The sequence below is a fragment of the Streptomyces sp. MAI_2237 genome (assembly GCF_054189285.1).
This window is the reverse complement of record NZ_JAJPGQ010000003.1, coordinates 1885985-1943655: the sequence shown is the minus strand read 5'-3', so window position 1 is coordinate 1943655 and position 57671 is coordinate 1885985. Positions and strand designations below refer to the sequence as shown.

General features: G+C 71.3%; 51 protein-coding genes (2 of these 51 running past the window's edge). 18 read left to right on the top strand and 33 right to left on the bottom strand.

Annotated features, from left to right (window positions below; genetic code table 11):
- Positions 1-352 carry the 3' portion of an ATP-binding protein gene (locus LN251_RS19440; protein WP_458245524.1) on the top strand. The gene continues 101 nt to the left of window position 1, outside the view, so the window shows 352 of its 453 coding nt (coding positions 102-453); its start codon lies off the left edge, out of view; the stop codon is at positions 350-352.
- A 121-nt stretch (positions 353-473) separates the two neighbouring features.
- Here LN251_RS19440 and LN251_RS19435 read toward each other — a convergent pair whose 3' ends face one another.
- Together LN251_RS19435 and fdxA are read right to left on the bottom strand one after the other, a co-directional pair.
- A complete protein-coding gene (locus tag LN251_RS19435) occupies positions 474-1568 on the bottom strand; it encodes a bifunctional succinyldiaminopimelate transaminase/glutamate-prephenate aminotransferase (protein ID WP_458245523.1) in 1095 nt (364 codons plus the stop codon).
- Between the two features lie 116 nt (positions 1569-1684).
- Positions 1685-2002 carry a ferredoxin gene (fdxA, locus tag LN251_RS19430; protein WP_004926152.1) on the bottom strand — a complete coding sequence of 106 codons (318 nt, stop codon included), beginning with the start codon at positions 2000-2002 and terminating at the stop codon, positions 1685-1687.
- A gap of 140 nt (positions 2003-2142) precedes the next feature.
- On the opposite strand from fdxA, the gene LN251_RS19425 reads away from it, so the two are divergent.
- Together LN251_RS19425 and LN251_RS19420 are read left to right on the top strand one after the other, a co-directional pair.
- Positions 2143-3150 carry a GNAT family N-acetyltransferase gene (locus LN251_RS19425; protein WP_458245522.1) on the top strand — a complete coding sequence of 336 codons (1008 nt, stop codon included), beginning with the start codon at positions 2143-2145 and terminating at the stop codon, positions 3148-3150.
- 30 nt (positions 3151-3180) lie between these two features.
- Positions 3181-4032: a transglutaminase family protein gene (locus LN251_RS19420; protein ID WP_458245521.1), complete on the top strand. Its 852-nt coding sequence runs from the start codon at positions 3181-3183 to the stop codon at positions 4030-4032.
- Positions 4033-4261: 229 nt separating this feature from the next.
- Here LN251_RS19420 and LN251_RS19415 read toward each other — a convergent pair whose 3' ends face one another.
- The 8 genes from LN251_RS19415 to LN251_RS19380 form a co-directional block, all read right to left on the bottom strand.
- Complete coding sequence (locus LN251_RS19415) at positions 4262-4876, bottom strand: response regulator transcription factor (protein WP_362991685.1); 615 nt, start codon at positions 4874-4876, stop codon at positions 4262-4264.
- Positions 4873-6063: a sensor histidine kinase gene (locus LN251_RS19410; protein WP_458246754.1), complete on the bottom strand. Its 1191-nt coding sequence runs from the start codon at positions 6061-6063 to the stop codon at positions 4873-4875. Before LN251_RS19410 ends, LN251_RS19415 begins: the two co-directional genes overlap by 4 nt.
- Positions 6064-6068: 5 nt before the next feature.
- Positions 6069-6800, bottom strand: coding sequence for an ABC transporter permease (locus LN251_RS19405; RefSeq protein ID WP_458245520.1), 732 nt, complete (start codon positions 6798-6800; stop codon positions 6069-6071).
- Positions 6797-7750 (bottom strand): ABC transporter ATP-binding protein, encoded by a 954-nt coding sequence (locus LN251_RS19400; RefSeq protein ID WP_458245519.1) that lies wholly within the window; start codon positions 7748-7750, stop codon positions 6797-6799. Before LN251_RS19400 ends, LN251_RS19405 begins: the two co-directional genes overlap by 4 nt.
- Positions 7751-7878: 128 nt before the next feature.
- Entirely contained in the window at positions 7879-10161 is a 2283-nt protein-coding gene (locus tag LN251_RS19395) for a hypothetical protein (RefSeq protein WP_458245518.1), read from the bottom strand.
- A 154-nt stretch (positions 10162-10315) separates the two neighbouring features.
- Complete coding sequence (locus LN251_RS19390; protein ID WP_458245517.1) at positions 10316-10726, bottom strand: DUF6113 family protein; 411 nt, start codon at positions 10724-10726, stop codon at positions 10316-10318.
- Positions 10723-11589, bottom strand: coding sequence for an N-acetyl-1-D-myo-inositol-2-amino-2-deoxy-alpha-D-glucopyranoside deacetylase (gene mshB, locus LN251_RS19385; RefSeq protein ID WP_458245516.1), 867 nt, complete (start codon positions 11587-11589; stop codon positions 10723-10725). Before mshB ends, LN251_RS19390 begins: the two co-directional genes overlap by 4 nt.
- A gap of 19 nt (positions 11590-11608) precedes the next feature.
- Positions 11609-11803 (bottom strand): hypothetical protein, encoded by a 195-nt coding sequence (locus LN251_RS19380; protein WP_058923418.1) that lies wholly within the window; start codon positions 11801-11803, stop codon positions 11609-11611.
- A gap of 190 nt (positions 11804-11993) precedes the next feature.
- On the opposite strand from LN251_RS19380, the gene LN251_RS19375 reads away from it, so the two are divergent.
- The gene (locus LN251_RS19375) at positions 11994-14135 is read left to right on the top strand and encodes a prolyl oligopeptidase family serine peptidase (protein ID WP_458245515.1); all 2142 of its coding nucleotides are present in this window, start codon (positions 11994-11996) and stop codon (positions 14133-14135) included.
- A 110-nt stretch (positions 14136-14245) separates the two neighbouring features.
- On the opposite strand, the gene LN251_RS19370 is transcribed toward LN251_RS19375, so the two are convergent.
- The 5 genes from LN251_RS19370 to LN251_RS19350 are packed head-to-tail and all read right to left on the bottom strand — an operon-like array spanning position 14246 to position 19824.
- Entirely contained in the window at positions 14246-15307 is a 1062-nt protein-coding gene (locus LN251_RS19370) for an ABC transporter ATP-binding protein (RefSeq protein ID WP_458245514.1), read from the bottom strand.
- Entirely contained in the window at positions 15300-16274 is a 975-nt protein-coding gene (locus LN251_RS19365; RefSeq protein WP_458245513.1) for an ABC transporter ATP-binding protein, read from the bottom strand. The genes LN251_RS19370 and LN251_RS19365 overlap by 8 nt, the downstream gene beginning before the upstream one ends.
- A 9-nt stretch (positions 16275-16283) precedes the next feature.
- Positions 16284-17264: an ABC transporter permease gene (locus LN251_RS19360; protein WP_458245512.1), complete on the bottom strand. Its 981-nt coding sequence runs from the start codon at positions 17262-17264 to the stop codon at positions 16284-16286.
- A complete protein-coding gene (locus LN251_RS19355) occupies positions 17257-18180 on the bottom strand; it encodes an ABC transporter permease (RefSeq protein ID WP_458245511.1) in 924 nt (307 codons plus the stop codon). Before LN251_RS19355 ends, LN251_RS19360 begins: the two co-directional genes overlap by 8 nt.
- Positions 18181-18186: 6 nt before the next feature.
- Positions 18187-19824 carry a peptide ABC transporter substrate-binding protein gene (locus LN251_RS19350; protein ID WP_458245510.1) on the bottom strand — a complete coding sequence of 546 codons (1638 nt, stop codon included), beginning with the start codon at positions 19822-19824 and terminating at the stop codon, positions 18187-18189.
- Between the two features lie 113 nt (positions 19825-19937).
- Here LN251_RS19350 and LN251_RS19345 point away from each other — a divergent pair, with 113 nt between their 5' ends.
- From LN251_RS19345 to LN251_RS19315, 7 genes are all read left to right on the top strand, one after another.
- Entirely contained in the window at positions 19938-20981 is a 1044-nt protein-coding gene (locus LN251_RS19345; protein ID WP_458245509.1) for an amidohydrolase family protein, read from the top strand.
- A 107-nt stretch (positions 20982-21088) separates the two neighbouring features.
- A complete protein-coding gene (locus LN251_RS19340; RefSeq protein ID WP_458245508.1) occupies positions 21089-21829 on the top strand; it encodes a class I SAM-dependent DNA methyltransferase in 741 nt (246 codons plus the stop codon).
- A 228-nt stretch (positions 21830-22057) separates the two neighbouring features.
- Positions 22058-23929, top strand: coding sequence for an ABC transporter substrate-binding protein (locus tag LN251_RS19335; RefSeq protein ID WP_458245507.1), 1872 nt, complete (start codon positions 22058-22060; stop codon positions 23927-23929).
- A gap of 7 nt (positions 23930-23936) precedes the next feature.
- On the top strand, positions 23937-24968 hold the full coding sequence (locus LN251_RS19330) for an ABC transporter permease (RefSeq protein ID WP_458245506.1): 1032 nt from the start codon (positions 23937-23939) through the stop codon (positions 24966-24968).
- Complete coding sequence (locus LN251_RS19325) at positions 24965-25876, top strand: ABC transporter permease (RefSeq protein WP_458245505.1); 912 nt, start codon at positions 24965-24967, stop codon at positions 25874-25876. Before LN251_RS19330 ends, LN251_RS19325 begins: the two co-directional genes overlap by 4 nt.
- Positions 25873-26871 carry an ABC transporter ATP-binding protein gene (locus LN251_RS19320; protein WP_458245504.1) on the top strand — a complete coding sequence of 333 codons (999 nt, stop codon included), beginning with the start codon at positions 25873-25875 and terminating at the stop codon, positions 26869-26871. The genes LN251_RS19325 and LN251_RS19320 overlap by 4 nt, the downstream gene beginning before the upstream one ends.
- Positions 26868-27857 carry an ABC transporter ATP-binding protein gene (locus tag LN251_RS19315; RefSeq protein WP_458245503.1) on the top strand — a complete coding sequence of 330 codons (990 nt, stop codon included), beginning with the start codon at positions 26868-26870 and terminating at the stop codon, positions 27855-27857. The genes LN251_RS19320 and LN251_RS19315 overlap by 4 nt, the downstream gene beginning before the upstream one ends.
- Before the next feature lie 305 nt (positions 27858-28162).
- Here LN251_RS19315 and LN251_RS19310 read toward each other — a convergent pair whose 3' ends face one another.
- The 8 genes from LN251_RS19310 to LN251_RS19275 form a co-directional block, all read right to left on the bottom strand.
- Complete coding sequence (locus tag LN251_RS19310) at positions 28163-29308, bottom strand: ABC transporter ATP-binding protein (protein ID WP_458245502.1); 1146 nt, start codon at positions 29306-29308, stop codon at positions 28163-28165.
- Entirely contained in the window at positions 29301-30350 is a 1050-nt protein-coding gene (locus LN251_RS19305; protein WP_458245501.1) for an ABC transporter ATP-binding protein, read from the bottom strand. The genes LN251_RS19310 and LN251_RS19305 overlap by 8 nt, the downstream gene beginning before the upstream one ends.
- Before the next feature lie 11 nt (positions 30351-30361).
- On the bottom strand, positions 30362-31312 hold the full coding sequence (locus LN251_RS19300) for an ABC transporter permease (protein ID WP_458245500.1): 951 nt from the start codon (positions 31310-31312) through the stop codon (positions 30362-30364).
- Positions 31305-32237: an ABC transporter permease gene (locus LN251_RS19295; RefSeq protein WP_458245499.1), complete on the bottom strand. Its 933-nt coding sequence runs from the start codon at positions 32235-32237 to the stop codon at positions 31305-31307. The genes LN251_RS19300 and LN251_RS19295 overlap by 8 nt, the downstream gene beginning before the upstream one ends.
- Positions 32238-32375: 138 nt before the next feature.
- The gene (locus LN251_RS19290; RefSeq protein WP_458245498.1) at positions 32376-34001 is read right to left on the bottom strand and encodes a peptide ABC transporter substrate-binding protein; all 1626 of its coding nucleotides are present in this window, start codon (positions 33999-34001) and stop codon (positions 32376-32378) included.
- 643 nt (positions 34002-34644) lie between these two features.
- Positions 34645-36552: a translational GTPase TypA gene (typA, locus tag LN251_RS19285; RefSeq protein ID WP_458245497.1), complete on the bottom strand. Its 1908-nt coding sequence runs from the start codon at positions 36550-36552 to the stop codon at positions 34645-34647.
- Between the two features lie 141 nt (positions 36553-36693).
- Positions 36694-37317, bottom strand: a complete 624-nt coding sequence (locus LN251_RS19280; RefSeq protein ID WP_458245496.1) for a hypothetical protein — start codon at positions 37315-37317, stop codon at positions 36694-36696.
- A 125-nt stretch (positions 37318-37442) separates the two neighbouring features.
- Positions 37443-39632: an ABC transporter family substrate-binding protein gene (locus tag LN251_RS19275; protein WP_458245495.1), complete on the bottom strand. Its 2190-nt coding sequence runs from the start codon at positions 39630-39632 to the stop codon at positions 37443-37445.
- Between the two features lie 336 nt (positions 39633-39968).
- On the opposite strand from LN251_RS19275, the gene LN251_RS19270 reads away from it, so the two are divergent.
- The 4 genes from LN251_RS19270 to LN251_RS19255 are packed head-to-tail and all read left to right on the top strand — an operon-like array spanning position 39969 to position 43859.
- Positions 39969-40265 (top strand): hypothetical protein, encoded by a 297-nt coding sequence (locus LN251_RS19270; RefSeq protein WP_058923438.1) that lies wholly within the window; start codon positions 39969-39971, stop codon positions 40263-40265.
- Between the two features lie 32 nt (positions 40266-40297).
- Positions 40298-41119 (top strand): hypothetical protein, encoded by an 822-nt coding sequence (locus LN251_RS19265; protein WP_383677088.1) that lies wholly within the window; start codon positions 40298-40300, stop codon positions 41117-41119.
- Positions 41120-41142: 23 nt separating this feature from the next.
- Positions 41143-43086 carry a fumarate reductase/succinate dehydrogenase flavoprotein subunit gene (locus LN251_RS19260; RefSeq protein WP_458245494.1) on the top strand — a complete coding sequence of 648 codons (1944 nt, stop codon included), beginning with the start codon at positions 41143-41145 and terminating at the stop codon, positions 43084-43086.
- Positions 43083-43859, top strand: a complete 777-nt coding sequence (locus LN251_RS19255) for a succinate dehydrogenase/fumarate reductase iron-sulfur subunit (RefSeq protein WP_458245493.1) — start codon at positions 43083-43085, stop codon at positions 43857-43859. The genes LN251_RS19260 and LN251_RS19255 overlap by 4 nt, the downstream gene beginning before the upstream one ends.
- Here the strand turns inward: LN251_RS19255 and LN251_RS19250 are convergent.
- The gene (locus LN251_RS19250) at positions 43834-44829 is read right to left on the bottom strand and encodes a phosphotransferase family protein (protein ID WP_458245492.1); all 996 of its coding nucleotides are present in this window, start codon (positions 44827-44829) and stop codon (positions 43834-43836) included. The two genes, LN251_RS19255 and LN251_RS19250, sit on opposite strands and share 26 nt — an antisense overlap.
- Positions 44826-45920, bottom strand: a complete 1095-nt coding sequence (locus LN251_RS19245; protein WP_458245491.1) for a hypothetical protein — start codon at positions 45918-45920, stop codon at positions 44826-44828. Before LN251_RS19245 ends, LN251_RS19250 begins: the two co-directional genes overlap by 4 nt.
- A 93-nt stretch (positions 45921-46013) precedes the next feature.
- Between LN251_RS19245 and LN251_RS19240 the strand changes: the two genes are divergently transcribed.
- Positions 46014-47399, top strand: coding sequence for a hypothetical protein (locus LN251_RS19240; protein WP_458245490.1), 1386 nt, complete (start codon positions 46014-46016; stop codon positions 47397-47399).
- Between the two features lie 65 nt (positions 47400-47464).
- Here LN251_RS19240 and LN251_RS19235 read toward each other — a convergent pair whose 3' ends face one another.
- From LN251_RS19235 to LN251_RS19210, 6 genes are all read right to left on the bottom strand, one after another.
- Positions 47465-50158: a SpoIIE family protein phosphatase gene (locus LN251_RS19235; RefSeq protein WP_458245489.1), complete on the bottom strand. Its 2694-nt coding sequence runs from the start codon at positions 50156-50158 to the stop codon at positions 47465-47467.
- 258 nt (positions 50159-50416) lie between these two features.
- Complete coding sequence (locus LN251_RS19230; RefSeq protein WP_458245488.1) at positions 50417-50824, bottom strand: ATP-binding protein; 408 nt, start codon at positions 50822-50824, stop codon at positions 50417-50419.
- A 128-nt stretch (positions 50825-50952) separates the two neighbouring features.
- Complete coding sequence (locus LN251_RS19225; protein WP_458245487.1) at positions 50953-51345, bottom strand: (deoxy)nucleoside triphosphate pyrophosphohydrolase; 393 nt, start codon at positions 51343-51345, stop codon at positions 50953-50955.
- A gap of 25 nt (positions 51346-51370) precedes the next feature.
- Complete coding sequence (locus tag LN251_RS19220; RefSeq protein WP_458245486.1) at positions 51371-51562, bottom strand: SPOR domain-containing protein; 192 nt, start codon at positions 51560-51562, stop codon at positions 51371-51373.
- A 304-nt stretch (positions 51563-51866) separates the two neighbouring features.
- Positions 51867-52619, bottom strand: a complete 753-nt coding sequence (locus LN251_RS19215; RefSeq protein WP_458245485.1) for a GntR family transcriptional regulator — start codon at positions 52617-52619, stop codon at positions 51867-51869.
- Between the two features lie 147 nt (positions 52620-52766).
- Positions 52767-53927: a DUF4190 domain-containing protein gene (locus LN251_RS19210; RefSeq protein ID WP_458245484.1), complete on the bottom strand. Its 1161-nt coding sequence runs from the start codon at positions 53925-53927 to the stop codon at positions 52767-52769.
- 144 nt (positions 53928-54071) lie between these two features.
- Here LN251_RS19210 and LN251_RS19205 point away from each other — a divergent pair, with 144 nt between their 5' ends.
- Positions 54072-55286 (top strand): serpin family protein, encoded by a 1215-nt coding sequence (locus LN251_RS19205; RefSeq protein ID WP_458245483.1) that lies wholly within the window; start codon positions 54072-54074, stop codon positions 55284-55286.
- A 3-nt stretch (positions 55287-55289) separates the two neighbouring features.
- Here LN251_RS19205 and LN251_RS19200 read toward each other — a convergent pair whose 3' ends face one another.
- Positions 55290-55730, bottom strand: coding sequence for a MarR family winged helix-turn-helix transcriptional regulator (locus LN251_RS19200; protein WP_458245482.1), 441 nt, complete (start codon positions 55728-55730; stop codon positions 55290-55292).
- A gap of 128 nt (positions 55731-55858) precedes the next feature.
- Between LN251_RS19200 and LN251_RS19195 the strand changes: the two genes are divergently transcribed.
- Entirely contained in the window at positions 55859-56836 is a 978-nt protein-coding gene (locus tag LN251_RS19195; RefSeq protein WP_458245481.1) for an SMP-30/gluconolactonase/LRE family protein, read from the top strand.
- Positions 56837-56839: 3 nt separating this feature from the next.
- On the opposite strand, the gene LN251_RS19190 is transcribed toward LN251_RS19195, so the two are convergent.
- Positions 56840-57671, bottom strand: partial view of a DEAD/DEAH box helicase gene (locus LN251_RS19190; protein ID WP_458245480.1) — the final stretch only. It continues 1340 nt past the right edge of the window; only the last 832 of its 2172 coding nucleotides appear in the window; the start codon falls outside the window, past its right edge — the gene reads right to left on this strand; its stop codon occupies positions 56840-56842.

The following is a 57671-nucleotide window of genomic DNA, read 5'->3' as shown; positions in this document are numbered from 1 at the left end:
CGAACTGCCCGCCACCCCCGGCCTCGGCGGGCTGACCGCCCTGGACGGCGCGAACGTCGGCAGCACCACCGACGGGGCGACCCAGCACGTCACCGGGCTCGCGGGCGACGCGGGCGGCAAGGCGGTCAAGCAGGCGGTGCCCGCTGCCGGCAAGACCGGCGGAGAGGCCGTGAAGAAGGCGACGCCCACCGCGCAGAAGACCGCGCGCCAGGCCGCGGGGGCGGCCGGGGGCCTGCTCGGCGACACGGCCAAGACGGCGACCAAGGGCGGGCTGCCGACCGACTCGGTGGCCAAGGGCGGCGGCCTGCCGTCGGCCCACACGCTGCCGCTGAAGGGACTGCCGGTCGGCTGACGGCACCGCGCCTGCGGAAGGGGCTCAGGGTGATTCCCTGGGCCCCTTCTCGTCGTGTGCCGACCGCAGGCCGGTGGGGGCTGGGCGCGCAGTTCCCCGCGCCGCCCCTGGGGGCGTCACCTCAGGCCAGTCGTTCGACGGCCGCCCGTACGCGCTCGTCCGTCGCCGTCAGCGCCACGCGGACGAACGTCTCGCCCGCGGTGCCGTAGAAGTCGCCGGGGGCCACCAGGATGCCCAGCTCGGCCAGGTGGGCCACGGTCCGCCAGCAGGACTCGTCCCGGGTGGCCCACAGGTAGAGGCTGGCCTCGCTGTGCTCGATGCGGAAGCCGTGGCCGAGGAGCGCCGCGCGCAGGGTCGTGCGGCGGGCCGCGTACCGCTCCCGCTGCTCACGCACGTGCGTGTCGTCGCCGAGGGCCGCCACCACGGCCGCCTGCGTGGGAGCCGACGTCATCATGCCGCCGTGCTTGCGGATCTCCAGCAGCGGGGCGAGGACCTGCGGGTCGCCGGCCAGGAAGGCGGCGCGGTAGCCCGCGAGATTCGAGCGCTTGGACAGGGAGTGGACGGCGACGATGCCGTCGTAGGAGCCGCCGTTGACGTCCGGGTGCAGGACCGAGACCGGGTCGGCCTCCCAGCCCAGTTCGAGGTAGCACTCGTCGGAGAAGACGAGGACGCCGTGCTCGCGGGCCCAGGCGACGATCCGGGTCAGGTCCGCCTTGGAGAGGACCTTGCCGGTCGGGTTGGACGGCGAGTTGAGCCACAGCAGTTTCAGGCCCCGAGGGTCCAGCTCCGTCGGGTCGTCGTAGACCTCGTACGCGGCGCGGGCGAGGCGGGCGCCGACCTCGTAGGTGGGGTAGGCCAGGCGCGGGAAGGCGACCTTGTCGCCCGGGCCGAGGCCCAGCTGAGTGGGCAGCCAGGCGACCAGTTCCTTGGAGCCGACGATCGGCAGCACGTGCCGGTGGGTGACCTCGCGGGCGCCCAGCCGGCGCTCGACCCAGCCGGTGATCGCGTCGCGCAGCGCCGGGGTGCCCCACACGGTGGGATAGCCCGGGGAGTCCGCCGCGTCGATCAGGGCCTTCTGGATCAGGTCGGGCACCGGGTCCACCGGGGTGCCGACGGAGAGGTCGACGATGCCGTCGGGGTGCGCGGCGGCCGTCTTCTTGTACGGCTCCAGCTTGTCCCAGGGGAAGGTGGGGAGGCGGTCGGAGACTGCGGACACGGGACCAACGCTCGCTTTCGGGTCGTACGGCAAACGCCTCGGTCCCGCACGGCGATCGGGGGTGATCAGGCCGTACGGGACCGAGGCGGCAGAGACGCTGTGGGCTCGCCGCCCTGTCAGGCCTGCGGCGGCAGCGCGGCGATGAAGGGGTGGTCGCGCTCGATCAGGCCCAGCTTGCTTGCGCCGCCCGGGGAGCCGAGCTCGTCGAAGAACTCGACGTTCGCCTTGTAGTAGTCCTTCCACTCCTCCGGAGTGTCGTCCTCGTAGAAGATCGCCTCGACCGGGCATACCGGCTCACAGGCACCACAGTCGACGCATTCGTCCGGGTGGATGTACAAGGACCGCTGGCCCTCGTAGATGCAGTCGACCGGGCACTCCTCGATGCACGCCTTGTCCTTGACGTCGACACAAGGCTGCGCGATGACGTAGGTCACGCTGTCGTTCCTCCTCGATAGGGCGCTGGCGGGCCTCCTCAGGCTCCGCCGCCTGGCGCGCGGGAGCGCGGCGTCGTCGATGCCCGCCCCTAGTATCTCCGTTCCGGGGCAAGATCCGAACAGGAGGGGTGAACTGACCTGTGGAAATCTCGGCCGGCGGACGTCTCGAGGTCCGTATCACCGCTGCTGACGTGGGAAAACGTGTCTCCGTGCGGCGCTTGAGCGATCCTGGGGACACCATCGAGAAGTTCACCGACACGGTCGGTGTTCTCACATCATGGGACGACGGTGTGCTGCTGATCACACGAAAGAGCGGCGAGAGCGTCCGCATCCCGGAATCCTCCCTGGTCGCGGGGAAGGTGGTCCCGGCCGCTCCGGCCCGCCGCCGGGGACCCGCCGCCTCGTACGCGGAACTGGCGCAGGTCGCCGCGCGCGCGTGGCGGCCGGTGGAGAGCGAGCGGCTCGGTGCGTGGGAGCTGCGGGCGGCCGGCGGCTTCACGCGGCGCGCCAACTCCGTGCTGCCGCTCGGCGACCCCGGCGTGCCCCTCGACGAGGCGCTGGCCGCCGTACGACGCTGGTACGGCGAGCGCGGGCTGCCCGCGTACGTCCAGACCGCGACCGGCGGCGAGGGCACCCAGGAGCTGCTCTGCGCCGAGCTGGAGCGGCGCGGGTGGGTGCGTGAGGTGACGGCCGAGCTGTGGACCGGGGCGCTCGCACCGGTCGCCGACCGGGCGGAGGGCGCCGGTGTGGTGCTGTCCCGCCGGGCCGACGAGGCGTGGCTCGCGCGGTACCAGCGCAAGGGAGTGAGCGAGGTGGCGCTGAAGGTGCTCGGCAGCGGCCCCTCGGTGTGGTTCGCGACCGTGCCGGGGGACGGGGCTCCCGCCGCGATCGGGCGGTGCGTCGTGGACGGGCGGTGGGCCTCGTTCGCCGCCGTCGAGGTGGATCCGGCGATGCGGCGCCGGGGTCTCGCGACGACCGTGCTGGCCGCGCTGGCCCGGCGGGCGCTCGACGAGGGCGCCTCGGCCGCCTGGCTGCAGGTCGAGGAGGACAACGCGGGGGCGCGGGCGATGTACGCCGGAATGGGGTTCGCCGCGCACCACGCGTACCACCACTACCGGGAACCGGCCGCCGGCGGCGGTGGCCGGTAACGGATCGCCGTGAGAGGGCACGAGCCTGCTATGCGTCCCCCCAATCCCCCGCCCCCCGAGCGGTCCGCGGAACTGCGGCGGCGGTTCGCCGAAGAGGCGCGCTCCGAGCGGCCCGACCTGTCCACGCTCTGTCTGCTGCTGGGTGCCGAGGCCGACGGGGCGCTGGACGAGGCGGGCATGGACGCGGCGCAGATGGAGCTGGACCGGCTGGCCGGGCAGCTGCCGTTCCGGCCCGGCGGCCCGCTGTCGTGGGCGACGGCACTACGGCATCTGCTGGGCGAGCGGGAGGGCTTTCGCGGCGCGCCGGCCGACTACCAGCGTCTGGAGTCCTCACTGCTGCACGAGGTGCTGCGGCGGCGGCGCGGGCTGCCGATCCTGCTGTCGGTGGTGTGGCTGGAGGTCGCGCGGCGGGCCGGGGCGCCGGTGTACGGGGTGGCGCTGCCGGGGCACTTCGTGGTCGGGTTCGGCCCGCAGGAGCAGCAGGTGCTCGCCGACCCGTTCGACGGGGGGCGGGTGCTGAGCGGCAGCGATGCCGAGCTGCTGGTCGCCGGGGCCACGGGGGCGCCGCTGCATCCGTCGATGCTCACGCCCGCGGACCCGCTGGAGGTGGTCCTGCGGATCCTGAACAACGTCCGTGCGTGGGCCGCGGCCCGGCCCGAGCGGTCGGACGTGGCGCTGTGGGCGGTGGAGCTGTCGCTGCTGCTGCCCTCGCATCCGGCGCGGTTGCGCTACGAGCGGGCGCAACTGCTCGTCCAGCGGGGTGACTTCGTCGAGGGGGCCGTGGAGCTGGAGGAGTACGCGGAGTTGATCGGTGCGGTGGACGAGGGGGCGGCGGAGCGGGTGCGGGGGCAGGCCCGGTCGGCGCGGGCGATGCTGAACTGACGTGCGCGGGGTCGCCGTGGGGGCCGGGGTCTCTGTGCGGGTGCGGGTGGGTTGTGGCTGGTCGCGCAGTTCCCCGCGCCCCTGGGGGGTGCAGCCGGGCCTTCTTCCGTGGCACCCGTACCGCATGTGCCGGTTCGCCGTAGGGGCTTGGGGGGCGGTGCGGGTGCGGGTGGGTTGTGGCTGGTCGCGCAGTTCCCCGCGCCCCTGGGGCGATTCCGGCCCCCGGAGATCAGAGCCAGCCCTTCTCTCTCGCTATCCGGACCGCCTCCGCTCTGTTGCGGACTGCCAGTTTCTGGATTGCCGTGGAGAGGTAGTTGCGGACCGTGCCCTGGGAGAGGTGGAGGGCCGCGGCGAGTTCCGCGTTGGTCGAGCCGTCGGCAGCCGCGCGCAGCACCTCGCGCTCGCGGTCGGTGAGCGGGTTGGCGCCCTCGGCCAGGGCGGCCGCCGCGAGGGTCGGGTCGATGACCCGCTCCCCCGCGAGCACCTTCCGTACCGCCTGCGCCAGTTGGGCGGCGGGCGCGTCCTTGACCAGGAAGGCGTCGGCGCCCGCCTCCATGGCGGTGCGCAGATAGCCGGGGCGGCCGAAGGTGGTGAGGACCACCAGCTTCACCGCCGGAAGGGCCTTGTGGACCTGGGCCGCCGCCTCGATGCCCGTGCAGCCCGGCATCTCGATGTCGAGGAGGGCCACGTCCACCTCGTGCTCGCGCACCGCGGCCAGCACCTCGTCGCCGCGCGCCACCTGGGCGACGACCTCGATGTCGGGCTCCAGCCCGAGCAGCGCGGCCAGGGCCTCGCGGACCATCGACTGGTCCTCGGCGAGCAGCACCTTGATCGTAGGGCTCATGCCCCGGATCCTACGGGCGGCGTGGCGCCCAGAGGGACGCGGGCCACCAGCCGGAAGCCCTTCCTGACACGGCCCGCCTCCAGGGTGCCGCCGACCTTCTGCAGCCGCTCGGTCAGGCCCGTCAGCCCGTTGCCGGGGTCCTTGCCGGAGCCGCCCGAGCCGTTGTCCTCCACGGAGAGTTCGAGCACCGCGCCGTCCAGGGTCTGGCGGCGCAGCAGTTCCACCGTGCAGCGCGCGGCGCCGCTGTGCCGTACGACGTTGGTGACGGCCTCGCGCAGCGCCCAGGCGAGTGCGGACTCGCTCTCCTCCGGTACGTCCGTCAGGTCGGGCTCGGTGGGCACCTCGGCGATGACCCCGGCCGCCTTCAGGGCCACCTGGGCGCCGGCGAGTTCGTCGGACAGGCGGGTGCGCCGGTAGCCGGAGACGGCCGCCCGGACGTCTACGAGGGCCTGCCGGCTGACCTGTTCGATGTCGGCGACCTGCTGGGCCGCCTTGTCGGGGTGGTCGGGGAGCATGCGGCCGGCGAGTTCGCTCTTGAGCGTGATCAGGGAGAGGGAGTGGCCGAGGAGGTCGTGCAGGTCGCGGGCCAGCCGCAGCCGCTCCTCGTTGGCGGCCAGCTGGGCCACCGTGGCGCGTGCCTTGCGCAACTCGATCGTCGTGCGCACCAGTTGCTTCACGCCCATCATCGCGAAGCCGAGCAGCACCACGACCAGGACCAGGCTCCAGTCGTCCTCGCCGAGGCGCAGGCTGACCAGGATCATCGCCAGGGTGTTGGCTCCGACCGCCCAGTACGCGATCCGCTGCGGCAGCGTCGCCCCGCACGCGACGGAGACGTAGACGAAGAGCCCGACCCAGTCGCCGCCCAGGGTGAGGGTCAGGACCACGGCGAGGGTGCCGAGCAGGGCGACGAAGCCGCCGACGGCCCCGCCGGAGAACGGCCGGCCCATGTTCCGGAAGACCAGGGTCAGATAGACGCCGGTGAAGCCGGCCAGGGCCACCCAGCCGGCCACGGTCGCGGCGGTCGTGTGATGGCCGGAGTTCAGGTCCTGCACCGGCGAACCGAGGAAGATCAGCCAGGGCAGGATCCAGACGAGCTTGCGCGTCGCCTCGGCCCGGTTGCGGGGCGGCTGCCCCACCCGGATCGCGTTCTCGGCCCGCAGCTCCTCGGGCAGCCCGTCGTCCGTCATCGCGCTCACGCCTTCAGCGTGTCCTTCCGGTACAGCCAGGCCGCGCCGCCCGCGAAGAGGAAGAAGAAGGCGACGAGGATGGCGATGTCCTGGGCGTGGGGGGCCTGGCTCTGCTCGATGGCCCGTCCGAGGGCAGCGTACGCGTGCGTGGGCAGCCACTTGGCGACGTCCTGCAGCCAGCCCGGGAACGTGGACGAGGGCATCCACAGGCCGCCGAGGATCGACAGGCCGAAGTAGACGATCATCGTGATCGGGCGGACCGCGTCCCCGGAGGCGAGGTAGCCGATGGCGACGCCGAGCGCGGCGAAGACCAGGCTGCCGGCCCAGATGGCGCCGGTGAGGGCGAGCCACTGCCAGGCGTCCAGGCGTACGTCCTTCACGACGGCGGCGACCAGGAAGACCACCACGATGGACGGCAGGCTGATCACGGCCGCGCCGGCGGTCTTGGCGAGAACGTATCCGCGCCCGGGCAGCGTGGTCAGCCGCAGCTGCCGTACCCAGCCGCCCTCCCGTTCCTTGGCGATGCGTTCGCTGTTGCCCATCAGGACGGCGGTCAGGGCGCCGAAGGAGGCCATGGAGACCATGACGTACTTGGCGACGCTCAGGCCGGAGCCGCCGACGTTGCCCGACTGGTTGGAGACGAGCAGGAAGATCACCGACGGGTAGATCACGGAGAAGAACAGGAACCTGCGGTTGCGCAGGGCGCGGGTGAGTTCCAGCTTGATCAGGCTGTTCATGACTGCTTGGCCTCCTCGGCGGCGGTGATGGCGACGAAGGCCTGCTCCAGGCCGAGCCCGGCGACTTCGAGGTTGCGGGGGTAGAGGCCGAGGCCGTAGAGGGCGTGCACGGTCGCGTCGGCGTCGGCGGACTGCAGGCGGACGGTCTGTCCGGAGCCCGCGGCGGAGCCGCTGTTCGACACGGTGAGCGAGGTCAGGAAGGGCAGGTCACGCAGGGGCGCCTCGTCGATGGGGCCCTCCAGGTCGAACGAGACCCGCCGCGCGCCGGCCTTCGCCTTGATCTCGGCGGCGGTGCCGTCCGCGAGGAGCCGTCCCCGGTGCAGGACGAGCACGCGGTCGGCGATCGCGTCGGCCTCCTCCAGGTAGTGGGTGGCGAACAGCACGGTCCGCCCCTGGTCGGCCTGCTCGCGCATGGTGGCCCAGAAGGCCTGGCGGGCGGAGACGTCCATGCCGGTGGTGGGCTCGTCCAGGACGATCAGGTCGCTGTCGCCGGCGGTGGCGAGGGCGAAGCGGACGCGCTGGGCCTGGCCGCCGGAGAGCTTGTTGACCTTGCGGTCGGCGATCTGGGAGATGCCGGCGCGGGCGAGCACGTCGGCCGGCTTGTACGGCCTCGGGTGCAGGTCGCAGCCGAGCCGGACCAGTTCGGCGACGGTCACCTCGTCCATCAGCCCGCCGCTCTGCAGCATGGCGCCCACGCGCCCGGCGACGATGGCCTCTCGGGGGCTGGTGCCGAAGACCTTCACCGAGCCGCTGTCGGCGTTCTTCAGGCCGAGCAGCAGGTCGAGGGTGGTCGACTTCCCGGCCCCGTTCGGGCCGAGCAGGGCCACCGTCTCCCCCGGGTGCAGGGCGAGGGTCAGCCCGTCGACGGCCCGTACGGTCCCGTAGGTCTTGCTCACCTGGTCGAAGCCGACCACCGGGGTGCCGGTGGCCGCTTTCGCTGTCGTCGTCATGTGATCCATCGTGGCCGCGAAGGCCCGGGTCCCGGCAGTGTCGGCGGTCCTGACTGCCGGATGACAGATGTCATACGACGAAAGGGGGCACCCGGCGGATGCCGGGTGCCCCCTTCGCGGGCCTGACGTCAGCTGGGGTTGGTCTGGATGATCCCGACCCGGTTGGTCTTGCTCAGCAGGGCCTGGCGCAGGGCGACATAGACGTCCTGCGGGGTGACGGCCGTCTTCTTGCCGGTGCCGCGGGTGATCAGGACACCGTCGAACTGACCGCCGTAGAGCTGCTTGAGCGCGTTCAGGTCCGGCTTGTCGACGAGCTTGCCGTTGACGGCCTCGACCCTGAGGAACTTCCACAGGGAGTTCTGCGGGCTCAGCGGCAGCGTGACACCCGTGTCCGTCTTGACCGTGACCAGGCCCGACATCGCCGGCTTGGCGAAGGCCTTCATCTCGCGGTCGACCTCGGCGTTCGAGATCGTCGGCTGCTTGGTCGTGGTGACGACCGCGACGGGCTCGGTGGAGTCGGTCTCGACCTGCTTGCGGTACGCCTCCACCACGGCCTGGGCCGACCTGGTGGCGTCGATGCCCTTGCCCGCCTTGCCGTAGACGGGAACGGCCTTGCCGGACTCGAACTTGATCGAGCCCTCGGTCATCGAGCCCGAGCCGCCGGCCACGGACTGCAGGGCGGCGTTCAGCTTCTCCTCGTCGACCGGCATCACCGGGTCGACGACCCGGTGGTTGCCGAAGAGGGAGCCGATGACGGAGACCGGGTTGTAGTCGGCCTGCGCGGCCTGCGCGACCGTGGCCTGCTCGTCGAACTGCAGGCCCGCCTGGTCCGGCTTGAGGGCGACGGTCTTGCCGCCGACGGACAGCTTCAGCGGCTTGTCGACCCGGCCGCCGAAGGTGGCGTCGAGCTTCTTGACGGCGTCGTCGCGGGTGCCGCCGCCGATGTCGACGCCCAGCACGGTGGTGCCCTTGGGGACGTCGGAGTGGTTCATCAGCAGCCCGGCGCCGTATGCGCCGACGCCGACGACCACCACGAGACCGGCCAGGAGGACCAGCTTGTTGCGCCCCTTCTTTTTCTTCGGGGCGGAGGACGCGGACGCCTTCTTCTGGGACGGCTCGGGCAGCTTCGGGGGCGTGTGCGGCCCGGAACCCTCGGGGCGCTCGCCCTGGCCGAACGGCGAGCCCGCACCCGGCACGACCGGGATGCCGCTGGTGACGGTCTGCCCGGAGATGTTGTCGGGGGCCGGGTAGCCCTGCGGGCCGGGCTCGGGAGCCGGCTTCTGCGGGGTGAGGATCGCGGTGTCGTCGCTGAGGCCGCCGCCGGGACCGAGGCCGGCGCCCTGGGGGCCGACGCCGATGCCGGAGCCCGGGCCGAAGGGACCCGCGCCGGTGTCGGGGCCCGGACCGAGGGGGCCGGTGCCCGCGCCCGGGCCCAGCGGGCCGGTGCCGGGGCCGGACGGGCCCGCGAAGCCGGAGGGGCCGGCGCTGATCGGCGGCACCTTCGGGCCGTCGCCGGTCACCGGGCCGCCGGTCGGACCCGCGGGGCCCTGGGGGCCGCCCTGGCCGCCGTAACCCCCCTGACCGTTCTGGCCGTTGTGCCCGTTCTGTCCTCCGTGGTCGCCCTCGGCGAAGTACGGCAGCTCGTCACGGCGCGGCTCGCCGCCGGTGCGCGTGCCGTTGCCGCCGAGCGGTCCCGCGGCCAGTGCCTCGGTCACGTCGAAGGAGCCGGTGCCGCCGCCGTGCCCGGGAGCCACCGGTCCGCCGGTGGCACCGGGGAGTCCGGCGCCGTTCGTCCCGCCGGGCCGTGCGCCCGGGGCGCCGGGCCGGGAGCCGCCGGGCACGCTCATGGAGCCGACCACACCGCCGGGGCGGCCGGCGCCCTGGCGCGGACCGCCGGAAGGCGCGGGCCCGTTCGGCCGTGCACCGCCCGCGGGAGCGCCCGGGGCGCCCGGCAGGGCCGGGGGCGAACCGCCCGGCAGACCTGCGCCGTTGGTGGCGCCGCCGCCCTGACCGCCCTTGGCCGGAGCGGACTTGCGTGGCGCGAACCAGTCGCTCGTCTTGTCGTCGCCCGGCCCGGCCGGCTCGGCGGGGGCCTCGACGACGCCCATGGTCTGGGTCGTCGCCGGCGGGGGCAGCTCGCTCTCGCCGGTCTCTTCGGAGCCGCCCTCGGTCTCGGCCACGGGCGTGCGGACGACGACCGGCGGGATGGGCCGCGACCCGGGGATGTTGATCCGGATCCGGGTCGTCAGCGTGGTCTCGGTCTTGCGCTCCTCCGGCCGCTCGGCCGAACGGGCCGCGTCCGCACTGGCGTCGGAAGCCGTGGGGGTGCCGTACGGGGGCGTCCCCGACGGGTATGCGGCTCCGCCGCGCCCGTTGGGCCCGGAGGACGGAGTGTCAGTTTCACGACTCAAGGCAGGTTCTCCCGGTTGGCTCCGCCGCCCGACACGACCTCACGGGCAGCTCGGCGGCGCGCACCACCATACTGGCCACTTCTGGCCCGTATCCCACGACCGCCGGGGAAACCCACACGGGACTCCCACGCGCGTTCAATGGCGAAGTGGTACGTCACTTGCCAAGTCGGGCGTCACCGCCACCCGGTTGCCGTCCCTGCCCGATGGTGGCGCAGATCACAGCGACGGCCATGCCACCGAGGAGGAAGAGGTACGAGCCGCCTCCCGCGCCGAAAAGGAAGTCGCCCTCGGGCCGGCTGGCCGTGAGCAGGATGACGGCGACGATCCAGCCGGCGGCCGGCGCGACGGCCCCGCCCCGGCCGCGGACGGCCCATCCGCCGCCGAGGCAGAGTCCGGCCTCGCCGGCGAGCGCGAGCAGCAGCCCGGCGGGGAACCAGCCGGCCTGCACGAGCGAACCGGCCGCCCCGACGACCGCGCCGAGCAGGAAGAGGCCGAGGTAGAGCAGGACCCGGCCGGCGGACGGGGGCCGCAGGGGCTGGGCGAGCAGGGAGCCCCGGTCGCTCATGACTCCTCCTTGCCGGGGCCCAGTCCGGCGAACAGGTCGTTCTCCCTGGCCGCCGCGGCCCGCCCGCGCACCAGCTCGTAGTACTCGGTGGTGAACAGGGGCTGCGCGAGTTCGTTGGAGAGGGCGAAGTACGGCGGGGCGACGTCGATCTGCGTGGCGTGCGCGCGCATCGCGGCGGCCTTCGCGGATGCGTACGGGCTGCCGTCGATCTCTGCGGTGACCCGGTCGTCGGCCACCACGCCCGGTACGTCGTCGACGGCGGCGGCCTTGGCGAAGGGCGTGCCGGACAGCTCGCCCGCGAGCCGGGCGAAGGCGTCCTCGGCGACCGACCGGGGCACCCGGTTCCAGTACACCTTGGGGATCTCCCAGCCCTGGGCGGCGGCCAGTTCGGCGGCGCGCATGGCGACGCGGTGGGTCTGGATGTGGTCGGGGTGCCCGTAGCCGCCGTTCTCGTCGTAGGTGACGAGGACCTGGGGGCGCACCTCCAGGATCACCTCGGCGAGCAGGGCGGCGGCCTCGTCGACGTCCGCCTGCCAGAAGCAGCCGGGGTCGTCGTTGTCGGCGATGCCCATCATTCCCGAGTCGCCGTAGCGGCCCGGGCCGCCGAGCAGACGGAAGTCCTCGACGCCCAGCTCGCCCATGGCCGCGGTGAGCTCGGCCAGCCGGTGCTCGCCCAGGGCCGCGCCGGTGAGGTGACGCAGCCCGGGCGGGATGACCTCGCCGCGCTCGCCGAGCGTGCAGGTGACCAGGGTCACCCGGGCACCCTCGGCCGCGTACCTGGCCATGGTCGCGCCGTTGTTGATCGACTCGTCGTCCGGGTGCGCATGCACCAGGAGCAGGCGCCGGGCGGGGGATTCCGTCATGGCCCCCACCCTACGCATGTCAGAACTTGATGCTGCCGATCATGCTGGCGATGTTGGTCGTCAGGTCGTTGATCGTGGGCGCGACGGTCGAGGAGGCGAGATAGAACCCGAGAAGGATGCAGACGACCGCGTGCCCGCCCTTCAGCCCGGACTTCTTGACCAACAGGAAGACGACGATCGCCAGCAGCACCACCGCCGAAATCGAGAGTGCCACGGCGGCTCACCTCCAAAGATCCCAAGTACGCGGGGGTCGGACCAAGGGGCAACGCGTTCCTCGCAGATAAATCCACGAGGAGGAGCAGCAGGTTCATACCCACTATGCGGTAGTGATCATAACTATCCGGGCCTGCGCATCGATCGGCGCACGGCCGCACAAGGGGGCGCATGGCCAATATGGTCGGTCCATGACGACGAGGTCCGACTCCTTCCCCCGCCGGCACGCGCGCACCCAGCGTTTCACCCTCGGCGCGCCGCGCGCTTTCACGGTGGCGCCCGACGGCGCCCGTGTCGTGTTCCTGCGCTCCTCCTCCGGTACCGACAGGGCGAGTTCCCTGTGGGTGCTGGACGTTTCGGGAGGCGGGGAGCGCGTCGCGGCCGATCCGCGCGCCCTGCTCGAGGGGGATCACGAGGAGCTGTCCGCCGAGGAGCGGGCGCGCCGCGAACGCAGCCGCGAGGGCGGCGCCGGCATCGTCGGCTACGCCACCGACGCGGACGTGGAGTTGGCCTCTTTCGCGTTGTCAGGGCGGCTTTTCACGGCCGAACTGAGGGCCGGCACGGCGCGTGAACTGCCCGCTGCGGGACCGGTGATCGACCCGCGCCCCTCCCCCGACGGCCGGTTCGTCGCGTACGTCGCCGGGGGCGCCCTGCGGGTGGTGGGCGCCGAGGGCGAGGGCGGACGGGGGCTCGCGGAGCCGGAGTCGGAGAACGTCACCTACGGTCTCGCCGAGTTCGTCGCGGCCGAGGAGATGGGCCGTTCGCGGGGCTTTTGGTGGTCGCCGGAGTCGGACCGGCTGCTGGTCGCTCGGGTGGACGACACGCCGGTGCGGCGCTGGTGGATCTCCGATCCAGCCCATCCGGAACGTGATCCACAGCGCGTCCCGTATCCGGCGGCGGGCACGGACAACGCGGACGTGCGGCTGTTCGTGATCGGCCTGGACGGGTCGCGCACGGAGGTGGTCTGGGACTGGGCGCGCTATCCGTATCTGGCGCATGTGCACTGGTCAGAGGCGGGGGCCCCACTGCTGCTCGTCCAGGCGCGCGACCAGCGCAGTCAGCTCTACCTGGCCGTGGACCCGAACACCGGGGCGACCCGGCTGGTGCACGCGGACGAAGATCCGGTTTGGCTGGATCTTTTCCCCGGGGTGCCCTGCTGGAGCCCCTCGGGGCAGCTCGTGCGCATCGCCGACGAGGGGGGCGCGCGGGTGCTCGCGGTGGGTGAACGCCCGCTGACCGGACCGCAGTTGCACGTCCGCGCGGTGCTGGACGTGACGGCCGAGGACGTGCTGGTCTCGGCCTCGGCCGGCGAGGAGGCCCCCGAGGGCGCCACCGAGGTCGGCGAGGTGCACGTCTATCGCGTCAACGAGCTCGGCGTACAGCGCCTTTCGCGGGAACCCGGCGTGCACTCCGCGGTGCGCGCCGGGGGCGTGACCGTGCTGGTGTCGGCGGCGCTGGACCGGCCGGGCGCCCAGGTGCGGGTGCTGCGGGGCGACCATCCCACGGCGATGATCACCTCGTACGCGGAAGATCCCGGTATGTCCCCGCGCGTGCGGCTCACCGAGGGGGGCGCACGGCGTATCCCGTGCGCCGTCCTGCTCCCCCGTGATCACGACGGTGAGACCCCGCTGCCGGTCCTCATGGATCCCTACGGCGGTCCGCACGGCCCCCGCGTGATCGCCGCGCACAACGCCCATCTCACCTCGCAGTGGTTCGCCGACCAGGGCTTCGCGGTGGTCGTCGCCGACGGGCGCGGCACCCCGGGCCGCTCCCCCGCCTGGGAGAAGGCCGTCCACGGCGACTTCACCGTCTCCCTCGACGACCAGGTCGAGGCGCTCCAGGACCTCGCGAAGACCTTCCCGCTGGACCTCGGCCGGGTGGCCGTCCGCGGCTGGTCCTTCGGCGGCTGGCTGGCGGGCCTCGCGGTGCTGCGCCGGCCGGACGTCTTCCACGCGGGCATCGCCGGCGCCCCGGTCACCGACTGGCGGCTGTACGACACGCACTACACCGAGCGCTACCTGGGCGACCCGGCCGCGAGCCCGGAGGCGTACGCGCACAGCTCGCTCGTCACCGACGACGGTCTGTCGGCGCCCGCCGAGCCGCACCGCCCGCTGATGATCGTCCACGGTCTGGCGGACGACAACGTGGTCGTGGCGCACGCCCTGCGCCTGTCCTCCGCGCTGCTGGCCGCGGGCCGTCCGCACGAGGTGCTGCCGCTGTCCGGGGTGACGCACATGACCCCGCAGGAACAGGTCGCGGAGAACCTGCTGCTGCTCCAGGTCGACTTCCTCAAGCGGTCGCTGGGGCTCGCACGTGCCGACAAACCCGCATGAACCGCGTTAACACGCAGGCAACTTGGCCGACCCGGTCCCGATATACGGACGCGCCACTCTGAAGAACGTACGGCCGTGCGGGTGCCGTGAACGGACCGGGGTGCACCATGTCACCCCGGTCCGTTGCTTTGCGCCTCCTCGGGCGGGACCACCTGCTTCTCCTCGGCGAAGTGGCAGGCGGAGGCGTGGGCGGCCGGGCCGCCCGTGGGCCGGAACTCCGCCGGTACCGCCAGCTCCGGCACCTCCAGTTCGCACCGCTCCCGCGCCTTCCAGCAGCGGGTGCGGAAGCGGCAGCCGGAGGGGATGTTCGTCGGGGAGGGGACGTCGCCGGCGAGGATGATGCGCTCGCGGCGTTCGCGGGCCTCCGGGTCGGGCACCGGGACGGCGGACAGCAGCGCCTGGGTGTAGGGGTGCGTGGGGTGGTCGTAGATCTCCTCGTCCCGGCCGATCTCCACGATCCGCCCCAGGTACATCACGCCCACCCGGTCCGAGATGTGCCGGACGATCGACAGGTCGTGGGCGATGAAGACGTAGCTCAGCTCGAACTCGCTCTGCAGCCGGTCGAGGAGGTTGACCACCTGGGCCTGCACGGAGACGTCGAGCGCGGAGACCGGCTCGTCGGCGACGATGACCTCCGGGCGCAGCGCCAGGCCGCGCGCGATGCCGATGCGCTGGCGCTGGCCGCCGGAGAACTGGTGCGGATAGCGGTTGATGTACTCGGGGTTGAGGCCGACGACGTCCAGCAGTTCCTGGACCTTCTTGCGCCGGTCGCCCTTGGGGGCCACCTCGGGGTGGATCTCGTACGGCTCCCCGATGATGTCGCCCACCGTCATACGGGGGTTGAGCGAGGTGTACGGGTCCTGGAAGACCATCTGGATGTTGCGGCGGACGGACTTCAGGGCCCTGGCGGACAGCTTGCCGATGTCCTCGCCCTTGTACCGGATCACCCCTTGGGTCGGCCGTTCGAGGTTGACGAGCATCTTGGCGACGGTCGACTTGCCGCAGCCTGACTCCCCGACGATGCCGAGGGTCTCGCCCTTGTGCAGCGTGAAGTCCACCCCGTCGACCGCCTTGACCGCACCGACCTGCTTCCTGATCACGATGCCCCGCGTCAGCGGATAGTGCTTGACCAGTCCGCTCACTTCGAGGATCGGCTCGGCTCGGTCAGCCATCGAGGCACTCCCTCCAGAAGTGGCAGGCGCTGCCCCGGTCCTCGTCGACCTCGTACAGGGGCGGTTCGTCGGTGCGGCACACGTCCTGGGCCATCGGGCAGCGGGGGTTGAAGGCGCAGCCCGGCGGGATGTGCATCAGGTTGGGCGGCAGGCCCTTGATCGCGTACAGCTCCTGGCCCTTCTGGTCCAGGCGCGGGATGGAGTCGAGGAGCCCGCGGGTGTAGGGGTGGGCGGGGGCCTTGTAGATGTCGTGCACCGGGGCCGTCTCGACGATCCGGCCCGCGTACATCACGGCGATCTTGTCCGCGACGTCGGCGACCACGCCGAGGTCGTGGGTGATGAGGATCAGGCCCATGTTGTACTCGCGCTGCAGGTCCGCGAGCAGGTCCATGACCTGGGCCTGGACGGTGACGTCGAGGGCGGTGGTGGGCTCGTCGGCGATGATGAGGGCCGGCTCCAGGGCCAGCGCCATGGCGATCATGATGCGCTGGCGCATACCGCCGGAGAACTGGTGCGGATAGTCCCCGACCCGCGCCGCCGCGGCCGGGATGCGGACCCGGTCCATCAGCTCGACGGCCTTGGCCCTGGCGTCCTTCTTCGACATCCCGCGGTGCACGATGAACATCTCGCCGAGCTGGTCGCCCACGCTGAGGACGGGGTTCAGGGACGACAGGGCGTCCTGGAAGATCATGGCCATCTCGGCGCCGCGGACCTTCCTGCGCTCCTCCTCCTTGAGCTTGAGCAGGTCCCGGCCCTGGAAGAGGATCTCGCCGCCGGTGATTTTCCCGGGCGGGATGTCGAGGATCCCCATCACGGCCTGCGCGGTGACCGACTTGCCGGAGCCCGACTCGCCGAGGACGGCGAGCGTCTCGCCGGCGTCCACGCTGTAGTCGACGCCGTTGACGGCCTTGGCGATCCCGTCCCGGGTGTGGAACTCCACGTGCAGATCACGCACTTCGAGCAGCATGACGACGGCTCACCTCAGCTTCGGGTCGAGGGCGTCGCGGACCGCGTCGCCGAGCATGATGAAGGCGAGGACGGTGAGGGCGAGGGCGCCGGCCGGCCACAGGAGCATGTGCGGGGCGTTGCGGATGTAGGGGGACGCGGCGGAGATGTCGATGCCCCAGCTGACGTTCGGGGGCTTCAGGCCCACGCCCAGGAAGGACAGGGTGGCCTCCAGGGCGATGTAGGTGCCGAGCGCGATGGTGGCGACGACGATCACCGGGGCGACCGCGTTGGGCGCGATGTGCCGCAGCAGGATGCGGGAGTTGGAGGCGCCGAGGGAGCGGGCGGCCTGGACGTAGTCGTTCTGCTTGGCGGTGATGACGGAGCCGCGGCCGATGCGGGCGATCTGCGGCCAGCCCAGCAGCACGATGAAACCGACGACCGGCCAGACGGTGTTGCTGGTCACCACGGACAGCAGGACCAGACCGCCCAGCACGACCGGGATCGCGAAGAAGATGTCGGCGATGCGGGAGAGGAACGAGTCCCACGCGCCGCCGAAGTAGCCCGCGAGGGCGCCCAGTGCCGAGCCGAGGATCGCGACCCCGAGCGTGGCGCAGACGCCGACCGTGACGGACGTCCGGGTGCCGTAGACGGTGCGGGTGTAGACGTCGCAGCCCTGCCCGTCGAAGCCGAAGGGGTGGCCGGGCTGGGAGCCCTGCTGGGCCTTGGCGAGGTCGCACGTGAGGGGGCTCATCCAGGTGATGGACGAGGGCCACAGCGAGATGAACACCAGGAAGAGGATGACGACGCCCGCGATGAGGAAGACGGGGTTGCGGCGCAGGTCGCGCCAGGCGTCCGACCAGAGCGAGCGGGGCTTTCCGGCCGGGCCGGTGCCCTCCGGTCCGCCGGGTGTCTTCTCGAGCGTCGTCGCCTCGCTCGCCGCGAGGTCCATCGCGCCGCCCATGCCGGTGCCGGCGATGACGCCCTCCTGTTCGTACGGCTGCTCAGGCATAGCGGATCCTCGGATCGAGTACGGCGTACAGCAGGTCGACGAGCAGGTTGGCGACCAGGAAGACGAGGACGAGCACGGTGACGAAGCCGACGACGGTCTGGGTGTTCTGCCGCAGGATGCCCTGGTAGAGCTGGTAGCCGACGCCGTGGATGTTGAAGATCCGCTCGGTGACGATCGCGCCGCCCATCAGCGCGCCGATGTCGGTGCCGATGAAGGTGACCACGGGGATCAGGGAGTTGCGCAGCAGGTGGCGGACGATCACCCGCTGCCGGGGCAGGCCCTTGGCGACGGCGGTGCGGACGTAGTCGGAGCGGCGGTTCTCCGCGATGGAGGTGCGGGTCAGCCGGGTGACGTAGGCGAGGGAGACCGAGGCGAGGACCAGGCCCGGCACGATCAGCTCGCTGAAGGTGGCCTCCGGGGAGACGGAGGGTTTGATCCAGCCCCACTCGACGCCGAGCAGCAGTTGCAGCAGCAGGCCGGTGACGAAGGTGGGGACGGAGATGACGACGAGGGTGAGCAGGAGGACGGAGGTGTCGACGGGGCGGCCCCGCTTCAGGCCCGTGATCACGCCCAGCGTGACGCCGATGACGATCTCGAAGAAGATCGCGACGATCGTCAGCCGGATGGTGACGGGGAACGCCGTCGCCATCAGCTCGGTGACCTTCTGCCCGTTGAAGGCGGTGCCGAAGTCGCCGGTGAAGACGTTCCCCATGTAGGTCAGGTACTGCTGCCACACGGGCTTGTCGAGGCCGAACTCCTTCTTCAGCTGGGCGGCCGTGGCCGGGTCGCACTGCCGCTCGCCGCACAGGCCCGCGATGGGGTCGCCCATCACGTTCACCATCAGGAAGATCAGCAGCGTTGCCCCGATGAACACCGGGATCATCTGGAGCAGACGCCGGACCACGTACCTGCCCACGGGGGTTCAGCCGACCTTGATCTCGTTGTACACCGGGACGCTGAACGGGTTGAGGGCCACGTTCGACAGGCGGTCGGACCAGCCGGCGCTGCCGTTCTGGTACCACAGCGGGATGGCGGCCATGTTGTCGCGGACGACCTTCTCGGCGTTCTGGAAGAGGCCGATCGCCTTGGCGGTGTCCGTCTCGGCGTTGGCCTGGTTGACGAGACTGTCGAAGTCCTTGTTGGACCACTGGCCGTCGTTGGAGGAGGCGTTGGTGTAGTAGAGCGGCTGCAGGAAGTTCTGGATGAGCGGGTAGTCCATCTGCCAGCCGGCCCGGAACGGCCCGCTCATCTTGTGCTGCCCGATCTGGTTGCGGAAGTCCGCGAAGGTGCCGACCGGGTTGCCGACGCAGGCCTTGTTGTTGCCGAGGGCGTTGTTGATGGAGTTGCACACGGCGTCCACCCACTCCTTGTGCGAGCCGGTGTCCGCGTTGTACGTGATCTTGACCTGGCCGCCGGGCAGGCCGCCGCCCTCCTGGACGAGCTTCTTGGCCTCGCTCGGGTTGTAGGTGCAGCCGTCCCCGCACAGGCCGTCCTGGAAGCCGCCCTTGGTGCCGAGGACGGGCGAGGTCCAGTCGGTGGCGGGGGTGCGGGTCTTCTGGAAGATCGTCTCGGTGATCTGCGGGCGGTTGATCGCCATGGACAGGCCCTTGCGGACCTTCACCGAGCCGCTGGTGTTCCAGGCCTTGTCGTAGTACGGGAACGCGAGCGTCTGGATGATGCCGGCGGGCGTGTTGAGGTAGCGGTCGCCGAGGTCGTTCTTGACGTTCTTCAGCTGCGCGGCGGGGATGTCGTCGACGAGGTCGAGGTTGCCGGCCATCAGGTCGGTGTAGGCGGTGTTGTTGTCGGTGTAGACCTTGAGGTCGACGCCGCCGTTCTGCGCCTTGTCGCTGCCGGGGTAGGCGTCCCACTTGCGCAGGGACATCATGGAGCCCTTGGTGTACGACTGCACCGTGTACGGGCCGTTGCCGACCGGCTTCTTGATCCAGTTGGCGTGGTCGGAGAAGAACGCCTGGGGCAGCGGGGAGTAGGCCGCGTAGCCGAGGGTGTCGGGGAACGTCGAGAACTTCTGCGTGAGCTTGACGGTGAAGGTGCGGTCGCCGGTGACCTTGAGGCCGGAGAGGGTGTCCGCGGTCTGCTTGCCGGTGTCCGGGTGCGTCTTGTCGTAGCCCTCGATGTAGCCGAAGAAGTACGCGTTCTTCTGGTTGTTCTTCAGGCTGGCGCCGTAGTTCCAGGCGTCGACGAAGGACTTGGCGTTGACGGCCTCTCCATTGCTGAACTTCCAGCCGCTCTTGACGGTGATCGTGAAGTTCTGCGAGTCCTTGGTGGTGATGCTCTCGGCGAGCATGTCCTGGGCGGCGCCCGTCTTGGGGTCGTACCGCTTCAGCCCACGGAAGATCATGTCGAGGACCTTGCCGCCCTGCACCTCGTTGGTGTTGGCCGGTTCCAACGGGTTCTGCGGGTCACCCCAGGACGAGCTGAGCACTCCGCTGCCGGACCCGCTGCCGCTTCCACTGTCGCTCCCACCGCCTCCGCAGGCCGTCGCGGCGAGTGCGACCGCCGTCGCGCATGCGGCCCACTTGGCGTGCGTGGCTCCGCGCATGGAGTTCCTCCTCAGGAATGCCGGTCCGTTATCGGCCAATATGTGATCAATTACGGCCACCCCGCACCTTCGACGCGCCCATTAGCAGGACCGCGGTCGTACCCTTCGCCCCCATGGCCCTTCACCTGCGCGGGACCGTGCTGCCCGACGGGTCGGTCCGGGACCTGTGGACGCTCGGCGACCGCATCACCTTCGACCGCCCGTCCCGGCCGGCCGACACCGTGGCCGACGGAGGCTTCCTGCTCCCCGGCCTGGTCGACGTGCACACGCATCCGGGCACCCGGTCGGCGGACGAGACGGCGTTCGATCCCGAGGTGTTCGCCGCGCAGGTGGCCCTGCACCGGGACGCGGGCACGACGGCACTGCGCTTCCCCGGGCTGCTCGGTGAGATACCGGCGGCACTGCGCGAGGCGCCGGACGCGCCGCGGATGGTGAGCGCGGGACGCTGGCTGGCCTGGGCCGGGCTCTCACCCAGCGCGCCGTTCCACACGGTCACCGACGATCTGGCCGCGGCGGCGGTCGCCGAGGCGGCGGCCCACGACGGCTGGTGCAAGCTCATGGGCGACTGGGACTTCACGGCGGACCCGGTGCCGTACGAGGTGCTGCGCGCCGTCACCGAAGCGGTGCACACGGCCGGTGGGCGGGTGGCGGCGCATTGCCAGTCCGCGGCGGGTGTGCTCAATGCCGTCCGGGCGGGGGTGGACTCCGTGGAGCACGGGATGGCGATGCCCGAGGAGTGCGTGGAGCTGATGGCCCGGCAGGGCACGGTGTACGTCCCCACGCTCACCGCCTTCGCCCGCAGCGCCCCGCACCGCCCCACGGACACCGCGCGCGGGCGCCTGTGGCACGACGGTCACGCGACCATGATCCGCAGGGTGCGCGAGGCCCACGACGCCGGAGTCACCGTGCTGGCCGGCACCGACTCCGCGCCCTTCGGCAACGTCGCGACGGAGGTGGAGCACCTGATCGCGGCCGGGCTGCCCGCCGAACAGGCGGTGGGCGCGGCCAGTTGGACCGCGCGCGCCTTCCTCGGCCTGACCGGCCTGACCGAGGGCGCCCTGGCCGACATCACCGTCTACGGCACCGATCCGCGCCGCGAGCCCGGGGTGCTGCGGCATCCGGGCCGGATCGTGCTGCGGGGGCGGGTCGTGCGCTGACCGGCGCGGTCGGCGCAGGCCGGGGAAAGCAAGAGGAAGTGCCGGACAAGGCAAGAAGACGGTTGTTCACGTCCGTGCGTTCGGTGACCTGTGACACACTCCTGCGCGTGGTCGACCGATCGTTCGCCGATCTTTCCCTCGCCTCCCTCTACGACGCCCTCCACCCGTGGGGACCGGGCGACGACTTCTGTCTGGGCCTGGTGATGTCCGCCGCATCGGTGCTCGACGCGGGCTGCGGCACCGGCCGGTTGCTCGCGCGGGCCCGTGCGGCGGGGCACCGGGGGCGGCTGACGGGACTGGACCCGGCGGCCGCACTGCTCGTCCAGGCACGGCGGCGCGAACCCGGGGTCGAATGGGTGCTCGGGGATCTGGGGTCGCGGGCGTGGGGCGGCGCGTTCGAGCTGGTCGTGATGACCGGGCACACCTTCCAGGTCCTCCTGGGCGAGGACGAGTTGCGGCTGGCGCTGAGCAGTGTGCGCGCCGCCCTGGCCCCGGGCGGGCGGTTCGTGTTCGGCACCCGGAATCCGGCTGCGCGCGCCTGGTCGCGGTGGACGCCGGAGCACGTGCGCCGGGTCGTCGGCCCGGACGGCCGTGCCGTCCGGGTGTGGCGTGAGGTGGAGGGAGCCGCCGGTGGCGAACGGGTGACCTTCACGACGACGTTCGCGGGCGGACCCTGGCCCCGCCCGCAGACCTGCCGCTCCACCCGGCGCTTTCTGGCCGCCGACGCCCTGGCACGCTCGCTGGGCCGGGCGGGACTTCGCGTGACGGAACAGTTCGGCGACTGGGAACGCGGGCCCCTCAGGGCCGACAGTCACGAGATCATCACGGTGGCTGAATCCGTCCGCTGACGGCGTCAGCCCTCCACCAGGACCCCTTCACCGGTCTCGACCAATATTGGCCACATCGAACATCAACTCGCCGTTTCCGCAGGCCACATCAGGTTTGGCGGGCCGTTGACGGGCGCAGACACCCGCTGATAGACACACTCATCACCCAGCTGGCGTCACCAGGCGGAACCCGGTCCTGAAGTCCGAACAAGCCCTCCCTGTGCGAGCGATGACGCGAGGTCACGATTCATGAGCCCACAAGACCAGCACGGCACACGGCGTTCACAACCGAGAAGCCCACGGCACCGCACGGCTCGGCTCGTCGCTGCCGCCGGCGCCGTCGCCCTGACCGTCTCGGCAGGCCTCGCGACCCCGCTCAACCCGGCGCCCCAGCGCGCCCAGGCGGCCGAGGGCAAGAAGACGCTCACCGTGGCGGTCGCCCAGAGCGTCGACTCGCTCAGCCCTTTCCTGGCGGTACGGCTGCTCAGCACCAGCATCCTGCGGCTGACGTACGAGTACCTCACCGACTACGACCCCGGGGACGCGCACCCCGTGCCGGGCCTCGCCACCAGCTGGAAGCCGTCCGCCGACAAGCTCACCTGGACGTACACGATCCGCTCCGACGCCACGTGGTCGGACGGGCAGAAGGTCACCGCCCGGGACGCGGCCTGGACGTTCGACAAGATGATGACCGACGAGGCGGCGGCCACGGCGAACGGCAGCTTCGTCGCCAACTTCCGTTCGGTGTCCGCCCCGAGCCCCACACAGCTGGTCATCCGGCTGAAGAAGCCGCAGGCGACGATGACGGCCCTGGACGTGCCGATCGTGCCCGAGCACGTCTGGAAGGACGTCAAGGACTTCTCGAAGTTCAACAACGACAAGTCCTTCCCGATCGTCGGTGACGGCCCGTTCGTGCTCACCGACTACAAGGCGGACAGCTACGTCCGGCTGAAGGCCAACAAGGACTTCTGGCGCGGGGCGCCGAAGTTCGACGAGCTGGTCTTCAAGTACTACAAGGACCAGGACGCCGCGGTGGCCGCCCTGCGCAAGGGCGAGGTCTCCTTCGTGGCGGGCCAGCCCGCCCTGACACCCGCCCAGGCCGCGTCCCTCAAGGGCCAGAACGACATCCACGTCAACGAGGGCCCGGGCCGCCGCTTCTACGCCCTGGCCACCAACCCGGGCGCGAAGGCGCGCAGCGGCCAGAAGTTCGGCGACGGCGACCCGTCCCTGCTGGACCAGCGGGTGCGCAACGCGCTGTTCATGGCGGTCGACCGCAAGTCCGTCATCGACAAGGTCTTCCAGGGCCACGCGGTAGAGGGCCAGGGCTACATCCCGCCCCGCTTCTCGACGTACTTCTGGAAGCCCTCCGCGAGCCAGGAACTCTCCTACGACCCCGCCAAGGCCGCTCAACTCCTGGACCAGGCGGGCTACAAGAAGAACGCGGCCGGAAAACGGGTCGGCAAGAACGGCAAGCCGCTGAACTACCGCGTCCTGTGCCACGCCACCGACCCCAACGACAAGGCGGTCGGCCAGTACCTCAAGGAGTGGTGGGGCAAGCTCGGCATCGGCATGACGCTGGACTGCCTGGACAACGTCACCGACCCCTGGCTCGCCGGGAAGTACGACCTCGCCTTCGACGGCTGGTCGGTCAACCCCGACCCCGACTTCGTGCTGTCGATCCACACCTGCGGCGCCCTGCCGGCCACGCCGAAGGACACCGGCGCGACCGACAACTTCATCTGCGACAAGACCTACGACGAGCTGTACGCCAAGCAGCTCGCCGAGTACGACTCCGCCAAACGGGCCGACATCGTCAAGCAGATGGAGTCGCGGCTGTACGACCTGGGGTACATGAACGTCATGGCGTACCCGAACGCCGTCGAGGCCTACCGCACCGACCAGATCAAGTCGATCACGACGATGCCGAAGGCGGCCGGCAACATCTACGGCCAGGACGGCTACTGGAGCTGGTGGTCGGCCGTGCCGGCGGACTCCGGTTCCTCCTCCGGGGGTTCCTCGACCGGGGTGATCGTCGGCGTCGTCGCGGGGGTCGTGGTCCTCGCCGCCACCGGGGTGTTCTTCGCGATGCGCCGCCGTACGACCGCCGACGACCGCGAATAGGTGGTTCATGGTCTCCGACGCAGTCACCGCGCCCGTCGCCCGGGCGAGACGGCCCCGTACCGGCACCGCCTACCCCCGGTACGTGGCCGGGAAGGCGGGCGGCGCCGCCGTCTCGCTGCTGGCCGTCCTGGTCACCGGGTTCTTCCTGTTCCGGCTGATCCCGGGCGACCCGGTGAAGACCATGACGGGCGGCCGGCCGGTCTCGGCCGCACAACTGGCCGAGTACCGCCGGGAGTTCGGGCTCGACCTGCCGATGTGGGAGCAGTTCACCGACTACTGCGGGAAGGCGCTCACCGGTGACCTGGGGACCTCGTACCAGTTCCGCGCCCCGGTCATCGACAAGATCACGGAAGCGCTGCCGAACACGCTGCTGCTGACCGGCACCGCCTTCGTGCTCTACACTGCGCTCGGCATGTTCCTGGGCACCCGCTCGGCCTGGCGGCACGGGAGACTCGGCGACAAGCTCAACACCGGCCTGGCGCTCACCCTCTACTCCGTGCCGTCCTTCTGGCTCGGCCTGCTGATGATCATCGTGTTCGCGGTGGGCCTCGGCCCGATCCCCGGACTGTTCCCGACCGGCGGCATGGAGTCCGGCGGCAAGGAGGGCTTCGCCTACGTCCTCGACGTCGCCCACCACCTGGTCCTGCCGGTGATCACCCTGGTCGCGGTCGAGTACGGCCAGACGCTGCTCGTCACCCGCTCGGCGCTGCTGGACGAGATGGGCAGCGACTACCTGACGACCGCCCGCGCCAAGGGGCTCAGGGACGACCTGGTGCGCCGCCGGCACGCCGTGCCGAACGCGCTGCTGCCCACGGTCACCCTCGTCTTCGTCAACCTCGGCCGGACCGTCGCGGGCGTCATCCTGGTCGAGACGGTCTTCTCCTGGCCGGGCCTGGGCGGCCTGTTCTACCAGGCGCTGAGCGTGCCCGACCTGCCGCTCGTGCAGGGCCTGTTCCTCTTCTTCGCCTCGGCGGTGATCGTCATGAACACGTTGGCCGACCTGCTGTATCCGCTGCTCGACCCCCGGGTGGGCCGATGACGGCCGAGGCGGCACCGGCGACCCCGGGCCGGCTCGCCCGGCAGCGCCGCCGGCAGTCCGCCGCCCGGTTCTGGCGCAGCTACCGCACCCACCGCGCCGGGATGATCGGCCTGGCCGCGCTCGTGCTGTTCGCCCTGATGGCGCTGACCGCTCCGCTGACCGTCGGCTCCGGCGTGGCCGGCGTGACCGACGCCCCCGGTAGTCCGCTCGAGGCGCCGAGCCTCGACTTCCCGCTGGGCACGGATCGGTTCGGGCGCAGCGTGCTCGGCCTTGTGGTGTGGGGTTCGCGGGTGTCGCTGCTGGTCGGGCTGCTCGCGGCCGTGCTGTCGGTGGTGATCGGTACCGTGGTCGGGGTCACGGCCGGGCACTTCAAGGGCGCGTACGCGACCGTGCTGATGCGCATCACGGACTGGTTCCTGGTGATGCCGGCGCTGGTGCTGGCCATCGCGCTGGCCACCGTGATGACCCGCTCGCTCGGCACGGTGATCCTCGCGATCGGCGTCACCTCCTGGCCGACGACGGCGCGGCTGGTGCGCGCCCAGACCCTGGCGGTGGAGTCGCGGCCGTACATCGAGCGGGCGAAGGCGCTCGGCGGCGGGCACTGGCACATCATGAGCCGTCATGTGCTGCCCAACGTGATGCCGCTGGTCCTCGCCCAGACGACCCTGATGATCTCCTCCTCGGTCCTCGCCGAGGCCACGCTCGCCTTCCTCGGGCTCGGAGATCCGACGGTGATCTCGTGGGGCGGGCTGCTGCAGGACGCGCGCGAGGCGGGTGCGGTCAGTGCGGGCGACTGGTGGTACCTGGTGCCGCCGGGCATCGCCATCGCGCTGGTGGCGCTGGCGTTCACGCTGTGCGGGCGGGCGGTGGAGTCCGTGCTCAATCCCAGGCTGGGGGTGGCCCGTTGACGCTGCTGGAGGTCCGGGGCCTGACCGTGACGTATCCGGGCGGAGCCGAGGCGGTACGGGGTGTGGACCTGTCGCTCGAGGCGGGCCGCAAGCTCGGGATCGCCGGCGAGTCGGGCTGCGGCAAGTCCACGCTGGCGTTGGCCCTGCTGCGGCTGCTGCCGGCCGGCACGGAGGTCGGCGGTGAGGTCCTGCTCGACGGGGAGGACGTTCTGACGATGCGGTGGGGGCGGGTGCGCGCGGTGCGCTGGGCCGGCGCCTCGATCGTCTTCCAGGGGGCCATGCACTCGCTCAACCCCGTGCACCGCGTCGGCGACCAGATCGCCGAGCCGATCCTGCTGCACGGCGGCGCGACTCCGGCGGCCGCCAAGCGGCGGGCCGGTGAGCTGCTGGAGCAGGTGGGTCTGCCGGCGGCGCGGGCGCGGGCGTATCCGCACGAGCTCTCCGGCGGGCAGCGGCAGCGCGTCATGATCGCCATGGCGCTGGCCTGCGACCCGCGGCTCGTCGTCGCCGACGAGCCGACCACCGCCCTGGACGTGATGATCCAGGCACAGATCCTGCGGCTCATCGAACAGCTCGTGTCCGAGCAGGAGTTGGGCCTGATCGTGATCAGTCACGATCTGGCGGTCCTCGCCGACACCTGCGACCGGCTGGCCGTGATGTACGCGGGCCGCGTGGTCGAGGAGGGGCCCGCGCGGGCGGTGTACGAGGAGGCGCTGCACCCGTACGGCAGGGCCCTGTCGTCGGCGTTCCCGCGCATCGGTGACCCGGCGTCCCGGTTCGCCCCGCGGGGGCTCGCCGGTGACCCGCCCGACCCGACGGACCTGCCGTCCGGCTGCGCCTTCCACCCGCGCTGCCCGGTCGCCCTGGACGAGTGCGCCGTGCTGGACCAGCCGTTGAGGGAGGCCGGACCCGGGCGGCGGGCGGCGTGTGTGCACGTCGGGGCGGCGGTTCCGCCGCCGGCCGGTCCGGCGCAGGACGTGAGGAGCACGACATGACGACTCCGGCGCCGCTGCTGAGCGCGCGGGACCTGCACGTGACCTTCCCCGGCCGTCATGGCGCCGCCCCCGCCCGGGCGGTGGACGGCGTCGAACTCGACATCGGCGCCGGGGAGATCGTGGCGCTGGTCGGCGAGTCGGGCTGCGGCAAGACGACACTGGCGCGCTCACTGCTCGGGCTGGTCGAGCCGTCCTCGGGCAGCGTCCGCTTCGACGGCAAGCCGCTGGAGTACTCCTCGCGGGCGCTGAAGGCCTACCGCCGACGCGTCCAGCTGGTCCTGCAGGACCCCAGCGGCTCACTGAACCCGCGGCACACGGTGTACGAGGCGGTGGCCGAGGGCCTGCGCATCCACGGGCATCCGGGCGACGAACGGACGGCGGTGGCCGAGGCCCTGTCCCGCGCGGGACTCCGCCCGCCCGAACGCTTCTTCCTGCGCTACCCGCACGAGCTCTCCGGCGGCCAGCGCCAACGGGTCGTCATCGCGGGCGCGTTGGTCCTGCAGCCCGAACTCATCGTCGCCGACGAGCCGGTGGCCTCCCTGGACGCCTCCGTGCGCGGCGAGATCCTCGCCCTGCTGCTGCGTCTGCGCACCGAACTGGGCCTGTCCGCGCTGGTGGTGACGCACGACCTGGGTCTGGCGTGGAACGTCGCGGACCGGGTGGCGGTGATGTACCTGGGGCGGATCGTGGAGACGGGCACGGTGGAGCAGGTCCTGACGGCAGCCCGGCACCCGTACACCCAGGCCCTGCTGTCGGTCCTCCCGGAGGCCCCCGGCGACCCGGTCGTCCTGACCGGCGAACCCCCCGACCCCTCCCGCATCCCCTCCGGCTGCCGCTTCCACGCCCGCTGCCAGATCCTGGCGAGCGGCGAGGCGGACCGCGCCGGGGTCGCGAACGCCTGCCGCACCCAGGACCTGGACGTCCTGACGGGCACGGCCGACACCCAGGTGGCCTGCCACTGGGCACGGACGCGGGTCACGACGTGACCTCACGCCCCACCAACTCCACCTCGAACCCATCGGAGTTGGCGAGATAGGCGGCGTAGTGGCCGGGGCCGCCGGCGTACGGGTAACGCTCATCGAAGAGAGGCTGCCAGCCGTGAGCGGGTCCGGCCGCGGCCACGCGAGCCCCCGCACCTCCACCACCCCGGGCGCCGCAATCCCAGGGGCGCGGGGAACTGCGCGACCAGCCACAACCGCCCCGCACCCGCACGACAACCCGCACCCGAAACGCAAGTCCCCGGCACCCCCACAACACCGGGTACCGGGGACAACTGCTCAGCCGCCGCAGGCTACGCGTGGACGACGTCCTTCTCCTCCGCGAAGTGGCAGGCCGACTCGTGGGCCGCCGGGGAGTCGGAGTCCTTGAAGCGCTCCGGGATCGCGAGCAGCGGGACCTCCTCGGCGCACTTGTCCTGGGCCTTCCAGCACCGGGTGCGGAAGCGGCAGCCGGAGGGCGGGTTGGCCGGGGACGGCACATCGCCGGTCAGGATGATCCGCTCGCGGCTCTCGCGGGCCTCCGGATCCGGCACGGGGACCGCCGACAGCAGCGCCTGGGTGTAGGGGTGCGTCGGGTGGTCGTAGATCTGCTCGTCGGTGCCGACCTCGGCCATCTTGCCGAGGTACATGACCCCCACGCGGTCCGAGATGTGCCGGACGATCGACAGGTCGTGCGCGATGAAGATGTAGGACAGGTTGAACTCGTCCTGCAGTCGCTCCATCAGGTTGATGACCTGGGCCTGGACGGAGACGTCCAGGGCCGACACCGGCTCGTCGCAGATGATGATCTCGGGGTTGAGCGCCAGACCGCGGGCGATGCCGATGCGCTGGCGCTGACCGCCCGAGAACTGGTGCGGATAGCGGTTGATGTACTCCGGGTTGAGGCCGACGACGTCCAGCAGCTCCTGCACCCTGCGCCGCCGGTCGCCCTTCGGGGCCACCTCGGGGTGGATGTCGAAGGGCTCGCCGATGATGTCGCCCACCGTCATACGGGGGTTGAGCGAGGTGTACGGGTCCTGGAACACCATCTGGATGTTGCGGCGGACCGCCTTCAGCGCGCGCCCGGACAGCTTGGTGATGTCCTGGCCCTTGTAGAAGATCTCGCCGGCCGTCGCCCGCTCCAGGTTCATCAGGAGCTTGGCCACCGTGGACTTGCCGCAGCCGGACTCGCCGACGATGCCCAGGGTCTCGCCCTGGTGCAGGTCGAAGGAGACGCCGTCGACGGCCTTGACCGCGCCGACCTGCTTCTTGAACAGGATGCCCTGGGTCAGCGGGAAGTGCTTGACCAGGTCACGCACCTGCAGGATCGGCTCGCCCCGCTCGACGGGCGCCTCGATGGCGGCGACGGACTCCGCCTCGGAGTGGGCGTCCACCACGTCCACCTCGGACACGTTCGGAGTGGCGTCCTGCGGCTCGTCGTTCTTGCTGAGCTCAGCCATGGAGCGTCTCCTTCCAGAAGTGGCAGGCCGAGGCACGGCCCGGCAGCTCCGCGCCGTCCTGCTCGGTCACCGGCAGCAGCGGAGGGATGTCCGTGCGGCAGATGTCCTGCGCCTTGGGGCAGCGCGGGTTGAAGGCGCAACCGGTGGGGATGCGCAGCAGGTTGGGCGGCAGACCCTTGATCGCGTACAGCTCCTGGCCCTTCTGGTCCAGGCGCGGGATCGAGTCCAGCAGACCGCGCGTGTAGGGGTGCGCGGGCCGCTTGTACAGCTCGTGGACGGGGGCCGTCTCGACGATCCGGCCCGCGTACATCACGGCGATCTTGTCCGCGACGTCGGCGACCACGCCGAGGTCGTGGGTGATGAGGATCAGGCCCATGTTGTACTCGCGCTGCAGGTCCGCCAGCAGGTCCATGACCTGGGCCTGGACCGTCACGTCGAGAGCCGTGGTCGGCTCGTCGGCGATGATCAGCTCGGGCTCCAGGGCCAGCGCCATGGCGATCATGATGCGCTGGCGCATACCGCCGGAGAACTGGTGCGGGTAGTCGTTCACCCGCGCCGCGGCGGCCGGGATCTTCACCCGGTCCATCAGCTCGATCGCCTTGGCCTTGGCGTCCTTCTTGGACATGCCGTGGTGGACGCGGAACATCTCGCCGAGCTGGTAGCCGACCGACAGCACCGGGTTCAGCGAGCTGAGCGCGTCCTGGAAGATCATGGCGATGCGCCGGCCGCGGATCTTGCGGCGGTCCTCACCGGACATCTGGAGCATGTCCTCGCCCCGGAAGCGGATCTCGCCCTGCGGGATCGTCGCCGGGGGCATGTCGAGGATGCCCATGATGGCCTGCGCGGTCACCGACTTGCCGGAGCCCGACTCGCCGAGGACGGCGAGCGTCTCGCCGGCGCCCACGCTGTAGTTGACGCCGTTGACGGCCTTGACCACGCCCTCGCGGGTGTGGAACTCGACGTGCAGGTCACGCACTTCGAGGAGCGGGCCGTTGTCGCCGTCGCGCGGCGAGGGCACGGAAACTTCTTCGATGATGGTCACGTACGCCTCCCTCAGCGCATCTTCGGGTCGAGGGCGTTGCGGACGGCCTCACCGAGCATGATGAACGCCAACACGGTGATGATGAGCATGATCGACGGGTACAGCATGATCCACTGCGCCACTCGGATCTGGTTGCCGCCGTCGGAGATGTCGTTGCCCCAGGACACGCCGTTCAGGCCGAGGCCCAGGTACGACAGGGTCGCCTCGGCGGAGATGTAGACACCGAGCGAGATGGTGGCCACGACGATCACCGGGGCCAGGGTGTTCGGCAGGATGTGCCGGAACAGGATGCGCGGCGTGCTCGCGCCCAGCGCCTGGGCGGCGTGCACGTAGTCGGCCTGCTTGGTGGTGATCACCGCGCCGCGCATCACGCGGGCTATCTGCGTCCAGCCGAAGAAGCTCAGGGCGCCGATGACGACCCAGGTCGTGCGGTCCTGGAAGGAGTTGAGCACGACCATGGTGCCGAGCAGGAACGGGATGCCGAAGAACACGTCGGTCAGCCGGGACAGGATCGAGTCGACGAGCCCGCCGAAGTAACCGGCGATCATGCCGACCAGGCCGCCCACGAGCGTCACCGCGACGGTGGTGCCGAAGCCGACCGCGATGGAGGCGCGGGCACCGTAGATGACACGGGCGTAGACGCTGCGGCCCTGCTGGTCGTAGCCCAGCCAGTCCGGGTCGAAGAACTTGCCCATCTTCGGCTTCTGCAGGAAGTGCTTGGCCAGGTCGCCGTGGGTGGGGTCGGCGCCGGTGAACCAGCCGGGGAAGAAGGTGATCGTCAGCAGCAGCAGGATGAGCACCGCGGAGACGAGGAAGATCCAGCTGCGCCGCAGGTCGCCCCAGGCGTCGCCCCAAAGACTGCGCGTCTTCTCCGGCTTGGCCTCGGGCAGCGTGCCGCCGGCCGCCGCGACGGCGGCGTCCTCGGCAGCGGCCTCGGGCACGGTCTTGGTCACGTCAGGCATAGCGAATCCTCGGGTCAAGGACCGCGTAAAGCAGGTCGACGAGCAGGTTGGCGAGGAGGTAGACGAGGACCAGGATGGTCACGAGACCCACCAGGGTCGTGCCCTCGCGGCGGACGATCGACTGGTAGATCGTGCCACCCACACCCTGGATGTTGAACAGGCCCTCGGTGACGACTGCGCCGCCCATCAGCGCGCCGATGTCGGTGCCCAGGTAAGTGACCACCGGGATCAGGGAGTTGCGCATCAGGTGCACGCCCACGACGCGCCGCCTCGGCAGGCCCTTGGCGATGGCCGTGCGGATGTAGTCGGCGCGCAGGTTCTCGGCGATCGAGGTACGGGTGAGCCGGGTCACGTACGCCAGTGACGCGGTCGCCAGCACGATCGCCGGCATCAGCAACTCGTTCACGTTCGTAGAGTCGTTGACGTTCGGTGGCAGCCAGTTCAGGTCGAAGGCGAAGATCACCTTGAGGATGTAACCGAGGACGAACACCGGCACCGAGATCAGCAGCAGGGTGACCAGCAGGATCGCGTTGTCCGTGATCCGCCCGGCGCGCAGGCCGGCGACGATGCCGAGCGCGATGCCGAACACCATCTCGATGAGGAACGCGAGGGCGGCCAGACGGAGGGTGACGGGGAAGGCGTCGCCGAGCACGTCGGTGACCGGACGGCCACTCGCGATCTGCGTGCCGAAGTCGGCGTGCAGAATCATGTTCTTCATGTAATGCCAGTACTGGACCAGGATCGGCTGGTCCAGACCGTACTGATGTCTCAACTGGGCGATCACCTGCGGGCTGCCGCCCTTGTCGCCGAACAACCCGCGCACGGGGTCACCGGGCAGGGCGTAGACCATGAGAAAGATCAGCAGGGTTGTCCCGATGAAGACCGGGATCATCTGGAGCAGTCGTCGTGCGACGTAGCGCCCCATCGTGCCTCCATGTCAGTCACAGCGGCAGCCGACGGGCCCTTTCCCCGCGCACCGTTGAAGGATGCGTGCGGAAAGGGCCCCCCAGCCACGGCCGTTGCCGGGGCGCGACTCCTCCGCGCCCCGGATACGGGCTTGTGGTTACTTCTTGGTGACCTGAACGCCGGTCAGCACAGGGTCGCCGGCCTGGTTGAACTTGACGCCGCTGACCTTCTCGGAGTAGCCCGCGTTGACCTTGTAGTACCAGAGCGGAATGCTCGGCATCGAGTCCTTGAGCTGGGCCTCGATCTCCTGGTACTTCTGCTCCGACTCCTCCAGCGAACCGGCGCTGTCGGCGGCGGCGATCTCGTCGTCGATCTTCTTGTTGGAGAAGCCGCCCTGGTTGCCGTCCGACTTCGTGCCGTAGAGGTCACGGATGAAGTTGGCGATGAACGGGTAGTCCAGCACCCAGCCCGAGCGGTACAGCGACTTGACCTGCTTCGCGTCACGCGCGTTCAGGTCGGCCTGGAAGTCGGCCTTGGAGTCGCCCACGCACTTGACGCCGGTCGCGTTGGTGATGGAGTTGCAGACCGCGTCGACCCAGTCCTTGTGACCGCCGTCGGCGTTGAACTGGATGGAGATCTTGTTGCCCGGAACGCCGCCGCCTTCCTTGATGAGCTGCTTGGCCTTCGTCGGGTTGTACGTGGTGACGTCACCCGCGACGTTCGGCTTGTAGCCCAGGACACCCTTGGCGACCCAGCCGGTGGCGGGCTCACGGGTGTTGTTCAGGACGGTCTTGGTGATGGTGTTGCGGTCGATCGCCATCGACAGGCCCTGGATGACCTTGGGGTCGATGTTCTTCCACTGCTTGGTGTAGTACGCCACGGCGATCGTCTGGATCGCGGAGAACGACTGGTCGATCGCGCGGCTGCCGAGGTCCTGCTTGTAGACCGGCAGGTCCTTCGGGGCGATCTGGGTGAGGACGTCGACGTTGCCGGACTTCAGGTCCTCGTACGCCGTCTCGGGGCTGGCGTAGTTCTTGAAGATCACGCCGCCGTTCTTGGCCGCGTCGGGACCCTTGTAGTCGGCGTACTTCGCGACCTGGATCTGCTTCTTGTGCTGCCAGCTGACGAACTTGTACGGGCCGTTGCCGATCGGCTTCTCGCCCGCGGCCTTCGGGTCCTTGTAGAAGGACTCCGGCAGCGGCGAGAAGACCTCGTAGCCGAGCTTGTACACGAAGTACGGCATGGGCTTCGACAGCGTGATGGTGAAGGTGCTGTCGTCGACGACCTTCAGACCGGACATCTCGGTGGCCTTGGGCTTGCCCTTGGCCGGCGCGACCTGGTCGTAGCCCTGGATGTCGGAGAACCAGAAGCTGTTGGTCTGCTTGTTGGCCGGGTTCGCGGCCCAGTTCCACGCCTTGACGTAGGACGTGGCGGTGACGGGGGTGCCGTCGTGGAACTTCCAGCCCGACTTCAGCTTGACCGTGAAGGTCTTGTTGTCCTTGCTGTCCACCGACTGGGCGTTGACCATGACGATCTTGCCCGCGGAGTCGTAGCTGACCAGCTGCGAGAACAGCGACTTGACGACGAGGCTGCCGTAGGACTCCATGGTGTTGGCCGGCTGCAGCGGGTTCTGCGGCTCACCGGACTCGACCGAGAAAATCCCGTTCGGGTCGACCGCGGCCTTGCTGTCGCCCTTGCTGTCGCCACCACCGCCACACGCAGTGGCCCCCAGCGCCACAACCGCAGCTATCGCAACCCACTTGGCGCTCTTGGCACCACGCATGGGGCTCCTCCTCATGAGTCCATTGGTTCACCGCATGGAGGGACACATGACACGTCACCGTCACCGGTGCCTGAAACGGTCAGGTGTCCCCCGCGCTCGTGAGTCGGCGCCGCCTGCAGCGCGTGACCCGTTGATCCGAGCTCTACGCGCCTAACTATCTGCCATGCGCCGTGGCCGAACCACACCCACAAGGTCTCGGTTCGATCACACCTGACGCGTACATCTTCCAAAATCCGGACAAAGGGTTTGCCGAAAGATCCCTGCGAAACGGACTTGTTACACACCTATCGGACCCGCGTGTCCGTATACCGGACGCGGAGGGCATGAAAATTCGCTTGCGGATCCGCGGCTGCTGTGTATGAGCGCCGACAGCTCCCCCGCCCGGACGCCTTTCGGCCAACCGACCTGCGCCGCAATGCCGTTGAACGGCACTCACAGGAGGAGCAAAGGACCACACTGCCAGCAGGGTAATGCGGCCCCTTCCGCGTTTTGCCGATCCGGAACGAGAAGTAGGGTTTTCCCTATCCCTGCGGCTGCCGCCGCCCTTGCCGGGCCGCCGAACCGGCCGCGCCGCCCCCGTCACCACACGAGGCCGGGCGCCCCGCCTCGCGGAGCGCCCGGCCTCGTACTACGACGGCCCGAATCAGCCGTGCTTGGCCCTGCTGGCCGCGCGGGCGCGCTCGCGGGCGTCCAGGTTCACCTTGCGGATACGCACGGCCTCCGGGGTCACCTCGACGCACTCGTCGTCGCGGCAGAACTCCAGGGACTGCTCCAGCGACAGCTTGCGCGGCGGCACGATCGACTCGGCCACGTCGGCCGTCGAGGACCGCATGTTGGTGAGCTTCTTCTCCTTGGTGATGTTGACGTCCATGTCGTCGGCGCGGGAGTTCTCGCCGACGATCATGCCCTCGTACACCTCGGTGCCGGGCTCGACGAACAGCACGCCGCGCTCCTGAAGGTTCGTCATGGCGAACGCCGTGACGGCACCGGCGCGGTCGGCGACCAGGGAGCCGTTGTTACGGGTCTGCAGGGTGCCGAACCAGGGCTCGAAGCCCTCGTGGATGGAGTGGCCGATGCCGGTGCCGCGGGTCTGGGTCAGGAACTCCGTCCGGAACCCGATGAGTCCGCGCGAGGGCACGACGAACTCCATGCGCACCCAGCCCGAACCGTGGTTGGACATGTTGTCCATCCGGCCCTTGCGGACGCCCATGAGCTGCGTGACCGCGCCCATGTGCTCCTCGGGCACGTCGACGGTCATGCGCTCGACGGGCTCGTAGACCTTGCCGTCCACGTCCTTCGTCACGACCTGCGGCTTGCCGACCGTCAGCTCGTAGCCCTCCCGGCGCATGGTCTCCACGAGGATGGCCAGCGCCAGCTCGCCACGGCCCTGGACCTCCCAGGCGTCGGGGCGCTCGGTCTCCAGCACGCGCAGGCTGACGTTACCGATCAGCTCGCGGTCCAGCCGGTCCTTGACCTGACGGGCGGTCACCTTGCGGTCCTTGACGGCCGCCTTGTTGTCGGCGCCCTTGCCGGTGCCGCCACGGCCGACCAGCGGCGAGGTGTTGGTGCCGATGGTCATGGAGATCGCGGGCTCGTCGACCGTGATCAGCGGGAGCGGGATCGGGTTCTCCGGGTCGGCCAGCGTCTCGCCGATCATGATGTCCGGGATACCGGCGACGGCGCAGATGTCACCGGGGCCGGCCACCTCGGCGGGCTTGCGGGTCAGCGCCTCGGTCATCATCAGCTCGGAGATGCGGACGTTGGCGATGGAGCCGTCCCGCTTGATCCAGGCGACGGTCTGGCCCTTGCGCAGCTCGCCCTGCTCGACACGCAGCAGCGCGATACGGCCGAGGAAGTTGTCGGCGTCCAGGTTGGTGACGTGGGCCTGGAGCGGGGCGGCCTCGTCGTAGGTCGGGGCCGGGATGTGCTCCAGGATCGTGGAGAAGAACGGCTCCAGGCTGCTGGAGTCGGCCGGGACCGTGCCGTTCTCCGGCTTGGTCAGCGACGCGATGCCGTCACGGCCGCAGGCGTAGACGATCGGGAACTCGATCTGCTCCTCGTCCGCGTCCAGGTCGAGGAAGAGGTCGTACGTCTCGTTGACGACCTCGTCGATGCGGGAGTCCGGGCGGTCCGTCTTGTTGATGCACAGGATGACGGGCAGGCGCTGCTGCAGGGCCTTGCGCAGCACGAAGCGGGTCTGCGGGAGCGGGCCCTCGGAGGCGTCGACGAGCAGCACGACGCCGTCCACCATCGACAGACCGCGCTCGACCTCACCGCCGAAGTCGGCGTGGCCGGGGGTGTCGATGATGTTGATGGTGATGACGTCCCCGCCGTCCTTGGGGTGGTACTTCACCGCCGTGTTCTTGGCGAGGATCGTGATGCCCTTCTCACGCTCCAGGTCGTTCGAGTCCATCATGCGGTCGTCGACCGAGTCGAGCTGGTGGGCGGCGAAGGCACCGGCCTGCTTCAGCATTCCGTCGACGATGGTCGTCTTGCCGTGGTCGACGTGGGCGACGATGGCGACGTTACGGATGTCGTGGCGCGTGGCCATGAAGGCGTACTCCTGGAGTGTGAGGAAGGCCAGCACGTACGTCGGTGATACGCGGACCCTGCCGGGCTGGACACGCCACGGCCTCACCCCATGGTACGGGGCATCGGGGTGAGGGGCCTCCGCGGGCCGCCGGGCGCGGTGTCAGGCGCCCTTCGTGGCCCTGGATCCGTCCGGGCACGTCCGGCGAGCGGCCGTCCGTCCGGAGGCCCGGTCCGCGGGGCCGTCGGAGCAGGACATGAAGCCGCTTCCGCTCCTGTCCCAGGTACGGACATGGCCCTTGACCGGCGCGTCGCCCCCGCAGGTGTACGTGAAGTCGGCGTCCACCAGACCGACCCACGACCAGGAGTAGTAGGCGCCCTTCAGGTCGCCGGCAGCCGCCTCGAAGTAGTGGTCGTCTCTGGCCTCGGCCGTCTCGGACGGGCCGGCAAGGGGTTCGCTCACCTTCAGATGTGCGCCCAGCGCCTTGATCACTCCGGCCGCGCCGACACCTGCGGGCGCGCCGGCAACCGTGGGCCGGTGCACGGTGTCCCCCACGGGTGCGAGATGGGCCCGGTAGGAGCTCGTCTTCTTGGCGAAGGAGACGGGGGCGGCGAGCGCGGTCAGCCGCTCGGTGCGCCGGACTCCCGACCAGGTGTACGTCCCGTTCGAGCAGGCCTTCGCCCCCTCGTCCTTCGTGCTCTCGCCGCCGGTGCAGCCGGTCAGCCCCGCAGTCGCCACCACCGCGACCAGCCCCGCCGCCCAGGTCCCCCGTGTGATACCCCGCACGTCCTGTCCCCGTTCCCCCGTGCGCGGACGTCCGGCGCCCGCCGCATGATCCATTGGTGGTCTCATGCTGCGAGCGCCGGACGGATACGACAACCGATTTGAGCAAGCCCTGAGCTACCGCCCCCTCAGCTCTTCGGGGACGCGCTCGCCGTAGGCTTCGCTCCCTTCCTCAGGAAGCCCATGTCCTCGTAGAGCGGTGTCTGGAAGCCGAAGGCGCCGGTGTTGACGAGGGTCTTGCGGGCCGCCGTCAGCTGGGGGCGCTGGTAGAGGGGGATGGAGCCGGCCGCGGCCCAGATGCGGGAGTCGGCCTTGCGGATCAGGGCGTGGTTCTCGCCGCTGTCCAGCGTGCCCGCCGCCTGGTCGAAGAGCTGGTCGACCTGGTCGGTGCCGACGCGGGTGTAGTTCTGCTCGACGTTCAGGGAGCCGTCGGCGGCCGGGACCGGCTTGGCGTAGATGGGCCGGGCGTCGGTCGCGGGGAAGGCGGAGGCGGGCCACGAGTACAGCGCGAGGTCGTACTCGCCGCTGGCGATGTGGTCCTTGAAGTAGCTGTCGTCGGAGACCTTGCTGACGTCGGTCCGGATACCGACCCGCGCCAGCATGCCGCCGATGCGGTCGGCGACGGTGCGCAGGGTCTCGGAGCCGGGCCCGGAGGGGATCACGAAGCGCAGGACGAGCGGCTTGCCGTCCTTGGCGAGCAGACCGGACGACGCGCCCGCCGGGGCGGCCGTTCCCTTGGGGGCGTAGGCGCCGGCCGCCCCGCCCTGCCGCAGGTGCCCGTCGCCGTACTGCTTGCCGTCGGCGAGGTGCCTGGTCCCGTCCTCGCCGCCGCGGTCCTTGCGGTCGTCGCCCTTGTCGTCGCCGACGATGTAGGTGCCGTCGTCGTCCCCGGACGTGTCCCGGGCCTTCTTCCCCGGGGCGCCCGCGGCCTTGTCGCCCTTCTTGCCCGGCTTCACGGGACCGCCGCGCACCCATCCGGCGTCGGCGAGCAGCGCCTGCGCCTCCTCGGTGTCCTGGCCGCCGATGGCGCCGCTGCCGTCGGCGTAGGCGGCCTGCCCGGCCAGCGCGAGGTGGCTGCCGACCGGCTTCGCGGGCAGCCCGAGCGGTTTGAGGACGGCCTCGGCGAGGGCCTTGCGGTCCAGGGCGCGGGCGACGGCGCGGCGGACGCGTTCGTCGGCGAGGGGGCCCGTGGAGCCGTTGAGGGCGAGCTGGGTGTAGGCGGGCTCCAGGGACTTGCGGACCTCGAAGCCGCGCAGGTTCGCCTGCTTCTCGTACCGCTCGAGCTGCTGGAGCCGCTTCTTCAGGGCGCGCAGCCGGCTGCCGGACAGTTCGTCCTCGTGGGCCTGGGTCCAGGAGCGCAGCGACTTGGCGGAGAGGCGTCCGCCGCCGGGGCCGAGCAGCGGGGAGGAGCCCTGCAGCGGGGTGCCGGTGCCCTTGGCCCGGGCCGCGAGATCGATGCGTTCGGCGGCGCCGGGGTCGATCTCGGCCAGGTCGATCTTCCCGGCGGCCAGCGCGTCGGCGCGCTTGTCGAGCGGTACGGCCTCGAGGTCGATCTCGGAGAGCTTGGCGGGGTGCCCCCACCAGCGCGGGTTGCGCGTGAGGGTGACCTTGTCGTCCTTGCGGTCGACCTTCTGGACGGCGAACGGTCCCGCGGTGACCTTGAGGGTGCGGCGCGCCCCGTCGTTGAAGGAGTCGGGGGTGCCCATGACGTCCTTCGGGTACAGCGGCGAGAACAGCGACTGCCAGTCGGCGTACGGCCGGGCGAAGGTGACCTTGACCTGGAGGTCGTTCGCGCCGCGCTCGACCTTCTCGATGCGGTCGTAGCCGGCGTTGCGGGCGGTCCAGTAGGCGCCGTCCTTGCCGGACAGGGCGCGCCACTGGGCGGCGAAGTCGGCGGCGCCGATCTCGCGGCCGTCGCTCCACACCGCCTGCTGGTTCAGCTTGTACAGCACGACCTGCTTGGGCTCGGTGTCGACGACCTTGGCGGACTCCAGGTAGTCGGCGTTGCGGACCGGGCGGCCGGCCGCGTCCTGCCGGTACATGGACGGCAGCACGGCCTGGGCGATCCGGCCGGTGACGGCGTCGGCGTCCGCCTGGAAGGTGTTGAGGGTTTCCGGCACGTCGTCGACGGCCCAGCGCAGGGTGCCGCCGTCGGCGATCAGGGCGCGGGCGGCGGGGGCGATCTCCGGTCGGGCGAGCGGCTTGCCCGCCTTGTCGTCGGAACCGCATCCGGCGAGCAGGGGCACCGCGAGGGCGCCCGCGGTGAGGAAGGCGACCGATCGCATCACTGCGCGCGGTCCGACGCCGTCGTGGGACATCTCTGGTTACCTCCGGGGAGCCGCTTCCGCCCAAGCCACGGATAAGGCTTCTGATCACATTTGGCGGTATTTTGGTGTTGATCAGATGTACGGCCCCACTGAAGAGGAAAGGGTTTCGTCTGCCGGGGGCGACACGGCGACGGGCGGCTCAAGGCCACCCGATGGGCGCAACGCGCATCCCGGCGCACAAGAAGCGCCTGCGGGCGTGCACTGGAGGCGTGCAATCCGCCAATCGCTGCACATCCCTTCCCACCGACAGGTGTGACGCGCAACACTCGCAGGCGCATGAACGTTGCCACCTGAGGCCTGCAAGGCCCAAGGAAGTGAGGTCACGTCATGTCCGTGCAAGACGACCTGACGTCCGTCCAGCGCTGCCTCGACGACCTGAGCCGGTCGGTGGGCCGCCTCGAGCAGCAGCTCGGCAGCGGCGGCCTGGACATACGCCGTGTCCGCGCCGACGCGGACCACCTGCGCGAGAGCGTCGCGCTGCTGCGCGCGTCGGCGACGCTCCAGACCGCCCCCCGCAAGCCCGAGCTCGTCACGATCCCCGACCAGCCGTACGACGACACTCAGTGGACGGACTGCGACGACGAGGGGCTCGGCGCGCACCACGGGCCCGAACACCGCCGCTGAGCAGCGCCCCCGAAACCGACCGGAGTCATGAATTGGCCACTGGTACGGAACCACATCTGAACAGCGGCGGCGTACGCACCGGTACGCGCGCCGCGATCGACGCCCCGCACCTGCGCACCGACCGCTGGTGGCTGGCTCCGGCCGCCACCGCGGCCGGTCTGCTCGCCTTCATCGTGTACTCGACGTGGCGGGCCTTCGCGAACGCGGACTACTACTCGGCGCCGTACGTCTCGCCGTTCTACTCGCCGTGTCTGGCGGAGAACTGCAAGAACATGCCCTCGGGCCCCAACGCCGACCTCTTCGGCAGCTGGTGGGCGATCTCCCCGGCGATCATCATCCTGATCTTCCCGCTGGGCTTCCGCCTGACCTGCTACTACTACCGCAAGGCCTACTACCGGGGCTTCTGGGCCTCGCCCCCGGCCTGCGCGGTCGCCGAGCCGCACAAGAAGTACACCGGTGAGACCCGCTTCCCGCTGATCCTGCAGAACATCCACCGGTACTTCTTCTACGCGGCGATCCTGGTCGCCGGCGTGCTGACCTACGACACCGTGCTGTCCTTCCGCGACACGGACGAGAACTGGGGCCACATGGGCCTCGGGACGGTCGTCTTCCTGATCAACATCGTGCTGATCTGGACGTACACGATCTCCTGCCACTCCTGCCGGCACATCGTCGGCGGCAAGCTCAAGCACTTCTCCAAACACCCCGTGCGCTACAAGGCGTGGCAGTTCGTCGGGAAGCTCAACGCCCGGCACATGCAGCTCGCCTGGGCGTCGTTGGTGAGCGTGGCGCTCGCCGACTTCTACGTCTATCTCCTCGCGTCCGGCGTCTTCGACGATCCGCGCTTCTTCTGACTGAGATGAGTGGGGCCTAACTGATGTCCGTGGTCGACCGCCAGGAGTGGGACGTCGTCGTGGTCGGCGCCGGGGGCGCGGGCCTCCGGGCCGCCATCGAGGCGCGCGAGCGAGGCGCCCGTACGGCCGTGATCTGCAAGTCGCTGTTCGGCAAGGCGCACACGGTGATGGCCGAGGGCGGCATCGCGGCGGCGATGGCCAACGCCAATCCGCACGACAACTGGCAGGTCCACTTCCGCGACACCATGCGCGGCGGCAAGTTCCTCAACCAGTGGCGGATGGCCGAGCTGCACGCGCAGGAGGCCCCGCAGCGGGTCTGGGAGCTGGAGACCTGGGGCGCCCTCTTCGACCGTACGAAGGAAGGGAAGATCTCCCAGCGCAACTTCGGCGGCCACGAGTACCCGCGCCTGGCGCACGTCGGCGACCGGACGGGCCTGGAGCTGATCCGGACGCTGCAGCAGAAGATCGTCTCCCTGCAACAGGAGGACAAGAGGGAGACCGGTGACTACGAGTCGCGGCTGAAGGTCTTCCAGGAGTGCACGGTCACCCGGATCCTCAAGGACGGCTCGCGCGTCTCCGGGGTGTTCGCGTACGAGCGCGAGACCGGCCGTTTCTTCGTCCTGGAAGCGCCCGCCGTGGTGATCGCCACCGGTGGCATCGGCAAGTCCTTCAAGGTCACGTCGAACTCCTGGGAGTACACCGGCGACGGTCACGCGCTGGCGCTGCTGTCGGGCGCGCCCCTGCTGAACATGGAGTTCGTGCAGTTCCACCCGACGGGCATGGTCTGGCCGCCGTCGGTGAAGGGCATCCTCGTCACCGAGTCGGTCCGCGGTGACGGCGGGGTGCTCAAGAACTCCGAGGGCAAGCGGTTCATGTTCGACTACGTCCCCGACGTCTTCAAGGAGAAGTACGCGGAGTCGGAGGAGGAGGGCGACCGCTGGTACGAGGACCCGGACAACAACCGGCGGCCCCCGGAGCTGCTGCCGCGTGACGAGGTGGCGCGGGCGATCAACGCCGAGGTGAAGGCCGGCCGCGGCTCGCCGCACGGCGGAGTCTTCCTGGACGTGTCGACCCGTATGCCCGCCGAGGTCATCCGGCGCCGGCTGCCGTCGATGTACCACCAGTTCAAGGAGCTGGCGGACGTCGACATCACGGCGGAGGCGATGGAGGTCGGGCCGACCTGCCACTACGTGATGGGCGGCATCGCCGTCGACTCCGACTCGGCGGCGGCGCGCGGAGTGCCGGGGCTGTTCGCGGCCGGCGAGGTCGCGGGCGGCATGCACGGCTCCAACCGTCTGGGCGGCAACTCCCTGTCCGACCTGCTGGTCTTCGGACGCCGGGCCGGCTGGCACGCCGCCGAGTACGCGACGGGACTGGCCGGCGCGCGCCCGCCGGTGGACGACGTGCAGGTGGACACGGCGGCGGCGGAGGCGCTGCGGCCGTTCTCCGCGGAGGGCCCGGCGCCGGGCGAGGACGACGGCAGGCCGCCGGAGAACCCGTACACCCTGCACCAGGAACTCCAGCAGACCATGAACGACCTGGTCGGCATCATCCGCCGCGAGGGCGAGATGGAGCAGGCACTGGAGAAGCTCGCCGACCTTCGGGTACGGGCCCGCAGGGCCGGCGTCGAGGGTCACCGGCAGTTCAACCCCGGCTGGCACCTCGCCCTGGACCTGCGCAACATGCTGCTGGTCAGCGAGTGCGTGGCGAGGGCGGCGCTGGAGCGCACCGAGTCGCGCGGCGGCCACACCCGCGAGGACTTCGGGGCGATGGACCGCAAGTGGCGCAACATCAACCTGCTGTGCCGGCTGACCGACCCGACGGGCGGGCTGGCCGCGACCGACCCCGTCCGCGGCCAGATCGAGCTCACCCGCGAGACCACCGAACCCGTCCGCGCCGACCTGCTCGCCCTCTTCGACAAGGAAGAGCTGGTCAAGTACCTCGCCGAAGAGGAGCTGTACGAGTGAGCAGCTACAAGGCCCGCTTCAAGGTGTGGCGGGGCGATGTCAAGGGCGGCGGCCTGGAGGACTTCGAGGTCGAGGTCAACGACGGTGAGGTGGTCCTCGACATCATCCACCGCCTCCAGGCCACGCAGGCGCCCGACCTGGCGGTCCGCTGGAACTGCAAGGCGGGCAAGTGCGGTTCGTGCTCGGCCGAGATCAACGGGCGGCCACGGCTGATGTGCATGACCCGGATGTCGGTGTTCACACCGGAGGAGACGATCACCGTCACCCCGCTGCGCGCCTTCCCGGTGGTCCGGGACCTGGTGACGGACGTCGGCTTCAACTACCAGAAGGCCCGGGAGGTCCCGGCCTTCGTGCCGCCCGCCGATCTCGGTCCCGGCGAGTACCGGATGATGCAGGAGGACGTGGACCGCTCGCAGGAGTTCCGCAAGTGCATCGAGTGCTTCCTGTGCCAGGACGTCTGCCACGTGGTGCGCGACCACGAGGAGAACAAGCCGGCCTACGCCGGGCCGCGCTTCCTGATGCGGGTCGCGGAGCTGGACATGCACCCGCTGGACGCGGCCGCCGACACCGGCCTCGACCGCAAGAAGACCGCGCAGGACGAGCACGGCCTCGGCTACTGCAACATCACCAAGTGCTGCACGGAGGTGTGCCCCGAGGGCATCAAGATCACGGACAATGCGCTGATCCCCCTGAAGGAGCGGGCCGTGGACCGCAAGTACGACCCGCTGGTGTGGCTGGGCTCGAAGATCAGGAGGCGGTCCGCAGCAGACTGAGGGCCTGCCCGAGATTGAACTCGGCGATCCCCCGCATCACCCCGGGCTCGGGGAAGTCACCCTCGATCAGGGTCAACGGCCCCGAGACCAGGCCGAGATGCATGGCCAGGCGGTACAGGCGCAGACGGGCGGGGTCCAGCTCCGGGGTGCGCAGCACGTCGTAGTGGGGGCCGAAGCGCAGTTCGAGGAAGACGTGCTCCCACTCCGCGTCGAAGTAGAGCAGGCCCTCGATGTCGATGAGGGCCGGGTGGCCGTCGGCGGTCAACAGGACGTGGTCGGGCCCCAGTTCGCCGTGGACGAGGCTGTGGCGGGTGCGGGGGCCGACCTCGGCGGCCCAGGCCCGCAGCAGGCCGGCGAACTCGGTCCGCACGGCGGCCACGCGCGGTTCGCGTGCGGCGGCCTCCTCGACGCTGCGCAGGCCGTCCTCCAGGACCCGCCGCTCGCACGATGTGCCGTACGACGTACCGCCGTTGTCGACGAGCGCGACCTTGCCGAAGGCCGGGCCCCGCTGGGCGTCCAGGACGGCGAGCGTGTCCGCCAGGCGCCGCAGGGCCGTGGCCGCCGTCCGCGGGTCGTGCCGCAGGGCCTCCTCCAGGCTGCCGCCGGTGACGTCCTCCACGACGGCCGCGTCCGCGGGCAGGTGGGCGCGGGTGGCGTCGGCGTACCGGAGCCGGGGCGTGCGCACGCCGGCGCCGGCCAGCCGGTCGTGCGCCGCGGTGAACAGGCCGAGGCCGGTGCCGTGGGAGAAGGGGTCGCGCGGGTCGGGCGGGCCGGCGTCCCAGTAGTCCTCGTCGGGGGACCACACGTAGGCGACGGCGGTGGAGCCGTCGTCGAGGTGGAGCCGGTAGGCGCCCTTCTTGCTGCCGCCGCGCAACCGGGTCACGGCGACGGGGGTCCGGGACGGGCCGAGGGCGGCGCGGGTGAGAGGGGTGAGGTCGGCGGCGGTCAGGTGCTGTCGGGTACGGCTCACCGGACCCAGTCTCTCTCGTACGCCGTCCAGTCCGCCTCCGTCGCCGCGAAGTCGACGTAGAGGGCGACTCCGAAAGCGGGGCGGTCGGCGTCCGTGCGGGACAGGCCGAGGCGGACGCCGCGGACGGCGGCGGGGACGGTCTCGGCACGGGCCCAGTGGCCGAAGCGGTTCTCGTGGTAGAAGGGCAGGCCCATGAGGAGGTCGGTGGAGTCCGGGGTGGCCTCCAGGGCCAGCGAGGTCTGCTGGGCGACATAGCCGCCGTACAGGCTCGGCATCGGCTGCATGGTGTCGTACGACATCACGGCGATCTGGTCGACGCGGCGCGCGACCTGCCCGAAGTACGCCTGCGACCACCACTTGGGGTGGCCGGTGACCGTCCCCCAGAAGGAGTGGAAGCCGGGCAGCGGGTCGATCTGGTGGGCGGCGACGGAGAGCACGGCGCCGTGGGCGCGGGTGAGGCGGTGCAGGGAGTCGAGCAGGGCGAGGTAGTCGCGGTCGCCGGAGTGCAGGGGCTCCAGGTCGAAGTGCGCGCCGGCGAATCCGGCGGCCAGGATCTGCCGGGTGGAGGCGACGACGGCCGCGCGGGTCGCCGGGCGCTCCAGATGCATCGCGTGCGGCTTCTCGGGGGCCACCTCGTCGCCCAGCCAGGCCTGCACGCGCACGTGCGGCGCCTTCTGCCGCAGGCGGTCGATCAGCCAACGGGCCTTCGGGTAGGCCGACTTCGGCAGCGTCCCGTCGTGTTCCAGGGGGCCGGCGTGGACGTACAGGTCGCGGACGCCGGTGTCCCGCAGGCGGCGGACGAGGGCGGTGACGTCCGCGTCGGTCCTGCGCCCGTCGACCCAGGCGTGGCCGAGCCAGAGGGCGTCGCGGTCGCGGGTGCGGGTGCCCTCGGCGGGATCGCCCGTGTAGTTCACGCGGAGGGTGACCTCGGCGGCCAGCAGCGGGAGGAGCACGGCGAGGAGGACACCGAGCGTGATCCGCCGGACCCGGCGGGCCCGGCGGGACCACCGCGGCAGCCGGGGCCTCCGGTTCCAGCGGCGTCGTCCGGTGGCCTCCTCGCCGGTGCTCTCCGTGCGTTCCGCGGTGTCCATCCGTCTCCCCTCGCCCTCCCCGTGCGCCGCCCCTCCCCCGCCCCGGACGCACACCGGTCGCGGGTCCGCATTCCTGCCCATACGCTCCGAAAGGTGACGTCATCCTTGATCCGGGGGCGGCCGCGGCGGGCCTCGCCGTCCCACATATCCGTGCGGGTCGTGCACACCCTGGTGGGCGGACTGGCCGGGGTGGTGTGGCTGGTGTTGCCGGGAATGACGATCAATGCCGGCGCCCCGGTTCCGGACACCCGTGCGCGTCCGCCGGCCGCGAGCGCGAGCGGCGCCGCGCGGGACGAGACGTCGGCCACCGGTCTGGTGCTGCCGCTGGCCGTCGTCGGGGCGGCGGGGATATTCGCCGGATACGTCGTCGTGCGGCGCGCGCGCCACGGCCGGACCCGCGCGGAACCCGCCGGGGCCCGGCTCGTGCCCGCCGCCCTGCCCGACCTCGCCGAACTCGACGTACGCACGCGCGCGTTGCTGGCCGAGACGGACGACCGGGTGCGGGCGGACAGGGAGGAACTCGACTTCGCCGGGGAACGGGCGGGCGCCGAGGCCGTCGCCCCCTTCGCGCAGGCCCTGGAGGGCGCCGAGGCGGAACTCGCCGCCGCGTTCCGGATGCGCCAGCGGTATGACGACGGGGTCCCGGGCGACGACACGGCCCGGCGGCACCTGCTCGCCGGGATCGTCGGGCGGTGCACGGAGGCGGTCCGGCGCCTGGACGCGCAGCGGGAGGAGCTGGACCGGCTGCGCGCTCTGGACGGCGACGGGCTGGGGCCGGCGCTGGAGGTCGCGGAGGCCCGCTTCCGGGACCTCACCGGCCGTACCGCGGCGGCCGGGGCGACCGTCGCCGACCTCACCGGCCGCTACGGGCGCACCGCGACCGCGGCCGTCGCCGGCCACGTGGAACGGGCCAAGGACCGGCTGGTGTCCGCCACGACCGTGCTCAACCAGGCCCGCCAGAGCTCCGACCTGGGCGAGGCGGAGCAGGCCGCGCGGCATCTGCGTGCCGCCGAGGAGGACATCGCCCTGGCCGCGTCGCTCGTCACCGGCGTCGACCGCCTCGCCGCGGCTCTGACGGCGGCCGCGTCCCTGGTCCCGGCGACGCTGACGGGCGCCGAGGCGGCCCTCGCCGGGAGGCGGGACCCCGCGGCCGACCGGGTGCTGACCGGCGTGCGGGAGGACCTGATCGCCGGGCCGTACGACCCGCTCGACGCCCTGCGGCGCATCGTGCGGGCGGCCGGTCCGCCGCGGGACGGTGTGCTGTCGGCCGCCGCGTGGCTGGTCGCGCGGCACTCCGTCACCACCGCGGACGACTTCGTCGCCACGCACCGGGGACGGGTGGGCGCCGAGGCCCGCACCCATCTGGCGGAGGCCCGCCGCCTGCTCCTGACCGAGGATCCGGCGGCCGACCCCCTGGCCGTCCAGTCTCTGGAACGTGCGGAACAGGACATCGGCCGGCCGCCCCAGGTGCCCCGTTAGGGGCGCGGGGAACTGCGCGACCGGCCACGACGAACCCGCACTCGCCAGGGCACCGGAACCGCGCCTCAGAACAGGCTCAGCAACGCCTCCGCCGGGTCCGCCAGCCCCGTCTCCCCGTCGGGCAACGGCAGTTCGAACCACACCGTCTTGCCCCGCGGGGTCCGCCGCGAGCCCCAGGCCGCGCTCAGCAACCCCACCAGCTGGAGCCCGCGGCCGCCCTCGTCCGTGTCCCGGGCGCGCCGCCGGCGCGGCTGCACCAGCCCCGAGTCCCAGACCTCGCACACCAGGGTCCTATCGAGCAGCAGCCGCAGCCGGATCTCCCCCTCGCCGTACCGCAGGGCGTTCGTCACCAGCTCGCTGACCAGCAGTTCCGTAGTGTCGACGAGGGGCTCCAGGTCCCACGACAGCAGCTGTCCGCGCGCGTACTCCCGCGCCCGCCCGACACTGCGCGGCTCGCGCGGCAGCGTCCAGTCGCCGACCGAGTCGGTCGGCAGGCCCTGGACGCGGGCCATCAGCAGGGCGATGTCGTCCTCGCCGTGGTGGGTGTCGAGGGTGTTGAGGACGTGGTCGCAGACGTCCTCCAGGGGACGGGTCGGATCGGTGAGCGCGCCGACGAACGCCTGGAGGCCCTCGTCCAGGGGGTGATCGCGGCTTTCGACCAGTCCATCCGTGTAGAGCGCGAGCAGCGCGCCTTCGGGCAGTTCGACCTCCACCTCCTCGAAGGGCTCCCCGCCCACGCCCAGCGGCATCCCGGGCGGCACGTCCAGCATCAACGCGTCCTCGCCCGGCTCGACGAGCACCGGCGGCAGATGCCCCGCGTTGGCGAACGTGCAGCGGCGCGTCACCGAGTCGTAGACCGCGTAGACGCAGGTCGCCAGGTACACCTCGGAGAGGTCCGCCTCACGGGGGCGGCGGGCCGCGCGGGTGGCCTGCTGGACCCCGCCCGGAGCGCCGAGGCCCCGCGCGATCTCGTCCAGCGCGCTGAGCACCTCGGCCGGTTCGAGGTCGAGGAGGGCGAGCGTGCGGACCGCGGAGCGGAGTTCGCCCATGGCCACCGCGGCGCGCAGTCCGCGGCCCATGACGTCGCCGACCACCAGGGCCGTGCGGTGGCCGGGCAGTTCGATGACGTCGAACCAGTCGCCGCCGACCTCGCTGGGGCGGTCGGCGGAGGAGTTGCCCGGCAGGTAGCGGCAGGCGATGTCCAGGCCGGCGGCGACCGGGTCGCCCGGTGGGAGCAGGGAGCGCTGCAGTATCAGGGCCCGTTCGTGCTCGCGGCGGTACAGGCGGGCGTTGTCGATGCAGACCGCGGCGCGCGCCGCCAGCTCCACCGCCAGATCGCGGTCCCGGTCGCCGAAGGGCTCACTGCCCTTGGTCCGGGCGAACTGCACGAGTCCCACGACCGTGTCGTGGGCGACCATCGGGACGGCCAGCGTGGACTGGACGAGGCCGCCCTCCTCGGCGGGCACCAGCTGGGTGCGGGCGGTGCGCAGGGCGTCCGCGCACGGCGAGTTGAAGGGGTAGTGGTGGACGGCGCCGACCGCGACGGGCGGTCCGGAGCCGATGAAGGGGGCGTCGGAGACCGCGCTGGCGAAGGCGACCCGGCGCAGCTGCGCGCTGCCGTCGGCGAGGCCCGGCGGGGTCTCGTCGCCGGCCAGCAGGCCCTGGTAGAGGTCGACCGTGGCGAGGTCGCAGAAGCCGGGGACGACGACGTCGAGGAGTTCGCGGGCCGTGGTCTCCAGGTCGAGGGAGTTGCCGATGCGGGCGCCGGCCTCGTTCAGAAGGGCGAGATTGCGCCGTGCGGCGGCCGCCTCCCGGGCGGCGGCGCGACGGGAGGTGATGTCGATGCCGAGCCAGGCGATGCCGATGGGGCGTCCGGAGCCGCTGTGCACCCGGTAGAGGTTGACCGACCAGTGCCGGCGTTCCTCCGAGCCCGGCAGGAAGCCCGTGACGTGCATGTCCGTGATGGAGTCGCCGGTCTCCAGGACCCGGCGCAGGGTCGCGGCGACGCGTTCGGCCTCCGGGCTGCGCAGGTAGTCGTGGACGCCGCGGCCGCGGTGGGCCTCGGGCGAGCTGCCGTAGGCGCCGCCGAAGGTCTGGGCGAACTGCTGGTTGGCGCGGCGGATCCGCAGATCCGGGTCGATCAGCAGGAAGCCGAAGGGGGATTGACCGAAAATCGACTGCGAGGCGGCGAGGTCGGTCTCGATGCTGCGCAGGGTGCGCACATCGACGACGATGCAGACGGCGGCCTTCTCGCCCTCCTCGGTCCGCGTCGGCATGACGTAGACCTCGGCCAGGCCCTCCCTCTCGCCCTCCCCGGCCGTCCCGGGTGCCCGGAACGGCACCACGCCGGTCCACTCCCGGCCGTCGAGGATCTCGGCCATCTTGCGCTGGCCCTGCTCGCGCAGGTCGGGGTCGACGAACGCCTCGATGGGGTCCATGCCGAGGGCGCGGCGGGCGGGGATGCCGAAGAGCTGCTCGGCGCGCAGGCTCCACTGGTCGACGAGGCCGTCGGGGCCGATGGAGAAGGAGGCGACCTTGATGTAGTCGTAGATCGAGCCGGGCGGGCTGCTCTGCCACATGGCGTCGGCGGTGGGTTCGTCACCGAGACCGGTGTCGCGGGTCGCCCTGTGTGACGAGGACAGCCCGGGTCCGCTCGTCGAAGCGCGGGACATGTCCGCCGCGGGATCGCCCGCGGCACTCCTCCTCGCGCCGTCCGACGGGTCCTCGGACTCCGTGGCCTTCGCTGGTATCTCGCTCACGCGAACCGTCCCCTCCAGCTCACCGCGCCCGGTACCGGTCACCGGGGGCGGCTGCCCGCAGTATCCAGCACTACGGCGCCGCGCAACACGGTGTTCACGATCACAGCACGTTCCCGGCGGTTTTCGGTCCCGGCCGTGACAACACTTCCAGTCTTCTAACCAGCGGACACGGCGTCGAACCACACTCTCCGCCACCGGTCCGCGAGGCCCCGGTCCCGCGGTCGACACCCCGGGCGGCCGCGTACAGCGTCCGGACTCTCATCCGGGCACCGCCAGCTCGAACCACACCGTCTTGCCGGCGCCTCCGGGCCGGGTGCCCCAGCGGCGGGACGAGTGGGCGACCAGTTGCAGGCCCCGGCCGCTCTCGTCCTCGGGGCGGGCGGCGCGCTCACGGGGCAGGTCCGGGAGCGGGTCGGAGACCTCGACCAGGAGCACGCCGGGCAGGGCCGCGGGCCGGACGAGGCGGACCCCGATGGGGCCGGTGGCGTGCCGCAGGGAGTTGGTCACGAGTTCGCTGACCAGCAGGGCCGCGAGGTCGCCCAGGGTGTCCAGGTCCCAGTTGTGCAGTTGGCCGCGGACGGCGCTGCGGGCGGTTCTGACCGCGCCGGGCCGGGCGGGAAAGCTCCACTCGGCGCAGGCGCCTTCGGTGTCGATCACGCCGATCACTTCCCGGGCCGGACGCTCACCCCATGTCAGGTTTTCTTGGGGTTAATGGGCACATACCCGATATCGAGGAGCGAGTACCGTCCCGTGCGGCGCACGGTGGCACGAACGGCGTAGCGGAGGTGCGCGGCTCAGCCGCCGGTCACCTCGCGGACCGCCTCCACGTCCTGGTCGAGCCAGTCGACGTCCCAGATCTCGTCCGGGCCGAGCCAGCGCAGTGCGTCGTGGTCCTGGAGCGGCTTGGGTGCCGGGGAGCCGGGGACGAGACGGGCCGTCCAGACCTGGAGGACGTACGGCGGCTTCAGCGGCCACTCGCCCGGTACGCGCGCCAGGGCCTGTGCCTCGACGCCCAGTTCCTCGCGCAGTTCCCGCACCAGGGCCGCGTCGGGCGTCTCGCCCGGCTCCACCTTGCCGCCGGGGAGTTCCCAGCGCCCGGCGAGGGCGGGGGGTGCGCTGCGGCGGGCGGCCAGGAGGCGGGGGCCGTCGAGCAGGGCCGCGCCCACCACCACGATCCGATCCGTCATGCGCGGGAGCCTACGGCACCGGGGATCAGTGCACCGTGCTCGCTCCGTTCGGGCCGATCCGCTCGACCCAGTAGAGCTGTTTGTGGCCGCGGTCGTCGAGGCTGTCCGCGATCTTCTGGGCCTCGGCGCGGGTCGCGTACCGGCCCACTCGGTAGCGATTGCCGTTGTCGTCCTGTCGTATGACGAGCCAGGGAAGAGTGATCGTGCCGTCGTTCACCGCGCTCCACCGCCCCCGCCCGCTAAGGAAACCGCAATCCGCATATGCCCGAGCCTACGCCTTCGCTTCACGCAGCGAATACGGCTTTTCACAAAGAGGTACGCAACCGGCCAGACCGAAGGGGGCGCGCGACGCCGGATGCGCCGTCCGTGCGGGGCGACGCATCCGGTCAGGGGCATTGCGGGCAGGTACGGGGCCACCTGCGAGAACGGCCAGATTCCACCGGCATGCGGGCGGTCGTGAGCGCCGCCGGAGAGGGTCCCCGAGGGGGCGCTTCCGGCGGTAACAGCCGTAAAGGTGTGCGCTACTTCACCGGGAGGTGGTACGCGACCCGGTAGCGGTCGGCCGGGACGACCAGGTCGGCGGTCTCGACGGGGCGGCCCGAGGCGTAGAAGGTCCGCTGGACGACGAGGACGACATGGCCGGGGACGCCGCCGAGCGCGAGGAGTTCCTCGGCGAGGCCGGGGCGGGCGCCGACCTCCTCGGTGACGTTGTCCACGATCACGTCGATCGCCGCCATGCGCTCGACGACGCCCATGCCGCCGAGCGGGCCCTCCTCGGGCAGCATCACGGGGGTGCGGCCGGTGACCGCGAGGGGCTCCCAGGAGGTGGAGAGCATCATCGCCTCGCCGGCCTCCCGGAAGACGTACCGGGTGCACATCACCCGGTCGCCGGGCTTGATGGCCAGCCGCTCGGCGATCGCGCCGCCCGCCTCGGCCTGCTCGCTGCGGGACTCCCAGGTGCCGCGCGACTCCCCGTCGGCCTGCTCCTGCCGGAAGGGCGTCGCGCCGCCCGACGGACGGAAGCCGGAACGGGCGATGCTGCGGGGCACGGGCCGCTCGCGGACGTACGTGCCCGAGCCCGAGCGGCCCTCCACCAGGCCCTCGGCCATCAGCACCTTGCGCGCCTCCAGGGCGACGGTGTCCGAGACGCCGTACTCCTCGCGGATTCTCGCCTGGGAAGGGAGACGGGTGTGCGGTGGCAGTGAACCGTTGACGATCTTCTGGCGGAGATCACCCGCGACACGCAAGTACGCCGGCTGCTCACCGAAAGTCACTGGCCACTCCCATCAGGTTGTACAGACAGCAACAGCCTGGCAACCGTGGGTTCCGCCATGCAAGCAAAGGCCAGGGAATCACTCGATGTGATGACATGTATCGGGTGAGGGCTTTACGCAGGCACTTTCTCCCCGCTATGGCCGCGTTCACACCTCGAGCTCGGAAGCGTCTCCCCCGCCGTCCCTTCCGCCGTCGCCGGCCCCGCCCGAGGGCGGGGTGGTGGCGAGACCCAGAGCCTTGCGGGCGGTGACGGACCTGCCGGGGGTCGACAGCACCATGATCCGGTCGTAGGCGGTGTAGAAGCCGTCCGCGTCGGTCGCCGCGGCGGCCCGGGTCCACTGCTCGCGGATGGTCTCCACCTCCTTGGCGACGGCCGCGACCGGGCCCCTGGCACCGTCCGGCCAGGTGTGGCCGCGCAGCAGGCGGGACTCCTCGGCGAGCGCCCCCGCCATCCGCACGGCCCAGTCCGTGGCGGCCCGCAGATCGTCGTCCGGGTCGTCCACGGGCTGGGTGTCGAGGGCCTTGTTCTCGACGTCGACGGCCTGGAGGTAAGCGATCTGGTCGGCGTCCAGCGACCGCCTGTCGTTGCGCAGCGAGCCGGTCAGGCTCCCGCCGTCCTCGGTGCTGCCGAACACGCAGGTGACCTCCCGGTCGCCGTAGCGCCAGCTCTCCCGGGTCGGGGTGAGGTAGTACACGTCGACGTCGTCGGGCACGGCCCACACGTCCATGGCGTAGGAGTAGCGCAGCGCGTAGCAGCGGGTGTCGGCGACGTCGGTGACCTTCTCGTCCCCGGGGTAGGCGGCGGTGCCGGGCATCTTGAAGGCCGCGAAGACCTCGCCGTCGTGCTGTCCGGCGCAGGGCACCTTGTCGACGTCGTAGGCCACCCCCTCCAGGGAGCCGTCCGGCGCGTCGAAGCACTCGCCCTCGGTGAGGGTGTAGGCGCTGCCGTGGTCGTGCGCGGCCTCCTTGAAGCCGGACCAGAACTCGGAGATGCCGTTCGTGGCCAGGAGCAGGACCCACAGGGCGAGTCCGGCCGACGACAGGACCGACCCGGCGATCGCCATGCCCTTGCCCCGCTCGCCCTTCCTGCGGATCTGCCCGAGCGCGATCAGGCCGAACAGCAGCCCGAGGGCGGGGACGCAGCAGAGGATGCCCAGCACCAGGGAGGCGATGGCCAGGGAGTTGACCGGAGCGGGGCGGTTGTACGGGCTGTAGCCCTGACCCCAGGGCTGGTACGGGTACGGCGGCTGCGCGGGGGTGCGGGGCTCCTGGGGCTGGTGGGGCTCCGGGGGCGGCGGTATGGACACGGGTACCGTGCTCCTGGTTCGGGCGGCGCGGCGGGAGCTGCGCGGAGGGGTGCGGAGACGTACGCGGCGACCGGCCTTGCGGGAGCGGCGGCGGGAGCGGTGTACGGCTGGGCGCATGGTAAGCGCGGGGCTGACGGGGGCGGAATGCGGATCACGAATCGGACGATCCGGGCGGTCAACGACCTGACCGCGCGGTGGGCGGCGGTGGCGCCGGCCGGCACGGTGTTCTCGGCGGCCGGGGTGTGGCCGCTGCTCGGTCTGCTGGCCGACGGGGCCGGGGGTGCGGCCCGGACGGAGCTCGTGGAGGCGCTGGGCGTGCCCGACGGGCAGACGGGCCCGGCGGCACGGGAGTTGCTCGGGGCGCTCGGGGCGATGCGCGGGGTCGACAGCGCGCTCGGGCTGTGGACCCGGCGGACTCTGGAACTGCGGGAGCGCTGGGAGGCGGGGCTGCCCGTCGGGGCGCACGGCGCGCTCACGGCCGACCCGGTGGCCGACAAGGCGGCGCTGGACGCGTGGGCGGCCGAGCGAACGGGCGGGCTCATCAAGGCGATTCCGCTGCCGGTACGTGAGGACACCGACCTGGTGCTGGCGAGCGCGCTGGCGCTGCGGACCCGCTGGCTGCGCCCCTTCCAGGAGCGCATGACGGAGCCGGAGGCGGGTCCGTGGTGCGGGCGGACGCTGCTGGGGCTGTGCCGGCGCACCGAGGTGCTGGACCGGATCGGTGTGGCCGACACCCGGTGGGGGCACGTCACCGAGCTGAAGGTGCTGGGCGACAACGCCGTCGACGTCCATCTGCTGCTCGGGGAGGAGCGGATGACGCCCGGTCAGGTCCTGGCGGCGGGCGTGGACGTCCTGGCACGCCGGTGTCCGGTGCTGCCGGGGCCGGCGCTGCCGTACGGGGAGGCCGGGCCCGGGCTGCGCGTGGTGAAGGAGCGGTCCACCACGCCCGATCCCCCGTCGCTGGACGTGGAGACCGTGGCGTTCGAGGTGACGGCCGACCACGAGCTGCTGGCGCGGCCCGAGGTGTTCGGCCTGGCTACGGCGATGCAGGACGGCAGACCCGGCCCCTTCCCGGGCATCAGCGCCGACCCGCTGTTCGTCGCGTCGGCCCGGCAGTCGGCGATGGCCCGGTTCTACGCCCGTGGCTTCGAGGCGGCGGCGGTGACGGCCTTCGGCCTGGCGGGCGGCGCGATGCCGCGGCTCCGCTGGGCGACCACCGTCGTCGAGGCCGTCTACGACCGCCCCTTCGGCTTCCTCGCGCTGCACCGCCACTCACGGCTGGTCCTGGCGGCAGGGTGGGTGACGGACCCGGAGCCGTATCGGGAGGAGGACCCGGAGGACACCGGGGAGTATCGCTAGGGCCTAGGGCCGCTCCCTCTCCAGGAGTTCCACGCACCGCCCCAACAGGCCCGCCAGGGCGGCGCGTTCCTCGTCCGTGAACTCGGCAGCGAGCGCCCGCTCCACGCGTACGGCGCGGGCGTCGGCGTCGGCCATGACCGCGCGGCCCGCGTCGGTGAGGCGGGTCTCCAGCACGTTCCTGTGCCACTCGTGCGGGGTGCGCTCGATGAGGGCGCGGTCCTGGAGGTTGTTCAGGACGGTGTTCATCGTCGGCGGGGTGACGCCGCACAGGCGGGCCAGGGCCGCCGCCGAGATGCCGGGGTTCCCGGAGAGGTGCAGCAGCGCCGAGTACTGGGCGACGGTCACGCCCGCGGGTTTCAGGACCGCGGCCTTCGTCGCGTTGAGAGCCTGTTCGGCCCGCTTGATGTGGGAGCCGAGGCGCTCGGACACGGGCATGGACGTCATCTGCGCATGGTAACGGCCTCTTTCTGCGATGAGATCACGCTGTGTGATTAATACATTGACGGGCATTAGAGTTCTAACTTAGATTCGGGTCTTGAAGGTAGTGAGTATCCGAAGTGAGAGGCACCGACGTGTCCCGTTCGATCCATCGCCGTACCTTTCTGACCGGCACCGCCGCCGCGGCACTGGCCGTCACCGTGGCGGGCCCGGCCCGGGCGGCCGCCGCGCCGCGGATCTCCACGGCGTTCACGCTCCCCGACGACCGCGCCTATCCCGAGGGCATCGCACTCGACCCGCGCACCGGCGACGCGTACGTCGGCTCGTACAGGACCGGCGCGGTGTACCGGGCCGCGCGAGGCAGCCGCGCCGCCGAGGTCTTCCTCGCGGCCGGCGCGGACGGCCGCACCACCGCCAACGGCCTGAAGGTCGACCGGGCCGGGCGGCTGTGGGTCATCGACTCCACGGCCGGGGTGGACGTGTACGACCTGCCCGGCCGCACACCGCTCGCCCGGCTCACCGTCCCCGGCGCCGACCCGTCCTTCGTCAACGACCTGGCGATCGGGCCGGACGGCACCGCCTACCTCACCGACAGCTCCCGCCCCGTGGTCTACCGTGTCACCCCGGCGGACCTCGCCCGCGCCCGCCGTGGCGGCGCGACGCTGGACGCCGCCTACGACCTGAGCGGCGTGGCGGCCCCGGACGGCCTGTTCCTCAACGGGATCGTGGTCGATCCGTCGGGCCGGTACCTGTTCGTCGTCGGCATGACCGACGGCGGTCTCTACCGAGTGGACACCGCGAGCGGCGCCGTGCGCCAGGTCGCCCTGCACGGCGGCGACCTGACCCACGGTGACGGCCTGGAGTTGGCACACGGCACGCTGTGGGCCGCGCACAACGCGGTCGACGCCCTCAGCCGGTGGCGGCTGGCCGGGGACGGCTCCTCGGCGCGGCTGGAGCGGCGGTTCACCGACTCCGCGCTGCAGGTCCCGACCACGCTCGCCCGGCTCCACGGCCGGCTGCTGGTCGTACGGTCGCAGTTCGACAAGGGCGGCCCGATGGGTCCGGGCGTGCCCGAGGAGCCGTTCACCGTGGCCTGGGTGGACGGTATCTGACGGTCAGCCGGCCGGTTCGGCCGCCAGTCTGCGCTGCTCCTCCTCCACGATCCGGCGGGCGATGTCGGCGTCCGAGACGTCGATCGCGTCCGGGGTGGCGTCGGCGGTGTCGCTGCGGCGGGCGTAGGCGTCGAACAGGCGGCTCTTGTCGTTCAGGATGCGCAGAAGACGCTCGTCGACGCTGCCCGGCGACAACAGGCGGTGCACCTGGACCGGGCGGACCTGGCCCATGCGGTGGGCGCGGGCCACGGCCTGGTGCTCCAGGGTCGGCTTGACCTGCGGTTCGCACAGGATCACCACGGACGCCGCCTGGAGGTTGAGGCCGGTGCCGCCCGCCTCGATCTGTGCGAGCAGCACCGCGTGGCCGTCGGCCGCCGTGAAGTCGTCGACCAGGCGCTGACGGCGGGCGGCGGGCACGTGGCCCGCGATCGGGCCGAGAGCCGTGCCGTCCAGGGCCGACCCGACCGCCGCGAGCACGTCGCGGAAGTACGAGAACACGACCACCTTCAGGTCGTTCGCCTCCGCGTCCGCGACGAGTTCGCGCAGCCGCTGCAGTTTCGCGGACTTCTCCGGGGCGGCGTAGGCGGCCCGGCGCATCGCCATGAAGTTCCCCGCGACGACCGCCGCGCGGTAGGCGTCCTCGTCGGCCGCGCCGAACTCCTCCCACTCGTCCACGTGGAGCACGGCCGGCAGCTCGGTGAGCACGTCCTGCTGGTTGCGGCGCAGATAGGCGGGGGCGACGGCTCTGCGGAAAGCGTGCGGGCCGGCGACCGCGTCGCTGTCGCGGATGCCGGGGAGCAGGTCGGGCCGCAGTTGGCGGACGAGCGTGCGGAAC

Excerpts from the sequence above, each read along its gene's own strand:
- LN251_RS19410 (WP_458246754.1), bottom strand. The coding sequence starts at position 6,063 with ATGACGGACGACGGGCTGCCCGAGGAGCTGCGGGCCGAGAACGCGATC.
- LN251_RS19360 (WP_458245512.1), bottom strand. The coding sequence starts at position 17,264 with ATGCCTGAGCAGCCGTACGAACAGGAGGGCGTCATCGCCGGCACCGGC.
- LN251_RS19295 (WP_458245499.1), bottom strand. The coding sequence starts at position 32,237 with ATGGGGCGCTACGTCGCACGACGACTGCTCCAGATGATCCCGGTCTTC.
- mshB (WP_458245516.1), bottom strand. The coding sequence starts at position 11,589 with ATGACGGAATCCCCCGCCCGGCGCCTGCTCCTGGTGCATGCGCACCCG.
- LN251_RS19315 (WP_458245503.1), top strand. The coding sequence starts at position 26,868 with ATGACGACTCCGGCGCCGCTGCTGAGCGCGCGGGACCTGCACGTGACC.
- LN251_RS19405 (WP_458245520.1), bottom strand. The coding sequence starts at position 6,800 with ATGAACAGCCTGATCAAGCTGGAACTCACCCGCGCCCTGCGCAACCGC.
- LN251_RS19300 (WP_458245500.1), bottom strand. The coding sequence starts at position 31,312 with ATGCCTGACGTGACCAAGACCGTGCCCGAGGCCGCTGCCGAGGACGCC.
- LN251_RS19365 (WP_458245513.1), bottom strand. The coding sequence starts at position 16,274 with ATGCTGCTCGAAGTGCGTGATCTGCACGTGGAGTTCCACACCCGGGAC.
- LN251_RS19400 (WP_458245519.1), bottom strand. The coding sequence starts at position 7,750 with ATGACGACGACAGCGAAAGCGGCCACCGGCACCCCGGTGGTCGGCTTC.
- LN251_RS19290 (WP_458245498.1), bottom strand. The coding sequence starts at position 34,001 with ATGCGTGGTGCCAAGAGCGCCAAGTGGGTTGCGATAGCTGCGGTTGTG.
- LN251_RS19200 (WP_458245482.1), bottom strand. The coding sequence starts at position 55,730 with ATGACGTCCATGCCCGTGTCCGAGCGCCTCGGCTCCCACATCAAGCGG.
- LN251_RS19350 (WP_458245510.1), bottom strand. The coding sequence starts at position 19,824 with ATGCGCGGAGCCACGCACGCCAAGTGGGCCGCATGCGCGACGGCGGTC.
- LN251_RS19420 (WP_458245521.1), top strand. The coding sequence starts at position 3,181 with ATGCGTCCCCCCAATCCCCCGCCCCCCGAGCGGTCCGCGGAACTGCGG.
- LN251_RS19330 (WP_458245506.1), top strand. The coding sequence starts at position 23,937 with ATGGTCTCCGACGCAGTCACCGCGCCCGTCGCCCGGGCGAGACGGCCC.
- LN251_RS19310 (WP_458245502.1), bottom strand. The coding sequence starts at position 29,308 with ATGGCTGAGCTCAGCAAGAACGACGAGCCGCAGGACGCCACTCCGAAC.
- LN251_RS19325 (WP_458245505.1), top strand. The coding sequence starts at position 24,965 with ATGACGGCCGAGGCGGCACCGGCGACCCCGGGCCGGCTCGCCCGGCAG.
- LN251_RS19205 (WP_458245483.1), top strand. The coding sequence starts at position 54,072 with ATGCGGATCACGAATCGGACGATCCGGGCGGTCAACGACCTGACCGCG.
- LN251_RS19375 (WP_458245515.1), top strand. The coding sequence starts at position 11,994 with ATGACGACGAGGTCCGACTCCTTCCCCCGCCGGCACGCGCGCACCCAG.
- LN251_RS19390 (WP_458245517.1), bottom strand. The coding sequence starts at position 10,726 with ATGAGCGACCGGGGCTCCCTGCTCGCCCAGCCCCTGCGGCCCCCGTCC.
- LN251_RS19260 (WP_458245494.1), top strand. The coding sequence starts at position 41,143 with ATGTCCGTGGTCGACCGCCAGGAGTGGGACGTCGTCGTGGTCGGCGCC.
- typA (WP_458245497.1), bottom strand. The coding sequence starts at position 36,552 with ATGGCCACGCGCCACGACATCCGTAACGTCGCCATCGTCGCCCACGTC.
- LN251_RS19335 (WP_458245507.1), top strand. The coding sequence starts at position 22,058 with ATGAGCCCACAAGACCAGCACGGCACACGGCGTTCACAACCGAGAAGC.
- LN251_RS19345 (WP_458245509.1), top strand. The coding sequence starts at position 19,938 with ATGGCCCTTCACCTGCGCGGGACCGTGCTGCCCGACGGGTCGGTCCGG.
- LN251_RS19370 (WP_458245514.1), bottom strand. The coding sequence starts at position 15,307 with ATGGCTGACCGAGCCGAGCCGATCCTCGAAGTGAGCGGACTGGTCAAG.
- LN251_RS19225 (WP_458245487.1), bottom strand. The coding sequence starts at position 51,345 with ATGACGGATCGGATCGTGGTGGTGGGCGCGGCCCTGCTCGACGGCCCC.
- LN251_RS19415 (WP_362991685.1), bottom strand. The coding sequence starts at position 4,876 with ATGAGCCCTACGATCAAGGTGCTGCTCGCCGAGGACCAGTCGATGGTC.
- LN251_RS19270 (WP_058923438.1), top strand. The coding sequence starts at position 39,969 with ATGTCCGTGCAAGACGACCTGACGTCCGTCCAGCGCTGCCTCGACGAC.
- LN251_RS19275 (WP_458245495.1), bottom strand. The coding sequence starts at position 39,632 with ATGTCCCACGACGGCGTCGGACCGCGCGCAGTGATGCGATCGGTCGCC.
- LN251_RS19245 (WP_458245491.1), bottom strand. The coding sequence starts at position 45,920 with ATGGACACCGCGGAACGCACGGAGAGCACCGGCGAGGAGGCCACCGGA.